47 protein-coding genes and 1 pseudogene (1 of these 48 running past the window's edge) are annotated in these 57,671 nt (G+C 60.5%); 28 read left to right on the top strand and 20 right to left on the bottom strand.

Translation table 11 applies throughout. From position 1 onward, the window contains the following. The 3 genes in view from BFW87_RS21650 to codA are tightly spaced (at most 46 nt apart) and all read left to right on the top strand, a layout consistent with a single transcriptional unit that may run on beyond the window. Positions 1-380 carry the 3' portion of a GNAT family N-acetyltransferase gene (locus BFW87_RS21650; RefSeq protein WP_078741756.1) on the top strand. 76 nt of this gene lie to the left of the window's left edge, so only the last 380 of its 456 coding nucleotides appear in the window; its start codon lies beyond the left edge, outside the window; its stop codon occupies positions 378-380. Positions 381-382: 2 nt separating this feature from the next. After that, entirely contained in the window at positions 383-1,006 is a 624-nt protein-coding gene (locus BFW87_RS21645) for an NUDIX hydrolase (RefSeq protein ID WP_078741755.1), read from the top strand. Between the two features lie 46 nt (positions 1,007-1,052). Further along, on the top strand, positions 1,053-2,288 hold the full coding sequence (gene codA, locus BFW87_RS21640) for a cytosine deaminase (RefSeq protein WP_078741754.1): 1,236 nt from the start codon (positions 1,053-1,055) through the stop codon (positions 2,286-2,288). Between the two features lie 9 nt (positions 2,289-2,297). Here codA and BFW87_RS21635 read toward each other — a convergent pair whose 3' ends face one another. The 5 genes from BFW87_RS21635 to BFW87_RS21615 form a co-directional block, all read right to left on the bottom strand. Then, positions 2,298-4,454 carry a lipase family protein gene (locus BFW87_RS21635; protein ID WP_078741753.1) on the bottom strand — a complete coding sequence of 719 codons (2,157 nt, stop codon included), beginning with the start codon at positions 4,452-4,454 and terminating at the stop codon, positions 2,298-2,300. Positions 4,455-4,468: 14 nt separating this feature from the next. Beyond that, positions 4,469-5,248 carry a hypothetical protein gene (locus tag BFW87_RS21630; RefSeq protein ID WP_078741752.1) on the bottom strand — a complete coding sequence of 260 codons (780 nt, stop codon included), beginning with the start codon at positions 5,246-5,248 and terminating at the stop codon, positions 4,469-4,471. Beyond that, the gene (locus BFW87_RS21625) at positions 5,245-6,069 is read right to left on the bottom strand and encodes a DUF4123 domain-containing protein (protein WP_078741751.1); all 825 of its coding nucleotides are present in this window, start codon (positions 6,067-6,069) and stop codon (positions 5,245-5,247) included. The genes BFW87_RS21630 and BFW87_RS21625 overlap by 4 nt, the downstream gene beginning before the upstream one ends. Further along, positions 6,069-8,087 carry a type VI secretion system tip protein TssI/VgrG gene (gene tssI / locus BFW87_RS21620; RefSeq protein ID WP_078741750.1) on the bottom strand — a complete coding sequence of 673 codons (2,019 nt, stop codon included), beginning with the start codon at positions 8,085-8,087 and terminating at the stop codon, positions 6,069-6,071. Before tssI ends, BFW87_RS21625 begins: the two co-directional genes overlap by 1 nt. 302 nt (positions 8,088-8,389) lie before the next feature. Further along, complete coding sequence (locus BFW87_RS21615) at positions 8,390-9,367, bottom strand: diaminopimelate epimerase (protein ID WP_078741749.1); 978 nt, start codon at positions 9,365-9,367, stop codon at positions 8,390-8,392. A 346-nt stretch (positions 9,368-9,713) separates the two neighbouring features. Between BFW87_RS21615 and BFW87_RS21610 the strand changes: the two genes are divergently transcribed. Next, positions 9,714-10,865, top strand: coding sequence for an MFS transporter (locus tag BFW87_RS21610; RefSeq protein ID WP_078741748.1), 1,152 nt, complete (start codon positions 9,714-9,716; stop codon positions 10,863-10,865). A 24-nt stretch (positions 10,866-10,889) separates the two neighbouring features. Here BFW87_RS21610 and BFW87_RS21605 read toward each other — a convergent pair whose 3' ends face one another. The 7 genes from BFW87_RS21605 to BFW87_RS21575 form a co-directional block, all read right to left on the bottom strand. After that, complete coding sequence (locus tag BFW87_RS21605) at positions 10,890-11,438, bottom strand: type III secretion effector protein (RefSeq protein ID WP_078741747.1); 549 nt, start codon at positions 11,436-11,438, stop codon at positions 10,890-10,892. A 1-nt stretch (position 11,439) separates the two neighbouring features. After that, on the bottom strand, positions 11,440-11,796 hold the full coding sequence (locus tag BFW87_RS21600; protein ID WP_078741746.1) for a hypothetical protein: 357 nt from the start codon (positions 11,794-11,796) through the stop codon (positions 11,440-11,442). 175 nt (positions 11,797-11,971) lie between these two features. Further along, the gene (locus BFW87_RS32345; RefSeq protein ID WP_254865923.1) at positions 11,972-12,274 is read right to left on the bottom strand and encodes a hypothetical protein; all 303 of its coding nucleotides are present in this window, start codon (positions 12,272-12,274) and stop codon (positions 11,972-11,974) included. Positions 12,275-12,425: 151 nt separating this feature from the next. Continuing rightward, positions 12,426-13,196 (bottom strand): hypothetical protein, encoded by a 771-nt coding sequence (locus BFW87_RS21590; protein ID WP_139372466.1) that lies wholly within the window; start codon positions 13,194-13,196, stop codon positions 12,426-12,428. A gap of 327 nt (positions 13,197-13,523) precedes the next feature. Beyond that, entirely contained in the window at positions 13,524-15,929 is a 2,406-nt protein-coding gene (locus BFW87_RS21585; protein ID WP_078741743.1) for a TonB-dependent siderophore receptor, read from the bottom strand. A gap of 97 nt (positions 15,930-16,026) precedes the next feature. After that, positions 16,027-16,980, bottom strand: a complete 954-nt coding sequence (locus BFW87_RS21580) for a FecR family protein (RefSeq protein ID WP_078741742.1) — start codon at positions 16,978-16,980, stop codon at positions 16,027-16,029. Between the two features lie 23 nt (positions 16,981-17,003). After that, positions 17,004-17,504, bottom strand: a complete 501-nt coding sequence (locus BFW87_RS21575) for a sigma-70 family RNA polymerase sigma factor (protein WP_078741741.1) — start codon at positions 17,502-17,504, stop codon at positions 17,004-17,006. Positions 17,505-17,670: 166 nt separating this feature from the next. On the opposite strand from BFW87_RS21575, the gene BFW87_RS21570 reads away from it, so the two are divergent. The 6 genes from BFW87_RS21570 (at position 17,671) to BFW87_RS21545 (ending at position 23,627) form a co-directional block, all read left to right on the top strand. Next, on the top strand, positions 17,671-18,180 hold the full coding sequence (locus tag BFW87_RS21570; RefSeq protein WP_078741740.1) for a MarR family winged helix-turn-helix transcriptional regulator: 510 nt from the start codon (positions 17,671-17,673) through the stop codon (positions 18,178-18,180). Then, positions 18,180-19,385: an FAD-dependent monooxygenase gene (locus BFW87_RS21565; RefSeq protein ID WP_078741739.1), complete on the top strand. Its 1,206-nt coding sequence runs from the start codon at positions 18,180-18,182 to the stop codon at positions 19,383-19,385. Before BFW87_RS21570 ends, BFW87_RS21565 begins: the two co-directional genes overlap by 1 nt. Positions 19,386-19,474: 89 nt before the next feature. Continuing rightward, positions 19,475-20,275 (top strand): glucose 1-dehydrogenase, encoded by an 801-nt coding sequence (locus tag BFW87_RS21560; RefSeq protein WP_078741738.1) that lies wholly within the window; start codon positions 19,475-19,477, stop codon positions 20,273-20,275. After that, a complete protein-coding gene (locus BFW87_RS21555) occupies positions 20,268-22,094 on the top strand; it encodes a glycoside hydrolase family 15 protein (protein ID WP_078741737.1) in 1,827 nt (608 codons plus the stop codon). The genes BFW87_RS21560 and BFW87_RS21555 overlap by 8 nt, the downstream gene beginning before the upstream one ends. Positions 22,095-22,142: 48 nt before the next feature. Next, a complete protein-coding gene (locus BFW87_RS21550) occupies positions 22,143-22,616 on the top strand; it encodes an isochorismatase family protein (RefSeq protein ID WP_078741736.1) in 474 nt (157 codons plus the stop codon). 84 nt (positions 22,617-22,700) lie between these two features. Beyond that, the gene (locus BFW87_RS21545; RefSeq protein WP_078741735.1) at positions 22,701-23,627 is read left to right on the top strand and encodes an alpha/beta fold hydrolase; all 927 of its coding nucleotides are present in this window, start codon (positions 22,701-22,703) and stop codon (positions 23,625-23,627) included. On the opposite strand, the gene BFW87_RS21540 is transcribed toward BFW87_RS21545, so the two are convergent. Then, positions 23,597-24,565: a GlxA family transcriptional regulator gene (locus tag BFW87_RS21540; protein WP_078741734.1), complete on the bottom strand. Its 969-nt coding sequence runs from the start codon at positions 24,563-24,565 to the stop codon at positions 23,597-23,599. The two genes, BFW87_RS21545 and BFW87_RS21540, sit on opposite strands and share 31 nt — an antisense overlap. An 89-nt stretch (positions 24,566-24,654) precedes the next feature. On the opposite strand from BFW87_RS21540, the gene inhA reads away from it, so the two are divergent. The 13 genes from inhA to BFW87_RS21475 all read left to right on the top strand — a co-directional run bounded on the left by inhA (position 24,655) and on the right by BFW87_RS21475 (position 41,337). After that, positions 24,655-25,335 (top strand): isonitrile hydratase, encoded by a 681-nt coding sequence (gene inhA / locus BFW87_RS21535; protein ID WP_078741733.1) that lies wholly within the window; start codon positions 24,655-24,657, stop codon positions 25,333-25,335. A gap of 641 nt (positions 25,336-25,976) precedes the next feature. Then, a complete protein-coding gene (locus tag BFW87_RS21530; RefSeq protein WP_078741732.1) occupies positions 25,977-27,416 on the top strand; it encodes an undecaprenyl-phosphate glucose phosphotransferase in 1,440 nt (479 codons plus the stop codon). After that, the gene (locus BFW87_RS21525) at positions 27,416-28,876 is read left to right on the top strand and encodes a mannose-1-phosphate guanylyltransferase/mannose-6-phosphate isomerase (RefSeq protein ID WP_078741731.1); all 1,461 of its coding nucleotides are present in this window, start codon (positions 27,416-27,418) and stop codon (positions 28,874-28,876) included. Before BFW87_RS21530 ends, BFW87_RS21525 begins: the two co-directional genes overlap by 1 nt. Position 28,877: 1 nt before the next feature. Beyond that, positions 28,878-29,789 carry a glycosyltransferase family 2 protein gene (locus BFW87_RS21520; RefSeq protein WP_078741730.1) on the top strand — a complete coding sequence of 304 codons (912 nt, stop codon included), beginning with the start codon at positions 28,878-28,880 and terminating at the stop codon, positions 29,787-29,789. A 29-nt stretch (positions 29,790-29,818) separates the two neighbouring features. Further along, complete coding sequence (locus tag BFW87_RS21515; protein ID WP_078741729.1) at positions 29,819-30,595, top strand: polysaccharide biosynthesis/export family protein; 777 nt, start codon at positions 29,819-29,821, stop codon at positions 30,593-30,595. A 14-nt stretch (positions 30,596-30,609) separates the two neighbouring features. Next, positions 30,610-32,601: a GumC family protein gene (locus BFW87_RS21510; protein WP_078741728.1), complete on the top strand. Its 1,992-nt coding sequence runs from the start codon at positions 30,610-30,612 to the stop codon at positions 32,599-32,601. Beyond that, positions 32,601-33,791 (top strand): glycosyltransferase, encoded by a 1,191-nt coding sequence (locus BFW87_RS21505; RefSeq protein ID WP_078741727.1) that lies wholly within the window; start codon positions 32,601-32,603, stop codon positions 33,789-33,791. Before BFW87_RS21510 ends, BFW87_RS21505 begins: the two co-directional genes overlap by 1 nt. Beyond that, complete coding sequence (locus BFW87_RS21500) at positions 33,781-35,109, top strand: GH39 family glycosyl hydrolase (RefSeq protein ID WP_078741726.1); 1,329 nt, start codon at positions 33,781-33,783, stop codon at positions 35,107-35,109. Before BFW87_RS21505 ends, BFW87_RS21500 begins: the two co-directional genes overlap by 11 nt. Positions 35,110-35,117: 8 nt before the next feature. Beyond that, positions 35,118-36,335 (top strand): glycosyltransferase family 4 protein, encoded by a 1,218-nt coding sequence (locus tag BFW87_RS21495; protein WP_078741725.1) that lies wholly within the window; start codon positions 35,118-35,120, stop codon positions 36,333-36,335. Further along, positions 36,326-37,429, top strand: coding sequence for a glycosyltransferase family 4 protein (locus BFW87_RS21490; protein WP_078741724.1), 1,104 nt, complete (start codon positions 36,326-36,328; stop codon positions 37,427-37,429). The genes BFW87_RS21495 and BFW87_RS21490 overlap by 10 nt, the downstream gene beginning before the upstream one ends. Then, positions 37,426-38,859, top strand: a complete 1,434-nt coding sequence (locus BFW87_RS21485) for an O-antigen ligase family protein (RefSeq protein WP_078741723.1) — start codon at positions 37,426-37,428, stop codon at positions 38,857-38,859. Before BFW87_RS21490 ends, BFW87_RS21485 begins: the two co-directional genes overlap by 4 nt. Positions 38,860-38,861: 2 nt before the next feature. Next, a complete protein-coding gene (murJ, locus tag BFW87_RS21480) occupies positions 38,862-40,271 on the top strand; it encodes a murein biosynthesis integral membrane protein MurJ (protein ID WP_078741722.1) in 1,410 nt (469 codons plus the stop codon). A gap of 43 nt (positions 40,272-40,314) precedes the next feature. Further along, a complete protein-coding gene (locus BFW87_RS21475) occupies positions 40,315-41,337 on the top strand; it encodes an acyltransferase family protein (protein WP_176159799.1) in 1,023 nt (340 codons plus the stop codon). A gap of 120 nt (positions 41,338-41,457) precedes the next feature. On the opposite strand, the gene BFW87_RS21470 is transcribed toward BFW87_RS21475, so the two are convergent. The 4 genes from BFW87_RS21470 to BFW87_RS21455 all read right to left on the bottom strand — a co-directional run bounded on the left by BFW87_RS21470 (position 41,458) and on the right by BFW87_RS21455 (position 45,863). Continuing rightward, on the bottom strand, positions 41,458-42,045 hold the full coding sequence (locus tag BFW87_RS21470; protein ID WP_078741720.1) for a DUF4174 domain-containing protein: 588 nt from the start codon (positions 42,043-42,045) through the stop codon (positions 41,458-41,460). A 164-nt stretch (positions 42,046-42,209) separates the two neighbouring features. Beyond that, positions 42,210-42,842: a glutathione S-transferase N-terminal domain-containing protein gene (locus tag BFW87_RS21465; RefSeq protein WP_078741719.1), complete on the bottom strand. Its 633-nt coding sequence runs from the start codon at positions 42,840-42,842 to the stop codon at positions 42,210-42,212. Between the two features lie 12 nt (positions 42,843-42,854). Beyond that, on the bottom strand, positions 42,855-43,433 hold the full coding sequence (locus BFW87_RS21460; protein ID WP_078741718.1) for a GNAT family N-acetyltransferase: 579 nt from the start codon (positions 43,431-43,433) through the stop codon (positions 42,855-42,857). A 72-nt stretch (positions 43,434-43,505) separates the two neighbouring features. Further along, entirely contained in the window at positions 43,506-45,863 is a 2,358-nt protein-coding gene (locus BFW87_RS21455) for a DNA polymerase II (RefSeq protein WP_078741717.1), read from the bottom strand. 218 nt (positions 45,864-46,081) lie between these two features. Between BFW87_RS21455 and BFW87_RS21450 the strand changes: the two genes are divergently transcribed. From BFW87_RS21450 to BFW87_RS21440, 3 genes and pseudogenes are all read left to right on the top strand, one after another. Next, positions 46,082-48,307 (top strand): TonB-dependent receptor, encoded by a 2,226-nt coding sequence (locus BFW87_RS21450; RefSeq protein WP_078741716.1) that lies wholly within the window; start codon positions 46,082-46,084, stop codon positions 48,305-48,307. Positions 48,308-48,975: 668 nt separating this feature from the next. Then, a pseudogene (locus BFW87_RS21445) lies at positions 48,976-51,498 on the top strand (autotransporter outer membrane beta-barrel domain-containing protein). A 91-nt stretch (positions 51,499-51,589) separates the two neighbouring features. After that, entirely contained in the window at positions 51,590-52,177 is a 588-nt protein-coding gene (locus BFW87_RS21440) for a hypothetical protein (protein ID WP_078741715.1), read from the top strand. 39 nt (positions 52,178-52,216) lie between these two features. On the opposite strand, the gene BFW87_RS21435 is transcribed toward BFW87_RS21440, so the two are convergent. Next, positions 52,217-52,684, bottom strand: coding sequence for an SRPBCC family protein (locus tag BFW87_RS21435; protein ID WP_078741714.1), 468 nt, complete (start codon positions 52,682-52,684; stop codon positions 52,217-52,219). Positions 52,685-52,782: 98 nt separating this feature from the next. On the opposite strand from BFW87_RS21435, the gene BFW87_RS21430 reads away from it, so the two are divergent. Then, positions 52,783-53,184, top strand: a complete 402-nt coding sequence (locus BFW87_RS21430; protein ID WP_078741764.1) for a GFA family protein — start codon at positions 52,783-52,785, stop codon at positions 53,182-53,184. A 1-nt stretch (position 53,185) separates the two neighbouring features. Here the strand turns inward: BFW87_RS21430 and mrdA are convergent, their stop codons facing one another. Both mrdA and BFW87_RS21420 read right to left on the bottom strand, forming a co-directional pair. Further along, on the bottom strand, positions 53,186-55,078 hold the full coding sequence (mrdA, locus tag BFW87_RS21425) for a penicillin-binding protein 2 (protein WP_078741713.1): 1,893 nt from the start codon (positions 55,076-55,078) through the stop codon (positions 53,186-53,188). A 134-nt stretch (positions 55,079-55,212) separates the two neighbouring features. Continuing rightward, positions 55,213-56,628 carry an aldehyde dehydrogenase family protein gene (locus tag BFW87_RS21420; protein ID WP_078741712.1) on the bottom strand — a complete coding sequence of 472 codons (1,416 nt, stop codon included), beginning with the start codon at positions 56,626-56,628 and terminating at the stop codon, positions 55,213-55,215. 102 nt (positions 56,629-56,730) lie between these two features. Here BFW87_RS21420 and BFW87_RS21415 point away from each other — a divergent pair, with 102 nt between their 5' ends. Further along, complete coding sequence (locus BFW87_RS21415; protein WP_078741711.1) at positions 56,731-57,621, top strand: LysR family transcriptional regulator; 891 nt, start codon at positions 56,731-56,733, stop codon at positions 57,619-57,621. Positions 57,622-57,671: the final 50 nt, after the last annotated feature.

Raw genomic sequence — 57,671 nt, 5'->3', positions numbered from 1 at the left:
CTTATATAGAACGCATCGGTCGCAAGCCTGGGCCGATGCTGGAAGACTATGGCCAGCTCGTCGAAGCAGGCGCAGTGCACGTGTTCGACAAGGACGGGCAGGTGCAAGGCTTTATTGCGTTGTTGAGCACCGTCGACATGTTTTTGCTGGATAACCTTGCCGTCGCGCCTGCCGCCCAAGGCCAGGGGGTCGGGCGGCGGTTGATGGCCTTTGGTGAACAACAAGCCATCGACGCAGGCTACCCCGCCATCCACCTGTACACCAACGAAGCCATGACGGAGAACATCACGCTGTACACCCGCCGAGGTTACGTAGAAACCCATCGCGCCGAAGAACATGGCCTGCGCCGTGTGTACATGAGCAAGCGCCTTCAGGACTGACCATGGAAAATATCTGGCTGGCCCAGGCCAAGCGCTTGCAAGCGCTGGCCTCCACCGGGCTGCATTTTTGCACTGATGATTTCGAGCGCGAGCGCCTTGAGGAAATTGCCGAGATTGCCCACAGCATGCTCGCGCAACTGGCGGATGTGCCGCTGGAGCGCATCACGGGACTGGTGACGGACTTTGCCAAGCGCTATTCGACACCGATGATCGACGTGCGCGGCGCCGTGATTGAGGGCGACCGCATTCTGTTGGTGCGCGAGTTGACCGATGGCTGCTGGGCACTGCCGGGCGGTTATGCCGATATAGGCTTGTCGGCGGCGGAAAACATCATCAAGGAGATCCGTGAGGAAGCCGGGCTGACCGTGATGGTACGCGCGCTGTATAGCGTTACTCACAAGGCCAAGGGTTTGTATCGCCCGGATGTGCGGGACTTCTACAAGCTGTACTTTCTGTGTGAGCGCGTGGACCAAATCGCACCGATGGCGGGGTTTGAGACGACCGAAGTGGGCTTTTTCAGCCTGGATGACCTGCCGCCACTGTCCCGTGGACGTACCATCGAAAGTGACCTGGAGGCTGCGTTTGCCTTTCATCGCGGCGAAACCACCCAGACGCAGTTCGATTGATCCAAAATCAACGCCTGATTGCTTTTTGCCCAAGAGGAACTTGCCCATGCATATCATCAACGCCCGCCTGCGCAACCGTGAAGGCCTGCATGATTTGCACCTGGAACACGGCCGGATTGCCAGCATTACGCTGCAAACAGGGACGCCGACATTAGCGGCGGGCGACCTGGACGCCACCAGCAACCTGGTAACCCCGCCCTTCGTCGAGCCGCACATCCACCTCGACGCTACCCTCACCGCCGGCGAACCACGCTGGAACATGAGCGGCACCTTGTTCGAAGGCATTGAGTGCTGGGGCGAACGTAAAGCCACCATCACCGCCGAAGACACCAAGGCCCGCGCCAGGAAAACCATACAAGCCCTGGCCGCCCATGGCATCCAGCACGTGCGCACCCACGTCGACGTCACCGACCCGGACCTCACGGCCCTTAAAGCCATGTTGGAGGTGCGCGAACAAACCACGCACCTGATCGACCTGCAAATCGTCGCCTTCCCCCAGGAAGGCATTGAGTCCTACCGCAATGGCCGTGAGTTGATGGAAGAAGCCATTCGCCTGGGCGCCGATGTGATCGGCGGCATCCCTCATTTCGAGTACACCCGCGACCAGGGCGTGAGTTCGGTCAAGTTCCTCATGGATCTGGCCGAGCGCACCGGTTGCCTGGTGGATGTGCACTGCGACGAAACCGACGATCCACACTCGCGCTTTCTCGAGGTCCTCGCCGAAGAAGCCCGCAGCCGTCACATGGGCGCGCGCGTCACCGCCAGCCACACCACGGCCATGGGTTCTTACGACAATGCCTACTGCGCCAAGCTCTTTCGCCTGCTCGGGCATTCTGGCATCAGCTTTGTCTCGTGCCCCACCGAAAGCATTCACCTGCAAGGTCGTTTCGACAGTTTCCCGAAACGTCGCGGCGTAACCCGCGTCAATGAGTTGCTCGAAGCAGGCATGAACGTGTGCTTCGGCCAGGATTCTATCGTGGATCCCTGGTACCCCTTGGGCAACGGCAACATCCTGCGCGTACTCGAAGCCGGCCTGCACATCTGCCACATGCTGGGCTACCGCAACTTGCAAAACGCCCTGGACCTGGTCACTGATAACAGTGCCAAAGCCATGGCCCTGGGTGACAGGTATGGCCTGGAGCCTGGCCGCCCAGCCAATCTGTTGATCTTGTCGGCAGACAGCGACTACGAAGTGGTCCGTAGCCAAGGCCTGCCGCTGTACTCGATCCGCAATGGCAAGGTGCTGATGAAACGCCAACCGGCCCAAGTGGAGTTTTTGTAAAGGGCGCGGCTAAACAATCGAGTCAATGTCCAGTGGCTGCACCCGGCCCCAGTCGCTGGGAGACGGCGGCGGAACACTTGCGACTTGCGATAACTCGCGGTTTTCACGGTGGCTGAACCAGCGTTTGAGGCTGGGTTGCAGCTGTGTGGAATGTGTGTGACTGCCGTACACATCGCGTGCCTCCAGACGGCGCCAGCGCAGGGTTCCAAGGCGCTGGCGACTGGTGCGCAATCGGTCGATTTCGGCAGTCAACGCCTGATTGTGTTCGTGTGGACTGTCGCGCTGGTTGGGTGGTCGACGGCGCTCAAGCTCACGGTTCGTGTCGCGCAGTTGTTGCGTCATGGTTTCAAGCGCGCGGTCGATCAACTCGAACTCTCGGGGCGTGACCAGCGGCCCCTGGTTGTCCACCGTTTGCTGCCAGCGTCGCAAGGTTGCCCACGCCGCCGGGATGTAGCTGGCCGTCATGAAGTGCTCGCTGGCCTGAAACAGCTGTTTCAACAGATTGTCGCGGTCGGGCATATCACCCCGCAGTTGCACAGCGCGATTGCAACCGGCTTCCAGGAGGGATTCGCAGCCGGGCTTCCACAGCACCGAGGACCGGACGCCGTCCGGGAGTTTGATTGGCATGAAGTGCTGTTGTTCGCCGTGATGCTGGTAAGGGTTGCCCCCGACACGCACCAGCCCGGAGGCAAACAACAGGCCACCGGGCCCCGGAGCACTGAAAAGCATCACGGCGCCAGGCACCCAGAGCTTGGCAGTGGTGTTCATCCAGGTGGCGGGCACGCTGGGGACGGGGTCGTTGTGATTGACGATGCGGTGGTGGACAAGGGATGAAGCGCCTTCGGTGAATTCGGCGTCGGCGGCGCGGGGGGCGCCGTAGGTGTAGAGGAGGATGTTGTAGTTACGGTCAGGCGTTCGGCGAAGTCCTTCAGCCAAAAGCAAAGCGATTGCACCGCCAAGGCTGTGCCCGCAAATGACTATTCGTTGGCCGCTATGGAATTGATTGAGGTAATTCAGCACGAATTTGTGCATTGCTCGGTAGGCCAGATAAAAACCCTCATGTGCCCGCCCTACACCTTCAGCAAAATCCACCTGATGAGCATTTGCGTCGCGCAAGATATCGGCACGACTGACCGTGCCTCGCACAGAGATCAGGATGACTTCATCATGGTGAGTGATGAATGCCTGAGTGTCAGTACCCAACTTTTCATCATCGAAGAAATGCAGGCGCGCTGGATGTTCTTGCTGTTTCTTCGGTTGCAACCGATTAGGGGGATACAATTCCGGATCGAAGGGCAAGATCTCGAAACGTCGAGAGTATGGGACCTCTTCGTACAATGGATAGAAGCGCTGCGTTTGTTCGGGATCAATTTGCCAGGCATCCTGAAACCCTGACAATTTTTCAGCAAACAGATTTCCAACCGTAGGCGCCAGTGGAAACGTCACTTGATCAGTCGGTTTTTCGGGCGGTTGCTGGCCAAAATCACAGTAACTCAGGGCTGACATCAGGGCTAACTGGTACAGGTTCAAGGCGCAAAACTGGTCGTCAGTGGACAGTATCGGGCGCAGGGCGCGTAAAGGCCGTACTTCCAATACGCTATGTTGATTGGGAAATAACACGACACCCGTCAGGCTGGGTTGAGGAGGACCGAATCCCAGGTCGGCCATCATTTTCAAGGCATGCCGTTGAGGGCCATGGGCTCTGGGAAACTGCGGCGGCAGGTGTGCCACATGACGGACCAGATCCCGTACTTCAACTTGATAAAACCGGTCTGCTTGTGACTGTGCAGGGTTGCCTTCAATACGCCGGCCATCTTCAGCACAGAACCTGGTTTTCTCGGCTCGAACTTGAAGCTCGGTAATCGGCAGCTTATATGTTTGCCGAATCCGCAAACGGCTATACGGCTCCTCCGCTCCGGAATACAGCCGGTCCACCTTAAGAACTACCGGACCGCAGTAAAACCCTTGCAGCTTGGCGAACCCATCCCCGTTCAGTCTACCGTCGTACTGACGTCCCGTACTGTCATGGACAGTGTACGGGAGGCCACCATAGGCCTTGCCACTGCCAGTTTCATCAACAAGGCAAAAACTCACCCAATGCCCTTTCAGCGCACACGCAGGCATGCTTTCACTGAAAAAAGGTTGCTTCCAAGCATCTTGCTTCATGAGTTCGCTCCTTATTATTTGCACGTTGGATAAACGTCACAAATGCGCCCATCCGGCATTTTTATCGGTTTGAAATCTGTTGTATTGCCCCTGCAGTACGCAGACAAATCTTCAAAACTATTGCCTCGACAACGTTTCCAACCGCCCGGGACAGCGAACCAACTGTCGTCAAAAGCAGGTAGCTCCTCGTCAATAACCCTCAATACCAATCTGAGTTTGTTCCCCTTCAATTGATCTCGTTGGGCACCACCACCGGCTTTATATTTTTCCGGCACCCCCTGCTCGTCCAACGAATTGCACCCCAACAGTTTGGTGATCGCATGTGAGCGTCCCACAGTGCGGAAAAACCATCGGCATTGCCCTTGAAACTCCTGAACGCCGGACTCTGGCATCACGGGGAAATCATCCGGCAAACGATCTTGAATACCGATGCTGGCTCGATCCCCCCCAATGTCCGAGTAACGCTTGCCCCACATCGCATAAAACTCAAACTCCACACTGCTCAGTACCGAAGGGCACCCCTCAATGGTTTCACTTAACGGCAGCTCGTAACTCACCCGGTTGGGCACAGGGTTGAACTCGGTAAAAAACAACTTCCTCTCGGGTCTCTTGCCTCGACGCGCCGGCAAGGTGCAGGTCTCACCCGTGGCGGGCTCGTAGTTGGCCGCCGTTTTAAGCTCGAAATGCGCCGGTAAATCCACCTCCAGCGTAAAGCGGTCAACCGGCTGTAACGAGCACCCCGAAAGCCATCCCACCCCCAGCACAATCAACACCCCAAGCATTCGCTTGCTCATGCTTGCCCCCTGTTCTGTTCCACCACGCGTTCAAAATGATCCATCGGCGTTTCGCCAGGTATCGGCTGCCACTGAATCACGCTGCTTCGTGTCGCCTCCTCCAGCCGGCGCACCACGAGAAACTCCAGCTGCTGCGCCCCACTCCATTGCCACACACGGGCCTGTTCCAGTACCTGACTCAGCCAGATCCGGGGGTCTTGAAACTCGACCAGCGCGGCGAGGCTCTCGCTGTGTTCGGTCAGCAGAAACCGCAGGATGTTGGCGTTGAGGATGGCCGCAGCGTGGGGGTTGGGGGTACTCAGCCAGGGCGCAGGAACAGGCACCGGATACTCGCCGGGAGCAGGGTTATCACCCTGGCACCAGCGGTCTTCACTCCAGTAGCACACACTGATCAGCGGCCCGAGGAACGGCGGCCAATGCTCGTTCGGCAGATGGGCCAACGCCCGCGCGAACGTGCGGTTATCGTGGAAGCGATAGACGGCTTGGCTGCCCGCTGGCCCGACCAATAGTCGCTCGCGCCAGTGTCGGGCTACGCCTGCCAGATCGTCGTCGGGCAAGCTGCCCAACCAGCCCCAGTTCGACTGCGGGTATTGCAGCAGATCGGCCAGTGCTGCCTCGCCCACCTGGTCCAGCAGCAGGATCACCGGGCCAGCGGTCGCCAGTTCGGCCAGGGCGGTTTCATTGTAAAAACTGCAGTGCTGTGACAGTGAGCGGACGGCCAACAACGCCTCGCGCGCGTCTTGGTGACCATCGATGATCAAACACAATCGGCGCCCTGCTTGCTGCTGTCGGGTCATCCAGCGGTCTGGCATGCGTTCCATCAAGCCGCCCTCCCGGTGAGGTCACACAGGCCTTCGCGACATTGCTCGCACACCGGGCAAAAATCGGCGTCCAACTGCCGGGCGGCGGCCATGAGGGCACCCTGCGCGGCAGACACCGTGGGGCGGTCCGCCAGGGAAGAGGGGTTCACCGACCGGGTAGCTGGCGCTGATCCTCCGACGAGGATGGGCCTGCTACTGAAGATGGCACCCGCCTGTATCAGCAGGTGCTCGCCACCCGCCTTGAGACTCAGTTGCGCCCCCCCGTCGATCACCAGGCTGGCGCCAGCCTTGAGGACGACGTGTTGCCCAGCCTCAATGACCAGTGACTTGCCAACAATGGTCTGGCTATCACCTTGCACAGTCAGGTGATCGCTCGCGTTGAGCACGACCTTGCGATCACCCTTCACGTAACGGTGTTCCTCGCCTGCCAGATGAATCGTGCTCAAACCATGGATGACTTCACGGCGCTCGCCGGCCACTTCCAGTCGGCTGTCGTGACCCACCTGTTGCTCCAGGTCACGCTGGGCGCGCAGGTAGATGAGCTCTTCGCCGCGGCGGTCTTCAAGGTGCAACTCATTGGCGCCTGCGCCACCCGGCGAACTGCGGCTGCGCAATACACTGCGCGTCTTGTGTTGCGGCAGCGGATAAGCAGGCATCTGCAATGCATTGGGCAGGCAGCCCGTGATCAACGGCCGGTCGGGGTCGCCCTCCAGGAAGGTCACCAGTACCTCCATGCCTACTCGCGGAATCAGCATGGCGCCAAAGCCATCGCCCGCCCAACCGGACGCGACCCGCACCCAGCAACTGCTTTTATCATCGGTGATGTCCAGGCGATCCCAATGAAAACGCACCTTCACCCGGCCATAGGCATCGCAATGCACCTCCTCACCTGCCGGCCCCGTTACGGTGGCGGTCTGCGTGCCGTTGATTGTCGGCTTGGGGTGCTTGAGAGACGGCCGATACACGGCGCGCCAAGGCGTTGCGGTAAACCGGTTGCGATATCCCTGGAACTTAACCTCTTCAACCACCGACTCCTCCAGCACCTGCGGCTGATACCCTTCATGACGCACTGAGGTAATCAACCACAGGTCATTGCAGACCGGGTCAGGATGATCCTGCAGCTCGAGGAAATGACCACCGCTCAGCGCCGGCTGGTCGCTCTTGCCCAAGGCTCGATAACGGTCGCACTGATGGCGTTCGACACTGCGGCGCGCCAGCTGCCGGCCCCGTGCCCGGTCGGTAAAACCCGCTGGATAGCGGTAATCTTCAAGGCCGTGTGCCGCTGCGCTGCCAGCCTGTTCGTGCAGGCGCAGCGAAGGGTGCTCGAAGTCGTGATCACGGCGTACCGTCTGCTGGCTGCGGGTTTCCAGGCGCACATCAAAACGCCGTATCACTCGCGCCTGAATTCCCGGATCACCCGCCGAGCAGTAACGTTGCGAAGGCAAGCGCCGGAACACCGTCTGGTCATCACCAAACACCAGCAGATGATTGTTCGTGCTGTGGCGAAAGTGATAGTGGATACCCTCCTCTTCACACAATCGCTGGATGAAGTGCAGGTCGGTTTCCGCGTACTGCACACAGAATGTGCGCGGCGGATAAACCACAGGGCCGAGCTCGAAGGCATAGGCATCGGCAAGAATGCCGTGGTGTTCCAGGACCTCGGCGATGATCTGCGGCACACTGCGGTGCTGGAAAATTCGCTGGTCGCACCGGTGAGCAAGGCACGCAAGGCGGGGTGCCAGCGTGAGGTGATATCGGGTGAGCCGGGCGCTTGGCTCATCCCGGCCAATCGCGTAAACCTGACCGTGCAGCCCTGTATTGGCGTCGCCGAAGTCCAGATAGGCAGGCTGATGAAGCAGTGCTTCCAACGCCAGGGATGGGTTTTCGCTGACTAACTGCAGTTGAATGAAATAAGGCTGATCAAGCACTTCGCTGCCTTTGAAAGCCAGCACCTTAAAGTCATCCGTTACGGTTTTAAGAACCAACTTAAAACGCGACAAAACATACCCGTCAACCATCCGTAGTTACCTGTCATCAAGTCATTGAGCGAAAGGTTTTCCCCCAGCCTGGATACAGATTGGAGCACTGGAAAAGCACCTGAATGCCGCAAAGCTTAGCGATTCCAGGCGATATTCGGCCTTCCAAATAACAAAAAGGAAGTTTCGTACGCGGGGGTCAGAAGAGGCTTTTACAAGATATGACAACCGACAAATCAAACACTATTAAACAACAAGAAAAGTCCTACGAACACTTTGCTAACTTAACTGCCCGATAAAGAAACAGCCGACACTTATTCAAGCTATCAACTGTTGTCACCCACTCAAACTTGCAGCCGCGCAGCCCCGAACAGGCTGACGCTCAGCAATGTTTCGCCCTCGCTTTGCAACAATACCGGCGCTGTGCCACCTGGCATTACCACAGCCACCTCCCCGCTCTCGACCCAGCCAGCCCGCCAAGCCGCAGACGCCACGGCACTGGCGCTGGTTCCCGAGGACGCGGTAGGTCCCTCCCCTCGCTCAAACACCCGCGCAATGACCGAATTGCCCGAGGATCGGGCAGCCCATTGCAAATTCACGCCCGCCACACAGGGCTGCCCGCGCCCCGCGGGTGGCGCGAAAGCAATCGCCTGCAACCGCTCAAACAGTGCAGCTTGATGCATCGATTGATTGTCAGGCAGCGCGTCGACGTGCTCGAGGAGCGTCACGCAATGAGGGTTTCCCACTCGAACAAACTGACTGCGTGCCCAGTGCGCATTGATCTGCGCCAGTACGGGCACGTGGCTGAACGCACGCTCAATCGTATCAATACCCTGCGCCCCTACCGCCGCCGGCCCGAACGCGGGGCGCCCCAGCGCCAGCCAGAACCCGCTCACATGATCGACCACCGCGGGCTCCACTGGCGTAGCGACCGGAGACGTCGCATCACGCTTATCGTGGTGCACACGCAACTCGCAGCCTTGAGTCATCAAGCCCGAATCAGTCATCGCCTGGGCAAAAATCGTCAGCCCGTTGCCACTGCGCTCGGCAAGCGTGCCATCCGTATTGACGATCAGCAGGTCAAACGGCGGCGCGGACTGAAACGGCCCGACCAACAAGCCATCACAGCGATGTGCCTTGGCATCGGTGGCATGCGGCAACGCACCCCAGCCACATTCGGACGCAATGGCCGACGCCGCCCACGCAGTGCGGGCGTGAGCAGCCAAGCCTGCGTGATCGGGCACGTCGATGCCCCGGCTTCTCAAATAAGCCGGGCTGACGACCCCGTAAATATTGCCCCGCGCGTCGTAGAACCGGGTCATCTGGCTACCCGCCTGCGAATTATCATTGGCTTGCCCATCCACTTACCTACACCGTGGGCAGAAGCGTATTACAGAACTGCAGGCCTGTGGGAGGAAGACTGGAAGGTGGTAATCCACCGCAGGAACCCTGGGGTTCATCGGTTCATACGAGCATTACGCACCTTCCAGACCCCCGCCCACAGGTCCGTCGGCCTCTATGTGGCGCCATTCGTTCAACGCGTTCCCTTTATTTAAAACAAACCTCCAGACCCGCCCTCCCAAGGGAACCGGGTTCGCTCCATGCGGCCTGATATGCAAGGATGTCGCGCCGGACATCGTTCGTTGAACGCAAAACCAAGGATTTTTCATGACTGCCATCCCCACCCCAGCGCCCGTGGTTCCCGGGCGGCTGGAGCAAATGTCGACTCGCATCGCATTTTTTATCGCAGGCTTCGGCATCGCTGCCTGGGCGCCGCTGGTGCCGTACGCAAAGGCGCGTGCGCAACTCAACGAAGGCACGCTTGGCCTGCTGCTGTTGTGCCTGGGGGTGGGGTCGATCATCGCCATGCCGGTAGCAGGCGCGCTGGCCTCGCGTTATGGTTGTCGGCGCGTGTTGACGGCTGGCACGATCATGATCTGCCTGGCCCTGCCGATGCTCGCCACTGTCAGCTCGATTCCATTGTTGATGGCTGGGTTGTTCCTGTTTGGCGCGGGCCTGGGCACCGTGGACTCAACGGTCAACCTGCAAGCGGTGATCGTTGAGCGCGCCAGTGGCAAAACCATGATGTCGGGCTTTCACGGGTTGTTCAGCCTGGGCGGCATCGTCGGCGCTGCGGGGGTGGCCGGGATGTTGGGGCTGGGCTTCTCGCCGTTGCAGGCAACCCTGGTAGTGATCGTAATCATGCTGCTGGCGCTGCTCAAGGCCGGGCCGCACTTGTTGCCCTACGGCAGTGAAAGCTCGGGACCGGCATTTGCCATGCCCCATGGCGTCGTGCTTTTTATCGGCTGCCTGTGTTGCATTGTGTTTCTGGCAGAAGGTGCGGTGCTGGACTGGAGCGCGGTATTCCTCAGCGCCGAGCGTGGCCTGAATGAGGCTTACGCCGGCCTTGGCTATGCAGCCTTCGCCTTGACCATGACTGCCGGGCGCTTGACCGGTGATGCCATTGTGCGGAGGCTGGGTGCCACGCGTGTGATCGTGATCGGTGGAGCACTGGCCACTGCGGGCATGTTGATAGCAACGCTGTTGCCTGCCTGGGAAACGGCGCTGCTGGGATACGCCCTGGTGGGTGCCGGGTGCTCGAATATCGTGCCGGTGTTGTACACCGCTGTCGGCAAACAGAAAGTTATGCCGGAACATATCGCGGTGCCGGCCATCACCACATTGGGTTATGCCGGTATTCTCGCGGGGCCTGCGGTGATTGGCTTTATCGCGCATGGCAGCAGCCTGAGCACTGCCTTTGTACTGATTGCGGTGTTGCTGGCCGGTGTAGCTGTCAGCGGCAAAATCCTCAAGGTGTAAACGCCTGAGTTGAAGGCCAGAGCCCTACCTGGCCTTGTGCACCTCGTACTGCTCCAGCCAGCGCTCCAGGCTTTTATTGCACAGCCAGCCTGTGTGCCTGGGGCGGTTCAACAGGCGCCTCTGATTGACTCGCTCCAACGACCTTAACAAGCCTGGGCGTTCAACGATATTTTTGGCGGTGTACACACAGTGTTCCGTGTATTTTTTGCGGGGCAGCCCGGTGGTGGGCTCCAGAATGGGCATTCCCAGCAAATCGGTGTCATCAGGATCACTCATCACGGCGTGGAGCAGCGCAATCTCCAGGTATTCATGGGTTTCAAAAAAACCGGGGCGATCCTTGTACTTGTCCCGCAACTGCTTGAAATAGCCCTGCAGCGCCTGAACGACCGCTGCATTGCCCTGACCATGAAAAGGATCCTGGCTGAACGTGCCCGGTGAGCTGTTGCGTCGCGAACTCACAGCGGCCGCGCTCAGGCTGTCACGGGTGATATACCCTTCGTGATCAATGATGGTGTCGTTCAACAGTGGACGCTTGAGAATTTCCCGCACCACCAGAATCAAACGCTCCCGCACGTTATTCTCCCGGCAGCATTTGAGCGGCAAACTGGCTCAGAGACGATTGCACCAGTCGTCCGTCCTGCGGGCTCAGCTCATCAAAATACTTTTTCAACTCATCCACCAATTGTCTATCGGTGGAGTTCAAGCCCGGAGGGGTCGCGTCCGCTCGAACAACCGGCGCGTTCTGCAATGCCTGATGGCGTAGCGAGGACAACCCTCCCCGCCACTGGACTGCACGTCGCGCCGGTACATCCTGCGCAACGCTTTGCTCCTCACGGTATGGCGGAACGCTTGGCGATGGCGAAGTCCAATTGACCTTCTGCGCACCGATGACCGTAGGCTGCCCACGTGGTATTGCACTTTCAGTTTTCATATCGCCTCTCCCACCCTTTCCAAATCTGCACCGGCCTGAAGGCCATCACCGAACGGCCTTGAATCATCGAATGGATTGCAAGACGACCGGCAAACGATATGTGGCTGGCTGCACGCGATGGTTCCGGGTAGCGAAGGAATAGCAATAACAGCATGTAAAAAGCCGCGACGCCGCTTTAACCAGGCCGTTGACCACGCCAGCGGGCCAGCAATCTGTTGATCAATGCCGCCCATGCCGGCTCGGATCGTGACGCCAGATCTGAATCAGCGGATGCCAGCATGCCACGGGCAAAATCCCCTGCGACGGGCGGTTGAAAGTGGCGTTGCCCCACGAAAGCTTTGATGCGTCGAGCTTCTTCAGCGTACCCCTTCGAGAGAGCATCCGAGAGCGTTTTCCGGGAGATTTCACCACCGTCATGTACCCCGGAAAAAGCCGCGCTGTCGGTGGTCTGGCGAGATTGAAACGAAGTCACTGTCATGTCTTGGCCCTGACTCAACGTCTGAAAGGCGACCACTACGAATACAGTCGCGCAGGTGTTTACCGTGAGTGGCGACGGTGAACGAACAGTTCCCGAAGCCATCGGAGGCACAAGGCGCTGCCATTTTTTTGCAGCGCCCGGGTGCTCGCCGTTATTTCAGCTGGGAAGACAGTACTTCGAGCGCACGTTTGCTGATGCTCTTGTCATTCTGAGTGCTCAGCAGATTGTCCATCTGTGTCATCAACTCGCCACGCGCGACGGCGACTTTAGCCAACTCGACCAGGTGACGCATGGGCGAGTTGCTCGGCACAGACCGGCTGGCCAATTCTTTCAGGTCGTCGATTTTCAGTTCAGGCTTTGCGCAGCAGCCTTTCAATTGATCGAAATGAGTGAGCAGTTCCTGAGCTACTTGCTTGTCACTCTTGTATTTCAGCGGGTTTTTGTCCTGGATGAGCTGTTCCATCTGGCCTTTGTCGATCCATCCGTTCACTGCGCCGGTCCCGGCGGCGCGATCAAAAGCAGTGAGTACATCGGGGCGCCGCAAAAGCTCTTTGGCGAGCAGAATGTTTTCATTCATGGCAGCGTTGTTGCCCAGCGGTTTTTGCGCCATGGATTCAATTGCGCTGCGGTGCATTGTTTTCGAAGCACTGGAACCGGTGAACGCCTTGAAGTTCTTCAGCAGGGCCTGCCCCAGTTGATCATCATTTTTTGTCGAGTAATCCGTGGGTGGCCGCTGCCCGCCAAACCACTGGCTCAGCAACTGCTGCAACTGCTGCCAAAACCCCAATTGCGGGCTCGGAGGCTTCATTGCAGGGGTGTGGTGGTGAGCATGATGGTGATGACCGTGACGATCAGCCGGTCGCTGCTGGTCTCCAAACACCGGTCCGGCATTATTGCCGTTCGAGTTGAAATTGACGTTCACCGCGCTTTGGCTGTTGAAGTTCAGCGACGCAGGCGCGTGACGGCTCGCCTTGGCTTCGGGCTTGGGGTTCAGCGGTGAGGTATCAGTAGTGGGTAAGGCAGATACAGGTGTGTCGAGAGCCGATACCGACATAGGTGTCTCCAATGCAAAGGGGGTTGATCTACAACCTTCTGCTCCACGCTAATATCGAGGGCAATCAGGTTTCTCCCTGAGTGGCAGGCCTATCGGAATGAGTTCCTGGCTGAACGGAAAGTTGGCGGAGGGGTGTAGGAAACAGCCAAAAAAAATCGCAGCCCAAGGGCTGCGATTTTTCGTCTGGGCAACAGGTTAGAAACCGACACTCGCCTGCACGAAGAACGTACGTGGTTCGCCCAGGTACAAGCCCGCGTTGTTGTCACTGGAGCGGGTATAGTGCTGTTGGTCGAAGACGTTTTTCACGCCCACGCCCACCTTCAAGTTCGAAAGTTTCTCACCGAAATCGTAGCCACTGCGCACGTTGACCGAAACGTAACCGGGGATGTCGCCGTATTGGCCATCGGCAGTGCCCTGGGTGATATAGGTGGTGCCGGTACCCGGCGCACGCTGGCCGGACTGGGCATAAACATCCAGATTATGGGTCCAGTGGTTGATGTCATAACGCAAGCCCGCGGTCGCCACTTCACGGGAGTAAAGCGGCAGGTCGCGGCCCTTGAACGGAACATCACCCTCGGCGGTCGCCTTGGTGTAGGTGAAACCGGCACTGGCAGTCAGGCCGTCCAGGCGTGGGTCCAGGTTTGACAGATCGTAGTGGGCCGACGTCTCGATACCCTGATGCTTGGTCGCGCCGAGGTTGGTCCAGCCCACATCGTTGCTGACGTATTGCAACTCATCCGAGAAGTCGATGTAGAACAACGTCACTTCGCCGCCCCAGACGCTGTTGTTGTAGCGGGTACCGATCTCGTAAGTCTTGGCTTTTTCCGGGTTCAGGCCGTCGGCCGTCTGGTTGACCCGGCCGCCCTGCCCGATCTGTGCGTACTGCAGGCTGCCGAACGAGTTCTCGTAGTTGGCGAACACTTTCCAGGCATCGGAAATGTGGTACATCACGCTCAACGCAGGCAACGGCTCGTTGCTGGTGATCTTGCGGTTTTTCTCCACGGTGCGCACACCGTTCAGCGCAACCACCGGGCGATCATGCCAATTGGTTTCGATGTTTTCAAAACGGATGCCGGGCGTGATGGTCCATTTGCCGATATCAATCTTGTTGTCGATATAGAACGCGTTGGCTACGGTGCCACCGGTACGGTCCTGATAAACGTGACCATCGTTCTGGCCACCCGGCGTCGGCACGTTGTTGACCAGGTTCAGGCTGCTGGCTTGCTCATGCATGCCTTCCTTCAGGTAACGGTAACCCAGGCTGACTTCCTGGGTGCTCGGCCCCAGGTCGAACACATGGGACACCCGCGGCTCGATGCCAAACGTGTAGTAGCTGCGCGGATAGGAGCCGATAGTCTTCAGGTCGCGGTTGGCAATGTTGCTGCCACGGAAACTATCGATGTAGTAGGTCAGCACTTCGGCCTGGGTACGATCATCAATCTGGCGGATGTACTTGAAGGACACATCCTTGCGACGGCCACTGAAGTTGTCCCAATCACGCACCGACTGGTACGGGTTGGCGTCGAACTGCTTTTGCGTCAGGCCACCCGGCATGTCGGCGCTGGCGTCGTAGTAATGGAAGTTCAGGCTGAAATCGTCTTGATCGGTCGGCGCCCAATGGGTCTTTAGGATCACGTCGTCGATGTCGTTGGAGGTGTTGCTCTCGCGGTAGCCGTTACCGTTCACGCCGGTGTAGAGCAAGGCGACGCCGATACCGTTGTCGGCCGTGCCACCCAAAAAGGCGTTGTCGACGTGTTTCCAGCCACCGTGTTCTGCGGTTTGCAAGGTCGTACCGACTTCGCCGGAGAATTTCTCGGGGATCGCACGGGTCACGAAGTTGATCACACCGCCCACGTTCTGCGGCCCATAACGCACGGAACCGGCGCCGCGCACCACGTCGATGCTGTCCAGGTTGCCGGCGGAAATCGGCGCCATCGACAGCTGTGGCTGGCCATACGGGGCAAACGCAGCCGGTACGCCGTCAATCAGCACGGTGGAGCGCGGCGACAGGCGTGAGGTCAGGCCACGCACGCCGACGTTCAGGGAAATATCACTGCCGCCGGTGCCGTTGGCTTCCTGCACCTGCACGCCCGGCACACGGCGCAACACGTCGCCGACGTTCATTGCGCCCTGCTCCACCATGGCTTCGCGACGGATCACCGTACGCGCGCCGGGGTGGTTTTGCACTACGGCAGCGTTGGCATCACCCAGCCAGTCGCCGACCACCTTCACGTCAGTCACACCCAACTGCAGCGGCGAACCGGCTTCACCGGTACCGCTGCTCAGCGGGCGCAGGGTCACAGAGCCGGCGTCGATCTGGTAGTCCAGGCCGCTGCCTTGCAGCAACTGGCGCAGGGCTTGTTCAGGCGACAGGTTGCCGTCCACCGCAGGCGCTTGTTTGCCTGCGACCATGTCCGGGCTGAAGAACACTTGCAGGGACGTCTGCTGGCCCAGTTGGCTCAGCGCGGCGCCCAAAGGCTGTGCGCGGATATGGATACCGTCGTCAGCATAGGCCGCAGGCAGCGCGGCGCTGACGGCAAGCGCCAGCGCCAGAGGCGCCCAGCGGGAGATTTTGTTGTTGTAGACGGCCAGTTTTTTCACGTCGAACCCAGTCCTGTGATCGCAAGAGTGTGCGGCTGTTAATGCAAACCAGTTGCAGTTGCAGGAGAAGACGAAGAACTCGAAAAAAACCTGAACGTCAGCGCGAAATAATTTCCTGGCTGCCATCCGGCAAGGTTCGCAGCGCCACCGGGAGGATGTGCGGCAAGGCTTTGAGCAAGGCGTCGGTGTCGTCTGCCTTGAACACGCTGGTCAAGCGCAGGTTGCTGACCGCTGCCGTGCTGACGCGTAACGGTTGCTCGCGGTAGCGTGACACTTCACGCGCCACTTCACCCAGGCTGGCGTTGTTGAACACCAGTTTGCCGGTGCGCCACGCGGTCAGTTCGTCGGGGTTCACGGCATAGGCCGCCACGACCTTGCCCACGTTGTCGATGTGCGTGCCGCGGCCGGCGGTGAGCGTGACGATGTCATCTGTTGCGCTCCCCTGCACCTTGACCGTGCCGGCCTCGACCACCACACGCGTCTGGTCGTCATCGCGGCGCACGTCGAAACGCGTGCCGGTGACCGTCACCTGCCCCACGCCGGTGGCCACCACAAACGGGCGGCGGGTGTCGTGTTCGACGCTGAACATCGCTTCGCCGCTCATGAGCTCCACGCCGCGCCGGTCTTTTTCAAAGTGCACCGCGACCACACTGCGGCTGTTGAGGTCCATCACCGAGCCGTCGGGCAAGGCCACCTGGCGATGCTCGCCCAGGCGCGTGCTGAATTCGGCGCTGTAGGGTTTCGGATGATCAAGCCCGCTGAACAGACCCAGGCCCAAGGCCACCGCCAGCACACTGGCGGCCATCGCATAACGCAAAATGGCGCGGCGTTTGGGACGCTCCAATGGCGCCTCGCACAACGCCTGCAAACGCGCCTCTGGCAGCAGGTCAGTGGCGCTCCACAGCCCTTGCAACACGTCGAGTTCGTATTGGTGTTCGGGCTTCTCTGCACGCCATGCGTCGAAACGCTGGCGCTCCTCAGCGCTTAACCCGGCGTCTTGCAGGCGTGCAAACCATTGCGCGGCTTCATCGCGAGCCTGGCGATCGATCATGGAAGATCCTGTGTCAAAGCGGGTCATGGGGCCATCGCATCCAGGCGGTCACGCAGATGCCGCAAGGTGCGGATCATATACTTTTCCACCATGTTTTTTGACAACCCCAGGCGCACAGCAATTTCCTGCTGGGTGAGCCCTTCGATTTTCTGCCAGATGAAAATCCTGCGGCAGTTGAGCGGCAGCTCGGCCAGGGCCTGCTCGATGGAGTCCGCCAGCTGGATCGCGTGCATGTAATGCTCCGGGTCGCCGCTGTGAGGCGAGCGCTGATCAAAGGCTTCCAGCGCCAGTGCCTCGCGGCGGTCTTCGCGGCGATAAGCGTCAACCGCAATATTGCGCGCGGTTTGATGCAGATAGGCGCGGGGTTGCTCAACCTCGGTCGAACGGGATTCAAGCACTCGCACGAAGGTGTCGTGGGCCAGGTCTTCGGCCTGCTGACGGTTTCTCAGGCGGCGCGTCCAGGTTCCGATCAACTCTTCGTAATGCTCGAAAAAGCCTGTTCTGCGGGGCGGCTGAGGAGTCATCGCGTGGGCACTGGAAAGGCGGGGCGTGAATAGTAATGCTTCCTATTAAGCGGAGCAATTGCTACTGTTCTCGCCATCAAACTAGCTAAGCAAGTTAGCTACATGCTAACGTGCTCCCCTCGTCCCCTCGTCCCCTCAGTCCTCACACCCCGAGCAATGCCTGCCCATGAAATCACCCGCCTCTACGCCTGATGATCCGCGCCGCCTGAACATCGCCAACGACAGGGTCGGACAACAATTGCAGCAGATCGCCATCTTGACGCGCAAAGCCGCCAGCACGCTCGGCACGGCGCTGGGAATCAATCAAACGGATGTGGCGGCACTCGAACACCTGATCACGGACGGCCCGCTTCCACCGACCGAATTGGCCGCACGCCTGTCGGTGACGACTGCCGGTATCACCCAGGTCATCGACAGGCTGGAGCGTGCCGGACACGCGGTGCGTGAGCGTCAGGTCAATGACAAACGCCGCGTGCTGGTGCGCCCGATGCCCGCCGCCGTTGCGCAGACCTATCGGCATATCACGCCCATGCTCAACGGCCTGAGCGCCGTGCTGAGTGCGCTCGACAGCACTGACCGCGGGGTGATCGAAGCGTTTCTGGGCCAGGTGATCGAGGTTTACCGGACCACGCTGCCGGGCAGTATTCACCCCCCTCTTGAAAACACGGACGCCTGATGAACGCGCAAAAAATTCTCGTCACCGGTGCCAGCATCGCCGGCCCGGCGCTGGCCTATTGGCTGTCTCGACAGGGCAAGGACGTCACAGTCGTCGAGAGAGCCCCTGCCTTTCGCGATGCCGGGCAGACGGTCGACCTGCGCGGCGCCGGGCGTGTTGCCGCCCAGCGCATGGGGCTGGAAGACCTTGTTCGGGCAAACGCCACTCATGAGCAGGGTATCGCCTTTGTTGACAGGGCCAACCGTACAAAGGCGTTTATCGGCGTGGACGCCTTCGACGGTGAAGGACCGGTCGCCGAGCTGGAGATTCTGCGCGGCGAGCTCGCCAAGCTATTGATCCAGCACAGCGGGGACCAGGTCGCCTACCGCTTCGGCGACAGCATTGAAGCGCTGGACGACGACGGTGATCAGGTTTACGTGCGCTTCAAGAGCGGCCTGGAACAGGTGTACGACTTGGTTATTGTCGCCGAAGGCATCGGTTCCTCCACGCGCAACAAGGTCTTTGGCAGCGACGTGCAGCGTCGCCCTTTCGACCTCTATACCGCCTATTTCACGATTCCCAGGCAACCCAGCGACAAACAGGTCATGCGTTGGTACAACATTCCAGGGGGCCGATGTGTGTGTTTGCGCCCTGATAACCTGGGGACCACGCGGGCCTTTTTGTCGTTTCAACAAGCTCCGTGTGGCTATGAAAAGCTCACACTGGACGAACAAAAGTCACTGCTCAAACGCCTGTTCGCCGATGCCGGCTGGGAAACACCCCGCGTGCTCGCAGCGCTGGAGGATGCGCCCGACCTTTACCTGGAAGCGATTGGCCAAGTCAAGATGCCACGCTGGTCCAAAGGCCGTATTGCGCTGGTCGGCGACGCCGCCTATTGCGCCTCGCCCATCAGTGGCATGGGCACCAGCCTGGGGCTGTGTGGCGCCTATGTATTGGCCGGCGAACTCGGCCGACACGCCGATCACAGCCAAGCGTTCGCCGCCTATGAAAAACTGATGCGGCCTTACGTGGCGCAAGCGCAAAGCGTGCCCAAATTCGCGCCCCGACTGGCATCCCCCCATTCGCGCCTTGGCATCGCCATCGGCCATGCGGTGTTGAAGCTGGCAACCGCGCCAAGGCTCAAAGCGCTGTTCGGTAAAATCCTCACGCCCAAAGCGGACGCCATCGACCTGCCCTTCTATGAGGACCGTCCACGATTGAAATAGACCGACATCGCCGCATTTGAGACCGAGGTGAACTTGTGCAATGCCGCGCCAGTCAGCTGAAAGGACTCTCATAAAACGGTGGGTGGGCGATGCAGATCTCGTTGCAGCAACAAGTGGCTCTGGTCACCGGCGCCAGTTCCGGCATTGGTGCCGGAGCGGCCAAGGCGCTGGCCGAAGCCGGCGCGGCGGTGGTACTCAACTACAACTCACAGGCTGCGCCCGCCGAGGCATTGGCGGCGCAGATCAAAGCAAACGGCGGCCGGGCGATTGCCATCGGTGGCGACGTTTCCAAGGAAGCTGACGTAGAACGCTTGTTCACTCAGACCCTCGACGCCTTCGGCCACCTGGACATCCTCGTCGCCAACTCGGGCCTGCAAAAAGACGCCAACCTGGTCGACATGACCCTCGACGACTGGAACACCGTGATCGGCGTTAACCTCACCGGCCAGTTTCTGTGTGCCCGCGCCGCCGTGCGAATTTTCAACCGCCAGGGCGTGCGCGATGGCGTCTCACGGGCGGCCGGTAAAATTATTCACATGAGCTCGGTGCACCAGATCATTCCGTGGGCCGGGCATGTGAATTACGCGGCCTCCAAAGGCGGCGTCGAGATGCTGATGCGCACCCTCGCCCAGGAGGTCAGCGAGCAACGTATCCGCATCAACGGCATTGCGCCCGGGGCGATTCGCACGGCAATCAATCGGGCGGCCACTGAAGGTGCAGCCGAAAAAGAGCTGCTCAAGTTGATCCCCTATGGCCGCGTGGGCGATGTGGAAGACGTCGCCAACGCGGTGGTCTGGCTGGCCAGCGACGCCTCTGACTATGTGGTGGGCAGTACCCTGTTTATTGATGGCGGCATGAGCCTTTATCCGGAGTTTCGTGGCAATGGTTGATTTCAAGAACGAACCCCAAAGCGCCATCGATGCCCACGGCATCATTGGCGACATGCGCAGCGCGGCGCTGATCAACGACAAGGGCAGCATCGACTTTTTCTGCTGGCCGGAATTCGACAGCCCGTCGATCTTTTGCTCACTGCTCGACACGCCCGATGCCGGTGTTTTTCAACTCACACCGGACTTGCCAAACGCCCGCCGCGAGCAGATCTACCTGCCCGACACCAACGTGCTGCAAACCCGCTGGCTCAGCGATGAAGCCGTGGTGGAAATCACCGACTTGTTGGTGATCAGCGAAGAAATCGATGACCTGCCGCTGCTGATCCGCCGCGTGCGTGTGGTGAGTGGCAAGGCGACGATCCACCTGCGCTGCGCCGTACGCCATGACTACGCACGCTTGCCTACCCGCGCCAGCACTGTCGACGGCAAGGTGCATTTCGATGCCGACGGCCAGCCCGGCCTGCGCCTGGCGAGCAGCCACCCGCTGCAGATCGAAGATGACGCGGCCGTCGCCACGTTCACCCTGACCCAGGAAGAAGGCGCCGAATTTGTCCTCGGCGGCACCGACGATGAACGCGTCGACAGCGGCTGCACCGACCTTGCCCTGGCGCACACGTTGAAATTCTGGCGTGGCTGGATCGCCCAATCCAACTACCGTGGGCGCTGGCGCGAAATGGTCAACCGCTCGGCCCTGGCCTTGAAGCTTTTGACCTCACGCAAACACGGCGCGATCATCGCCGCCGCCACGTTCGGCCTGCCGGAGAGCCCCGGCGGCGAACGCAACTGGGACTACCGCTACACCTGGATCCGCGACGCCTCGTTCACCGTCTACGCCTTTATGCGCCTGGGCTTTATCGAGGAAGCCAATGCCTACATGCGCTGGTTAAAAGGCCGGGTCAGCGACTGCCAGGGCGAGCCGACCAAAATCAATATCCTCTACGGCATCGACGGCCGCCAAGAGTTGCCCGAAACCGAACTGGATCACTTCAGCGGCCACGGTGGCGCCAAGCCAGTACGCATCGGCAATGAAGCGTTCGATCAGGTGCAGCTGGATATTTATGGCGAGCTGATGGACGCCGTGTACCTGGTCAACAAATACGGCGAAGCCATCTCCCACGAGGGCTGGAAACATACCGTGGAAGTGGCCGACCAAGTCTGCGAAATCTGGAACACCAAGGACGTGGGCATCTGGGAAATGCGTGGCGAAGAGCATCACTTCCTGCACTCGCGCCTGATGTGTTGGGTGGCACTGGACCGCGCGATCCGCTTGGCCTCCAAGCGCTCGCTGCCGGCACCGTTTGCGCGTTGGGACCAGACGCGCCAGGCGATATACGCTGATATCTGGAGCAACTTCTGGAACGAAGAGCGCGGGCATTTTGTGCAGCATATCGGCAGCACCGCGCTGGACGGTTCGATGTTGCTGATGCCGCTGGTGCGCTTTGTCGCGGCCACCGACCCGCGCTGGTTGTCGACCCTCGAAGCGATCCAGAAAAGCCTGGTGCGCGACGGCATGGTCTACCGCTACCGCAACGACGACAGCCAGATCGACGGACTGCAAGGCACCGAAGGCGCGTTTGCCGCCTGCTCGTTCTGGTACGTCGAATGCCTGGCCCGTGCCGGGCAAGTGGAGAAAGCCCACCTGGAATTCGAACAACTGCTGCGCTACGCCAACCCGCTGGGCCTGTACGCCGAAGAGTTCGACAGCCAGGCGCACCACCTGGGCAATACGCCTCAGGCATTGAGCCATTTGGCGCTGATCAGCGCGGCGACCTTTCTGGACCGCAAACTCAGTGGAGAGAAGACCACCTGGCAACCCTGAACCGCCCTGTGCACAATGGGCAGCCCCTCGACCGGTAACGGGAAGCCCATGCGCCAGGTACTGCTGATCATCGACGTGCAACCTTGCTTCAACCCGCCCGCGTGGCTGGTCGACGGCATCAGTGCCCTACTCGGGCGCTTGCCGTCGGTGGCCACCGTGGAGCGTCACGACGAACGCATCACCCCCTTCGTCCGCCAACTCGGCTGGCAACCCGCGCCGGATGACGACAGCCTGATCGTGGCCGATCGCATCTTCATCAAACACGGCTACGCACCGACGCCCGAGACGATTGATTACCTCAAGAGCCTCGCGCCGGACCGCGTATTGGTGTGTGGCATTCAGACCGATACTTGCGTGTTGGCCGCGGGCTTTGCCCTGTTTGATGCGGGGTTGCAGCCGACGCTGATCAGCGATTTGACGGTAGGGTCGTCACTGGATCGGACGGGCAAGCTGGGCGTGGATCTGTGGCGACATCATTTCAAACACGTCGTGACCAGCGCCGACCTCTGTCTAGACAAGTAAGGCAATTGCCTCAAACCACCCCCCTCCCCGTCATCGGATTCGGCTAGAGTCTCAGCTTCTCCGGTTACCCCGTCAGAGCCTGCCATGACCCCAACCGCCCCGCTGCTGTATGTCCAAACGCCCATGCTGAATGTGGCCTATGAAACCCACGGCCCCGCCGACGGTGAGCCGGTGATTCTGTTGCATGGTTTTCCATATGATCCTCGCGGCTATGACGAAATAGCCCCGGTGCTGGCCGAGCGCGGCTACCGGGTGCTGGTGCCGTATCTGCGCGGTTATGGCCCGACGCGCTTTATCAATGAGCAGGTCATGCGCTCCGGCCAACAGGCGGCACTGGCCAAGGATTTGCTGGATTTCATGGATGCCTTGTCCATTCCTCATGCGACGCTCGCAGGCTTTGACTGGGGTGGTCGGGCGGCGTGTATTGTCGCGGCGCTGTGGCCAGAGCGCGTGCGCGGGTTGGTGACCGGGGACGGCTATAACATTCAAAACATTGCCAAATCGCTGAAACCCCGGGCGCCGGAAACGGAGCATCGGTTGTGGTATCAGTTTTACTTTCACTCCCAGCGCGGCGTGGACGGTTTGACAGCCAACCGCCGCGAGTTCTGTGAGCTGTTATGGCGGCAATGGTCGCCCACCTGGGCCGAGGGCCCTGGCTTGTATGGCAAGACTGCGCCGTCGTTTGATAACCCGGATTTTGTCGAGGTGGTGATCCACTCGTACCGCCATCGCTTCATGTACGCCCCCGGCGACCCGGCACTGGAATCAATCGAGCAAGCGCTGGCACCGCAACCGCCGATTTCGGTGCCGAGCATTTCGCTCTGCGGTGCCGATGATGGCGTGGGCCCGGCGCCAGTGGAGGATGACGATGTGGACAATTTCACCGGCATCTATCGGCGCCAGGTGCTGGTGGGCGTGGGCCACAACGTGTTTCAGGAAGCGCCGCAAGTGACCCTGGATGCGCTGTTTGAGCTGCTGGCTTACGACACCGGTGAAAAGCGTTCGCGGTAGGCCTGGGGCGTCACCGACAGGGCGCGTAAAAAGCTGCGGCGCAGGGTTTCTTCACAGCCAAAACCGCATTGCACGGCGATGCGCTTGATCGACACGGTGCTGTCCGCCAGTTGCCGGCGGGCGGTTTCAACGCGGATAAGTTCGACGGCACGCGCCGGGGTCTGGCCGGTGTCGGCGCGGTAGTGGCGCACAAAACTGCGCTCGCTCATGCCAGCCTGGGCAGCCAGGGTCGACAGGTTGAGATCCAGCGTCAAATTGTCTGCGACCCAGGCATGCAAATCGGCAAAGCGGCTGTCGCCCTTTTGCAAAGACAAGGCCACGCTGAATTGCGACTGCCCGCCCGGACGCTTGAGAAACACCACCAGGTGCCGTGCCACTTCCAGGGCGACGGCGCGGCCCAAATCCTCCTCCACCAGCGCCAGGCACAAGTCGATGCCAGCCGTGACGCCGGCCGAGGTCCACACCGCGCCTTGTTGAATAAAGATCGGGTTCGCCTCCACCGTCAGCGCAGGAAACTTGCGCGCCAGTTCTTCGCAGCGCGTCCAGTGGGTGGCCACGCGGCAGCCGTCGAGCAAGCCGCTGGCGGCCAGCAGGAACGCGCCGGTGCACACCGAAGTCATGCGCCGGGTGTGTTTGGCTTTGTCGCGAACCCACTCCACCAGCGCCGGATCTTCAGCGGCACCGTATACGCCCCAGCCGCCGGCGATCACCAGTGTGTCGCAAGGTTTGTCGACGGCGGGCAGCGGCTCGGCTAACAGCGCCAGCCCGGCGGAAGTCGTCACCGGCGCCGACTGGGCAGCAATCACTGAGGCGGCATAAGGCAACGGCAAGCCTTGCTGGCGGAACAGATCGTTGGTGGATGCAAAGACCTGCAACGGCCCGGTCACGTCGAGCACTTGGGCGTTTTCAAACGCGAGTACGTGGATAATTCGAGGCATGGTTGGCGTGATTCGTGGGCTCAATGGCGTATTCGCCAAAGCCTAGGCCTCTAAAGTGAAGCCGTCCACCCCTTTATCGGAGCTTCATCATGACCTTGCAGATCGGCTTTCTGTTGTTTCCCGGCATCCAGCAACTGGACCTTACCGGCCCTTATGACGTGCTCGGTTCACTGCCGGACGTGAAACTGCACCTGGTGTGGAAGGACCTGGCGCCGGTCACGTCGAGTACCGGGCTGGTGTTCACTCCGAGCATGACCTATGCCGACTGCCCGAGCCTGGATGTGATTTGCGTACCCGGCGGCTCAGGCGTCGGCGCGCTGATGGAAGACCCGCCCACCCTCGACTTTCTCAAAGCTCAGGCGGCCACCGCACGTTACGTGACCTCGGTATGCACCGGCTCGCTGGTGCTCGGCGCAGCCGGATTGCTGCGCGGGCGCAAAGCGACCACGCACTGGGCCTACCACGACCTGCTCGCCCCGCTCGGCGCGATCCCGGTGCAGGCGCGGGTGGTGCGTGACGGCAACCTGTTGACCGGTGGCGGCATTACCGCCGGGATTGATTTTGCCCTGACCCTGGCAGCCGAGTTGTACAGCGAGGCGGCAGCGCAACTGGTGCAGCTGCAGATTGAATACGCCCCGGCCCCGCCGTTCGACTCAGGCAGCCCGGACACCGCGCCCAGGCATGTGCTGGAAGAAGCGCAGAAACGCACGGCGGAATCGCATCGGGTACGCGCTGAGATCGTGGCGCGGGCGGCTGCACGGTTGGGTTGAGCCCCCTTTCCCGAAGATAAACCCGGCTTCTGTGGCGAGCGGGCTTGTGTGGCGAGCGGGCTTGCCCGCGTTGGAGTGCGAAGCGCTCCCAAAACCTGACGACGCGGTATAACTGATAAACCGCGTCGTCAGGTTTTGGGGCTGCTACGCAGCCCAACGCGGGCAAGCCCGCTCGCCACACAAGCCCGCTCGCCACAAGCCATTTTCATCTTGAGTTTCAAAGCAGCTTAAACCCAACTCAAAACCCTATATAACGGGTACTTAGCGAGTTTCATTAGAGCCTGTTTGTCCCCTTTTCCTACCTCTCTTCAAAAAGGTTTTCCATTCAAACAGGAAAATTCTCACATTTGTTCCTACACTCCAAATCACACCCTTTCACCGAGTGTTTGAACAAGGAAAGTCAATAAAATGCCGCAAAAAAGACTGATTAACGTGTCTGGTATGCCACCTCCGCACCACTGTCAATTCATTGACAAAGCAAAGTAAAGGAACACTCCTTACGTCACTACTCCGCACATTTCCTTCATGTGGACCGTTTCATTTGGATGAAAAAAGTTGCGTTTTACCCAGAGTCGTCATTGTTCGCCGTGCCCGGATAAGTAGCCGAACAGAAAGCCTGGAGTGCAATGAGGGATGTTTTTATGCGAGAGAAGTCGTCAGTCGATAGCCTGTTTCTGACCCGCGCCGGTTTTGTTGAGTTCTTTGTTGTTTTCGTCAAATTGATCCACGGTCTGACGGCCATTTTGCCGCCGTTGGTGCTGGTGCTTTTTATCGACCCGATGGACCCTGAGATGCGCTCCCACTTTCTCGGGCTGCTGCTGTTTTTCGCGATCATGACCATCATCCTGTTTCACGCCATGGGCATCTATTCCGAAGAGCTGTTCAGCAACCGCCTGCGCCTGCGTACGAAAACCGTGGCCTGGTCCGCAGCCTTTTGCATCCTGCTGTTCATGTACCAGATCCTGCAGTTTTTCCCGCAGCTGACGCCGCGCAACATGGTGGTTTGGTACATCGCAAGCCTGGGGCTGTTGTGCGTCGAGCGCCTGTTCATGCTGCGCCTGTACCGCAACTTGATGCGCAAGGGCAAATACCTGCAACGCACGGTGATTCTGGGTTTCACCGACACTGCCGTGCACGTCGCCGACCACCTGCAACGCAATGGTGATATCCGCTCCGGCCTGATCGGTTTTATCGACGACCGTACCGAACGCATTCCCAAGGAATTGAGCAACCTGCCCCTGCTGGGCAACACCCGCGACCTGGAAACACTGATCCGCGCCGAGCAGGTTAACCAAGTGATGATCTGCCTGCCCTGGGCCGCCGAGCAGCGTATTCATGGGCTGGTCAATCGCCTGCGGCAAATGTCGGTGAACGTGATGCTGGTGCCCGACATGGCCGCCCTGCGCTACGGCCACAGCAAGATCACCGATGTGGGCGGCATCCTGATGTTCAACACCTCGCAGCTGCCGTTGCGCGGCTGGTCGCCGGTGATCAAGCGCTTTGAAGATTTGCTGTTGGCAAGTTTCGCACTGGTGGCGCTTTCCCCGGTGATGCTGGCGACGGCGATTGCCATCAAGCTCGATTCCAAAGGCCCGGTGCTGTTTCGCCAGAACCGTTACGGCTACAACGACAATGAAATTCGCGTGTTCAAGTTTCGCTCGATGTTCACCGACCAGAGCGACTTTACCGCCGAGCAACAGACCACCCGCAAAGACCCGCGCATCACCCGCGTGGGCCGCATCATCCGCAAGACCAGCATCGACGAGCTGCCGCAGCTGTTCAACGTGCTGCTGGGCAACATGTCGATGGTCGGCCCGCGCCCCCACGCCACGGCCACCAAGGCAGCGGGCATTGCGTTTGAAGTGGCGGTGAGCGAGTACAGCTCGCGGCATCGGGTCAAGCCGGGCATCACCGGCTGGGCGCAAATCAATGGTTATCGGGGTGAGACCGACACCCTGTTCAAGATCCAGAAACGTGTCGAGTACGACCTGGAGTACATCTCCAAGTGGTCGGTGTGGTTTGACTTGTACATCGTCTTCATGACGGTCCCGGCCGTCCTTTCCACCAAGGAAGTCTATTGATGAATACCCTCAACGGATTAATTCCCTGCATTATTTCCGGTGGTTCGGGCACGCGGCTGTGGCCAGTGTCCCGGCAAAACATGCCCAAGCCCTTCATGCGCATGCGTGACGGTCAGAGCCTGCTGCAGAAAACCTTCCAGCGCGCCGCCAAACTGCCGGGTGTGGAAAGCGTGCTCACGGTGACCAACCGCGACCTGCTGTTTCGCACCCTCGACGACTACCGAGGGGTCAACAAAGCCCACCTGCCCCTGGACCTGCTACTCGAACCGTTTGGGCGCAACACGGCGGCGGCCATCGCAGTGGCGGCCTTGCATGTACAGGAACATTTTGGCCACGAGGCCCAGTTGCTGGTGATGCCCGCCGACCATTTGATCCTCAACGAAGTCGCGTTTGCCGAGGCCGTCACCCAGGCCCGGGACCTCGCTGAAGCGGGCTACCTGGTGACCTTCGGTATCCAGCCGGACCACCCGGAAACCGGTTTTGGCTACATCGAGCAAGGTGAAAAACTGAGCCACGGCAACCGGGTCAAACGCTTTGTAGAGAAACCCGACCTGGCCACCGCCCAGGCCTACCTCGACGGCGGTAAACACCTGTGGAACGCCGGCATGTTCTGCTTCAAGGCCAGTACCCTGGTCGACGAACTCGCCGCCCACGCGCCCGACGTGCTGACCGCCGCCAAGGCCGCGCTGGAACACAGCCAGAGCCTGCAAAACAAAACCTCACGCCAGCGTGAACTGGACTCAGAGGCGTTCGGCAGCGCGCCGGACATTTCCATCGACGTGGCGCTGATGGAGAAATCCCAACAAGTCGCCGTGGTGCCCTGCGACATCGGCTGGAGCGACATCGGTTCCTGGGAAGCCCTGCGCCAGCTCACGCCGAGTGATGCCCATGGCAACCAGGTCAATGGCGAAGCGATTTTGCATGACGTGCACAACTGCTATATCGACTCGCCCAAACGCGTGCTCGGCGCCGTGGGCGTGCGTGACCTGATCATCGTCGACACCCCCGATGCCCTGCTGATCGCCGACGCCCACCGCAGCCAGGATGTGCGCTACATCGTCGCCGAGCTCAAGCGCCAGAACCATCCGGCGTTCAGCCTGCACCGCACCGTCACCCGGCCGTGGGGCACTTACACGGTGCTGGAGGAAAGCACTCGCTTCAAAATCAAGCGCATCGTGGTCAAGCCGCAAGCGTCGCTGTCGCTGCAAATGCACCATCACCGCAGCGAACACTGGGTGGTAGTCAGCGGGGCCGCGCAGATCACCAATGGCGAGCGCGAATTTTTGATCAACGCCAACGAGTCCACCTACATTCCGGCCGGGCACAAACACCGCCTGACCAACCCCGGCATCATCGACCTGGTGATGATCGAGGTGCAGAGCGGCGAGTACCTGGGCGAAGACGATATCGTGCGTTTTGACGACATCTACGGGCGTGCGCCTGCAGAAGTGAAAAAATGACATGCGCACCTCGTTGATCATCCCGACCCGCAACGCGTCCAGCCACCTGGCGCGACTGCTGCCTGCGCTGCAGATGCAGACGCTGCAACCGGACGAAACGCTGGTGGTCGACAGCGCTTCGAGCGATGACACCGTGGCGCGCTTTCGCGAATTCGGCGCCCGGGTCGAAGTGATCGACGCCCGCGACTTCAACCACGGCGGCACGCGACGCTGGGCCAGCGAACAGGTGAGCGGCGACGCCCTGATCGTGATGACCCAGGACGCGATCCCCGCCGACGCCGAAACCTTCGCCAACCTGCTTGACGAATTGCAGCAAGACCCGCTCAACGGCGTGGCCTACGGCCGCCAACTGCCGCACCCCGGCGCCGGCGTGCTGGGCGCGCAGTCACGGCACTTCAATTACCCGGACCAGAGCCGCAGCAAAAGCCTGGCCGATGCGCCGCAGTTGGGGATCAAGACCTGCTTCAGTTCCGACTCGTTTTCGGTGTACCGGCGCAGCGCGTTGCAGGCCGTGGGTGGTTTCCCAGCCGATGTCATCGGCAGTGAAGACGCCTACGTCGCCGCACGCCTGCTGATCGACGGCTATAAGGTGCGCTACGCCGCCTCGGCGCGGGTGTACCACTCCCACGATTACCGACTCATGGATGAGTTTCACCGCTACTTCGACATTGGCGTGTTCTACGGTCGCGAGCCGTGGATCCGCGAAGCCTTTGGCGATGCCGGCGGTGAAGGTAAACGCTATGTACTGGCTGAGCTCGCGGCATTGCGCGCAGCCGGTGCATTGCACCGCGTACCCGAAGTCCTGGTGCGCAGCGCGTTCAAGTTGCTCGGCTACCGGCTGGGCCATCTGGAACGCCGGCTCCCACTCGCCCTCAAGCGGCGCATCAGCATGTTCCCCGGTTATTGGAGGTGAGCAGCATGACCAACAGGAAGTCCCCCTTTATGAAAAAAACCGTGCTCATCCTGGCCATGATGGCCTTGGCCGCCTGCAATACACCGGCACGCATCGTCCGACCGGACGGCCAGGCCGTCGAGGACGGCAAGCGCGCCCTCGACCAGCTGGCGCAGTTGCCACCAGCCGTGGAGCGTATCCGCGTCGGCGACCAGCTGCGCATCGTGCGCGATGCAGGGGAGATGCCGACGCTGTCGGCGTTCAACGTCAGCACCATCTATGAGCTGACGCTGTACACGGTGCAAACCGACGGCAAGATCAACTACCCGTTCCTGGGGCCGATTCAGGTCGCGGGGCGCCCGCCCTCGGAGCTGGCGACCGAGCTGAGCAACAAGCTCGCACCGGTCTACCGCGAGCCACGGGTGACGGTGAACATCAACCAGGCACCGGGTAACTCCGTGATCGTCGGCGGCGCGGTGAATAACCCGACGGCGGTGCAGATCGGCACGGCCAATACCCTGGAGCAAGCCATTGTCGGCGCCGGCGGGGTCAACCCTTCGGGTGATGCAAGCATGGTTGCGCTGTTGCGCGAAGATGCCCAGGGCGTGTACCGCGCTTACTTCCTGGACTTCAGCCAGTACCTCAAACCCGGCCCCAACGGACGCAAAGCCGTGCGCCTGCAACGCGGCGACGTGGTGTTCGTGCCCAAATCCAATGTCGGCGAGCGCATTCAGGGAGTGGATACCTACTTGAACCAATTGATCCCGTTCACCAAATCCATTGGGGTTGGCTACAACTACACCAAAACCAGCGGCGGCAATAACTAAAGGAGCGACATCCCATGATCGAGATCCGTTCTTTTCGTGATCTTCTGCGCCTGTTCTACATCTTCCGGCACGAGTTCAAGCTGGCGGCCGTCGCGGCGCTTGTGATTATTCTGCTGGGGGCCTTTTTATTGCCGGCCAAGTACGAGTCCACCGCGCGCCTGCTGGTGAAGCCGGGGCGTGATTCGACGCTGCCGATCGAGATCAGCAACCGCCAGGCGCTGGTCATGCCCAGCACCCAGCGTGACCCGATTGTCGACGAGGAACGCCTGCTGACCGGTCGTCCGATCGTGCGCTCGGTGGCTGAGCACTACCTGGAAGTAATCGACAACGCGCCGCCGCCGGAAGGGTTCTGGAAGCGCACCAAGTACTACATCAAGGCCGGCGTCGGCAGCGTGTTCGATGGCATCCGCGTGGTGCTCGAAACCGTGGGTATCGTCGAAAAAACCACGCCGGTGGAGCGCCTCGCCGCCAGCCTGGAAAAGAACTTTGAAGTGAGCCACGCCGTGGGCTCGACGGTTATGGACATCAGCTTCAAATGGGGCGACCCGGAAATTGCCCAGGCGGTGGTCAAGGACTGGGTCGAGACTTATGTCGCCGAACGCACCCAGGCCTTGGGCCGCAAGAGCCTGTACGCGTTCTATGAAGGCCAGGTGAATACCAGCGCCAACGAGATCCAGAGCTACAAGCAACAGATCCTCACGCGCCTTAATGAGATCGGCGCGGCGAGCATCACCGACCGCCTGGAAGACTTGTCCGAGCGCATCAACGTGCTGCGCGGCGAGACCTTCAATACCACCCGCTTGATCGCCTCTTCCGACAGCGCCATCGCGAGCACCCGCACTCAGCTCAAGACCCAGCCCAAGGAAGTGACCACGGTCCGCCAGATCGCCTTGAACCCCCAGCAGCAGGATCTGCGTCGCCTGCTTAACCAGAAGCTGCTGGAAAAGGCCGACATGATGCGCACCTACACCGACAACGCGCCGCCCGTCAAAGCGCTGGATGCGTCGATCCGTGCGATGCAGGCCCATGTCGCCAGTGAAAGCAATACCGTGCAAAGCTCGGAAAACCGCGCGCCGAACACCCTGGAAATCCACTTGCAGCGCGTGCTGCTGGATGAGTCGAGCAACAACCTGGCCCTGCGCACCCAGCTGGTTCAACAGCAACAACAACTGGTTAACCTGGAAGCCCAACGCAAGCAGGCCCTGGAAGTCGAACCGGAGCTGGCCCGCCTTTCCCGCGAGCTGGGCGCCACCGAGCGCAACTACGCGCTGTACGTGGACAACCTGGAAAAATCGCGCATCGACCGTGAGCTGGATAACAGCCAGATCAGCAACATCGCCGTGATCGAAGAAGCCACCCTCAACCCGGGCCGCATCTTCCCCAAAACCCTGGTGATGCTGGTGCTGGCGATCCCGTTTGCCATCGTCGTCGGCTTGCTGGTGATCTACCTGTGCTACTTGCTCGACCAGCGCATTCACGATGGCGGGTTGGTGGAACGCAAGTTCGGCCTGCCGCTGTGGACCACCTTGCCGGAGCTGGACACCAGCACCGCGCAGGGCACCAACGCGTTCAATGCGAGCATCTACCGGCTGTACAGCCTGCTGCAGCCTAACCGCATTGCCGAGCAGGGCCTGACCCTCGGGTTGACTTCGGCGCGCCATGGCGAGGGTGTGACGTTCGTGGTGGAACAGCTGCGCCTGTTGCTGCAGGAAAACGGCGTGAATGTGCGCGTCGGCGGCCTGGCCACCGCCGAGCCCGGCGAAGTGGTGCTGCTGGATGCTTCGGCGTTGCTGGATAACCGTGATGCGTTCATCACCCTGCGCCGCGCCGACCTGATCGGCCTGGTGGTGGAAGCGCAGCACAGCACGGTGCCGGTGGTGGAACATGCGCTGTCAATCCTCAACACCGCGTTTGGCAAAGTGGACGGCATCATCATCAACCGGCGCAAATTCGAAGTGCCGGCCAAGGTGCTCAAGACCATCGCCAAATACCGGGGGGCGTTCTGATGCGCATCGCCCTGCTCGCCCCTTTGCCGCCGGAGAAAAACGGGATCGCCGACTACGCGAACCATTTCAAGTCGGCACTGGAGCAAGTGGGCGTGACGGTGGCAACACCGTTGACTGGCGTTGAAGGCAACAGCGTGGCAATCAAACAGGCCATCAGCGGCTTTGACTGGCAGAGCGTGGACCTGGTCCACGCCGAGCTGGGCGGCGGGCGACTCGGGGAGTTTTTGGCCCTGCGCGAATTGCGCAAGGCTTACCCCAACCTGCCGTTGACCGCCACCGTGCATGACCCGGAACGTATGGTGTGGCGGCGCGAACACCTGCCGTTTCCGCTGAACCTGCTCGAACGTTTGCCCAGCCCATTGCCGCAGGCAGCCGTCGTGCTGGCCGACCCGCTGACGTTGCGCGAAGAACGCCACGTCGCCAAGAGCCTGACGCGGCTGATCACCCTCACCCGCCTTGGCGCTGATTGCCTGACCCAGCGCATGCAGCTTCCAACGGGCAAAGTGGCCGTGATCAACCACGCCAACCTTGCGATTGCGTCGGCACCCTTGCCGCCGCTGGACACCCTGCACCTGCTGTATTTCGGTTTTATCTACCGTGGCAAAGGCATTGAAGACCTGTTGCAGGCCCTGGCCGCCGTCTTCAAACAAGCCCCCGAATTGCGTGACCGTGTGCGCTTGACCCTGGCCGGGGGCACTGCCCCTGAAATGGCGTTTGGCGCGGGCGGTAATTACCTGGAAGACCTCAAAGGCCAAATCGCCAACCTCGGCCTGGATGGCAACATCGACTGGCGGCTGAACCTGCCGGCCGACGACATTGCCCAGACGATCCAGGCGCACCATGTGATGGTGCTGCCGTATCGTGAATCGAAAAAACTCGGTTTGCTGGGGCGCCAGCGCGGCACCAGTGGCGCCCTGTCCTGGGCTACCGCGTGCGGTCGCGGCGCGATTACCTCCAATGCGCGGGCGTTTGCCGAAGAGGTCGCCAGCGGCAACGGCGCGATCTACCCCGAAGGCGACGTGAACGCATTGAGCGAGCAACTGTTGCGCCTGGCACGCACGCCCTCATTGGCCCGGGATTGGGCCGAACGCGCCGGTGAAATTGGCCGTGAACGCCTGTGGCCGCTGACTGCGCAAAAATTCAAGCAGCTCTTTGAGCAGGCGATTGCAGGAGCTCCTTATGGCGCGTAAACGCACCTACATTGCCACTCTCGCGGTGGTCGCCGCCCTGGGCCTGACCGCGTTTCTGTGGGGCCGCCAGGCCGACGCCGAGAACCATGTGCTCAAGGGCAACAAGGTCGTGGTGTGGAAGGATTTCCTCGGAGTGAACGCGCAGTTCATGTGGTTCAGCCCCACGCTGTATCAAAAGCAGATCGACAAACTCAAAGCGCTGGGCCTTGAGTGGGTACGCCTGGATTTGCACTGGGACCAGCTGGAGCCTGTGCAGGGCCAATACCAGATCGCAACCCTGGATCAGTTGGTCGGCAACTTGCAAACCAATCAGCTCAAATCCGTTTTCTATCTGGTGGGTTCGGCGCCGTTCGCCACCACTGCGCCGGCGGGAGCGCCGTATCAGGATCAGTACCCACCGCAAGACCCGAACCTGTTCGCAAACCGCATGGCGTTGTTGTCTCAGCGCTACCCCAGCGTGGATGCGTGGCAGGTGTGGAACGAACCCAATTTGCTCGGCTTCTGGCGCCCGGTAGCCGACCCCGCCGGTTTCGCAACCCTGTTGACCGCCACCGCCAATGCCTTGCGCGCGGTGAACCCGAGCAAGCCGGTGGTGGCGGCGGGCATGGCGTTTTTCAGTGAAATGCCCAACGGCCAGACCATGTTCGATGCGTTGGGCGCCCTCGGCGTGGCCAGCCTCAACACCACGATTTCCTACCACCCCTACACCCAATTGCCCGAAGGCAATGACCCGGCCAACCTCGACTTTATCGCCAAGACCACCGCGCTCAACCAGGCGCTGCGCAACGCCGGTGTGCAAACGCTGTGGAGCACCGAGTGGGGCTGGTCAACCTACCCCGGGCCCAAAGACGCTCAGGACATCATCACTCAGCAAAGCCAGGCCGATTACATCGTGCGCCGCGTGGCGCTGATGAGCGCGATGGATTACGACAAGATCTTCCTGTTCACCTTGAGCGACCTCGACCAGCGCGCCAGCGTGCGTGACCAGTCCTACGGCTTGCTCGATATCGACGCCAACCCCAAGCCGTCCTACACCGCGCTGAAGAATTTCCTCGACGTCAGCGGCCCGCAACTCACACCCGGCGACCCGCCCACCGCCGACCAATTGCCCGACGGCCTGTTCAGCATCGGCTGGACCCGCGCAGACGGCCACAAGCTGTGGTTTTTCTGGTCGGCCCAGGGCGGTAACGCGCATTTGCCTTCCCTTGCCAGCGCCACCCTGTACGACCCGCTGCGCGGCACGCAAACACCGGTGAGCGGCACCAACGGCTTGACTGTGCCGGTCAAGCCGAACCTGCAAATTCTGCTATGGGATTAGAGCCCGCCATGCGCATTTTATGGATCCTGCCCTATTCGCCCTGGCCTGCCACCAGCGGCGGCAAGACGCGCCAGTTCCATTTGCTGCGCAGCCTCGCCGCACGTGGGCACCGCATCACCTTGCTGCTGCATGACAAACACCCGGTGTCGCTGACCGATCGCCAGGTGCTGGAAGCTTTTCTCGAACACTTGATCATCCTGCCACGCCGCCCGCTGCGCAGCCTGAAAACCCTGGTGGCCGGGCTGTTTGCGCCCTACCCGCTGCTGGCCAGCGTGAATGGCCTGTCGGGCGGGTTGCAAGACACCTTCAACAGGTTGCTCAACGAGCAGTGGGACGTGGTGCAAATCGAGCACACTTACACGTTCCAGCCGTATGAAGATGCCCTGGCACGCAAGTCCCAGCCTTTTGTGCTGACCGAACATAACGTTGAATCGGCGCTGGGCGCCGCGACTTACGACCGTCTGCCGCGCTGGGCACTGCCGTTTATTCGCTACGATCAGTGGCGCTACAGCCGCTGGGAACACCGCGTGATGCGCCAGGCCACGCAGGTGGTCGCGGTGACCGACAGTGACGCCCAGGTGCTGGAAAAGATCGCCGGCAAACCGGTGTCGGTGGTGGTCAATGGCGTGGATTGCGATCACTTCGCCGCTGCCCACCCAGACCCCTCGACTCGCCGCGTGCTGTTTCTGGGCAACTATGAATACGCGCCCAACGTGGACGCCATCGAGTGGGCCCTGGATGAAATTCTGCCCAAGGTCTGGGAGCGCTGCCCCGATGCGCGCATGAGCGTGTGCGGGTTTGGCATGCCGGGCAGTTGGCGCGAGCGCTGGAAAGACCCGCGCATCGAATGGCAAGGCTTTGTACCGAACCTGCTGACCCTGCAATCGAGCTGCTCGGTATTCCTCGCGCCGTTGCGTCACGGCGGCGGCTCTAAACTCAAAGTGTTGGAAGCCCTGGCCGCCGGCCTGCCACTGGCGAGTACCGAGCAAGGCGTCTCTGGCCTGGACCTGGTCGAGGGCCTGGACTATCTGGGCGGCCAAAGCGCCTCCAGCCTGGCGGACGCCGTGGTGCGCCTGCTGCAATTTCCCGAAGCTGCCGCGCCCATGGGCGAAGCGGGCCGCGCCTATGTGCGGCGCGCCCATGACTGGAGCGTCGCCGCCAGCCAGCTGGAACAGGTGTACGCGACGCTGGCACCGCTCAATCAGAAGGAGCCCGCATGCGTGTAGGCCTGGATTACCGCACCGTCGGCACCTCGCCGCATTCGGGGATCAGCCGCCAGGTGTACGCCCTCGAAGATGCCCTGCGCGGCTTGCCGGGCATCGAGCTTGAGCGTTTTACCGTGGCGCCGCTGGGCGATGAAACCCGTCTGCAGGCGCACTGCCCGGCCTGGGGTTGCGCGAAAACGGCCATGCATCAACCGCAGAATCGCCTGCGCTTTGAGGCCGGTTTTTTGCCACACGCGTTGCGTGAGCAGCACATCGACCTCTACATCAGCACCTTCAATATGGGCCTGCCGCTGCCCCCCAAACCCAAAGGGTTGCGCACCGTTGTGCTGTTGCATGATTTGTTTCAGATCACCTTGAACAACTACCACGCCAACCGCCTGAAAGCGCTGGTCTACAAGACCAGCGATCGCTTGTCGATTGCCTGGGCGGTGCACAGCGCCGACCGCGTGTGGACACCTTCGCAATACAGCGCTGATGAAACCGTGCGGCTGTTTCCCAAAGCCGCGGGCAAGGTTCGCGTGCTGCCCAATCAGGTCGACGGTTTTGTCGGGCTGGCAGCAGACCTCACGGCGCGCCAGTTGCCCGAGCGTTACTGGTTGCTGGTAGGCACCCGGGAATTGCGCAAGAACATACCGTTCCTGGTGGACGCCTGGCAGCAGGCGCGGCTTCAGTCGCCTGATGTGCCGGAGTTGGTGCTGGTCGGCAGCCTTGAGCATTTGCCCGAGGCCCAGCGCAACCTGCCGGGCATTCGCGCACTGAGTGGGGTGTCGGACGCCGAGCTGCACGGGCTGTACCGTCAGGCATTACGCCTGTGGCAGCCGTCCTATGCCGAAGGGTTTGGCTTGCCGGTGATCGAAGCGTTAAGCGTCGGCACCCCGGTTGCAGTCGCCAGCGGCACCTCGCTGGACGAAATCACCCCACCACCGGCACCGCGTTTTTCACCCACCGATGGCCCGGCATTGGTTAAGTTGATGCTGGGGTTGGGTGAGCGCAGCGCTGAAGAATCCGCCGAACATTGCCGGCAGTGGGCGGAACGCTTTAACAGACACGCCTATCGCCAGCGCCTGGCAGAACTGATCGAGGAATTGACATGAGATTTTCCCTGGCCAGCCTCGTTGCCGTCCTCTTCGGCCTGTTGTTTGGTGCTCTGGCCTTGTTGCTGTCACCGGCCAAGGCCTTTTTGGCCGTGATCGGCCTTGCCGGCGCAGTAACCATCCTGCGCTTTCCATTCTGGGGTTTGTTGCTGTTCGCGCTGGTCGCCACCTTCATGCCCTACTCGACCGTCAACCTGGGCATTCGCAGTACCGTGAGCGAGGCCATTCTGGCGCTGACCTGGGGCGCAGTGCTGTGGCACCACTTCCTCGCACGCCTGCCGGATGCGCCGCGCCTGGCACGCCGACCCACCGACCAGATGCTGCTGTGGCTGATGCTGTTCAGTGTGTTCCCGTTTATCGTCGGCCAGGTGACTATTCACGCCGACACCAGCGGCGTGGCCAACTGGCTGCGTTGGCTGTTGAGCCTGTCGGCCGTGTTCCTTGGCGCTAAATTGCTGACTGACTACAAGCACCGCGAATCCCTGGTGATCGCCCTGTTGCTGGGCACCCTGGCGATGCTGGTGCTGTCGATCGCCGTGTTTGTGCGCACGCGCTCCGGGGCGGGCATTGCGCCGATTCTGGCGGTGTTCAATTACGGCAACTTCGACATGCTTAAATTCAGCCTTGAGGCGATGTCCTCGCGCATGGGTTCGCCGTGGATGCACCCGAATGCCATCGGCGGGATCATGGCGTTGCTGCTGCCGTTGGCATTTTGCTTTGGTATGACCGAGCAAGGCTGGAAACGCGCGCTGGGCCTGGGCGTGGCGTGCCTCGGCGCGGCCGCGTTGCTGTTGGCCAGTAGCCGTGGTGCGATGGTCAGCCTGGCACTGGTGCTGATGTGGATGGCCACGCGCCGCGTGCCGTATACCGGGCGTTTGCTGATGATCGGCGCGGCGCTGACCGTAGCGCTGGTGATGGCTTATCCACCGTTGCAGGACCGGCTGGCGACAATTTTCTCGTCGAGTAACGCCAGTACCGAAGTGCGTTTTGATGAGTACCGCATGTTCCCGCAGGCCGTGGCCGCCTACCCGTTCGGCATCGGTTTCAAAGTCGACCCGCCGGTGCCGGGCACGCAGCTGCTGGGGATTTCCAACCTGTGGCTGAACTTCATCTACAAAACCGGGATCGTCGGCATGCTGTTGTTTGTGGCCGTGACGGTACGCTGGTGGCGCGAGGCGCGCCCGGAGAAAGGCCCGATCCGCCTGACCAAGGACAACGCCTTGTGGCTGGGCAGCACCGCCGGGATTCTCGCGGCGCTGGTCAGTGGGTTGTTTGACCACTACTTCAGCTTTGCCGTAGTGATGGTCGCGCTGTTCTGGCTGATGGTGGGCATTAATGTGCTCGAGGCGCGGCGGCTGTTTCCGGCGCGCCTGCCTCACGTCAAGGCGGTGGTTTTTCGCAAGCCGATCTTTGACGGCGCGCGGCCTTAGTCATGCTGGGTTCCGCCGCGTGGCTGACCCTGGCGACTCTGCTCGGCCTGTGCCTGGGGTTCGCCCGCGAATGGCTGCTGGTGGCGGCGTGGGGCGCCGGGGAGCGCAGTGATGCATTCCTGATCGCGCTGTTTTTGCCTGAAGCCTTGCGCATGTCACTGGCCGGCGGCGTGTTGAGTGCCGCCGCGTTGCCGTTGTACCTGCAACGCAAGGACGGCGCGCGGCTGGACTGGCTGGCGGTGTTGTTTCCGGCCCTGATGCTGATCGCCCTGGTAACCAGCCTGTTGCTGAGCCTGCTGGCGCCGTGGCTGGTGCAACTGCTCGGCCCCGGCTTGGCTGCCAGCGCCACGGCGTTGGCCGCAAGTAATTTGCAGATCGTCGCGTGGTGCGTGCCGGGCTTGATGCTGCATGCGCTGTTCAGTATTCCGTTGCAGGCCAGTGAACGTTTTGTGCTGGCGGGGCTGGGCTCGCTGCTGTTCAACCTGCCGCCGGTGACCTACCTCGCGCTGGCGGGCACTGCCACGCAACCGCATGCCCTGGCGTTGGCGTGCCTGGCCGGCAGCCTGTTGATGCCGCTGGCGTTACTGCCATCGATTTGGGGTCAGGGCTGGCGGCCGTGGCGCTGGCAACTGCGTTTCGCGCCCCTGCGCGAACTGGGCCAACGCATCGGCCCGCTGTTGCTGAGCAATGGCGCCAGCCAAGGGTTGGCCTTGATCGAGCGGCTGGTGGCCTCGCTGCTGGGCGAAGGCGCGGTGACCTGGGTCAACCTCGCTCGTAAGCTGATGAACCTGCCGCTGATTGCATTGATGAGCCTCAACCAGGTGCTGCTGGGCATGATGAGCCGCCGCCAGGGCGATGAACGCCTGGCTCTGCTCAAACGCGGCCTGGAAACTGCCAGCGTGCTGACCCTGCCTGCCGGTGTTGGCCTTGTGGCGGCGGCGCCAAGCCTGGTGGCGTTGCTGCTGCCCAAACAATCGGCGGATTCGCCGTTGCCGTTGCTGCTGGCGTGGTTCGCCGTGCCGTTGGTGTTTGGCGCATGGAACGCCTTGCTCGCGCGTTACGCCTACGCCGCCGGCGATACGCGCCAGCCCTTGCGCTGTGAGCTGCTCGGCAGCCTGGTCAACGTGTGTCTGCTCGGCGCCCTGCCCTTCGTGTTCGGCCTGGCGGGAATCCCGCTGGCGGCACTGGCGGGCGTGATCTGCACGGCGCTGCTGTTGATGCAGCGCCAGGCATTGCTTGGCGCCCTGCCTTGGGCGCGGCACTGGGCACTCAGCGCGCTGGTGATGGGGTTGGCGGCGCTGGGGCTGTTTCGGATTGACGGTGTGTGGCTGCAACTGGGGTTGAGCACCCTGGCAGGCGCCGGGGTGTTACTGGGCATGGGGCTGTGGTTGAAGCCGTGGCGCAAGGTATGAATGGGCAAGCGAGGGTGATCAGGTGAAACATCGTTGGATTCAAATGGATATCGCCAGGGGCATCGGCATCCTCGTGATCGTGTATGCCCACAGTTGGTTCGTCGCTACGTCCCCGGACCTGATGTACCCTATCCTGGCGTCGTTCATCTTGCCGTTGTTCTTCTTTTTGTCCGGGGTGTTTTTCAAACCCGAGCAGCCGTTTGTGGAGATGGCGATACGCAAGGCCGATGGCCTGCTCAAGCCGTTTTTCTTCACCATGCTGCTGTATGTGATCGTGCGTGCCGTACTGCGCGGGCAACCGCTGCTGCCGGATATCGGCGGTGTGCTGTATGCCTCCGTAGACACGATTCCGTGGCAGGCGATGTGGTTTTTACCGCACTTCTGGGTGTCGATTCTGTTCAGTTGGGTGATGCTGCGGTTGATCCAGCGACTGAAATTGCCGCTGTGGGCGAGCGGCCTGCTGATGGCGGTACAACTGTTAATCGGCATCTGGATGCTGCCGCTGTTCTGGCAGTTGCCGGTGACGTTCGGCGGGCAGAACTGGGTGCTGCCGGGGCTGCCGTTCAGCCTGGACATCACGCTGATCAGCAGCATGTACTTCGTTGTCGGCTACCTGCTGCGCGACTGGCTGCGCACGCACGCAGGCTCCTGGCTGACCTTGTTGATTTCGGTGCTGTTATTTGCCGCCGTGTTCATCCCGACCTGGGACACCATGGACCTCGCGCAACGGCGCTACGACCACTGGTTGTGGACCAGCCTGCTGGCGGTGATTGGCGTATACGCCTGCTGGGCCCTGGCGAAGGTGCTGATGGTGTCGGCTGTGGTGACGCGGGCGATGACCTATATCGGCCAGTCCACGCTGATCCTGTTGATTTTCCATGGCGAGATTCAGCACAAGACCTTTGACCTGATGGAGCGCCTGGGGCTGCATCCCTTCCTGGCGGCGTGTGTGGGTTTGGTGGTGGCGGTGGTGGTGCCGTTGTTGATCGGGGAAGTGATCAAGCGGGTGGCGTTTTTGCGGTTCTTTTACTTTCCGTTTCCGGTGCGTAAAGCGCCGAAATCTTGAGAACACTGCTGGCCCTCTGTGGGAGCCGGGCTTGCCCGCGATGGCGGCGTGTCAGCGACAGAATACTTGGCTGATACACCGCTATCGCGGGCAAGCCCGCTCCCACAGGGTTAAGCGTTGTCAGTCATCGAGCTGTTGCGCAGGGGCTGGCTTGCTGCCGGGCTTGACCGGCTTGGCAGCTTTGCCACCTTTGGCTGGTGCGGCGGCAGCAGGCTCCGGTTCCGCAGCAGCGGCGGCTTCTTTTTCAGCCATGGGCATCTGGTCGATGGCGCTGAAAAAATCCTTCAAGTCGAGGGTGTCCGGCGGTACCGTCTTCTCGAGTTTCTTCTCGCCATCCTTGCCCACCAAAATCACCTTGGTGCCACTGCCGGCGCCGAGCTTCAGGGCGCGAATCAACGCATTGGTTTCAGGTGGCGTGAGCTTTTTGTTGTCCTTGGCGTCCTTGGCGAACTTCTCGCCTTCCGCGCCGATGCTGCCGAACTTCACGGTGTAGAACACCATGCTGCGCTCTTCAAAGGACTGCTTGTTGGCAGGCTCGTCCAGTTGTTTCTGGAGGGTTGCCAGGGTGGAGTTGCCGGAATCAAGTTCCACTACCACCAAGGGGCGGGCTTTGCCCAAATCCTGTTTGAGCGGGTTGATATCATCAGCGGCCAACAGCGGCCCCGTAAAAGCCATCAAGGTAGCCAGGGTCAGCGACCGGATGAGCATGCGCACCTCCTTTGAATTCCATGCAGGGTTCTTGAGTTTCATGTGTGCGACAGTCAAATTCAAGGATGATTCCTACACGACTTTAAGAAAGCGTAGGTCAGGACGCCCGCTACGCAAGGGCCTGGAGGGCTCAAGCGTGATTGTTTCCGTTGATTGCGGAAACATCATGAGACGTCCCAATCCGGCCAATGCCGCGCAAACACCGGGGCCACAACGGGGTCGGCGTCCACCTGCGCCAGCGTCTGGGCGAAGCCGGGGGCAAGGGCTTTGAGCACTTCGCGCGCCTCGTCCCAACGCGACACCGCCGCGGCCATGATGCCCAATGCATTCGGCACATCAGCGGGACCGAATAGCTGCTCGGCAAACTGGTCGGCAAACACTACCCAGGCTTGATGCAGGTAACGCCGAGTGCCGGTGGTCAATTGCGCTTGCACAGTCTGATCCGCCTCGCCCAGCCAGCGTTGCGGGTAGTCGATGATGCCGATGGCCGAGTAGCAATTGGCGGCGATGTACACCAGGCCTCGGATGATCTGCGCGCGATTGCCGGCCAGTAACCCGGAGGCGGGAAACTCCAGGCCTAGATGGATCAGGATTGCGGCGCTTTCGGTCAGCACCTGGCCATCGGGGGTGACCAGCGTGGGAATCTGCTTGAGCGGGTTGATCCGCGCCAGCGCCTCACTGCCCTCGCTGTCTTCCCAGGAGCTTGCGTCGATCCGCCGCCACTGCACCCCACAACGCTGCAGGGCGATTTCAATCATGCAGGAGCCAGATTCGTCGATGCCATAGAGCGTGTACATGGGGCTTTTCTCCTAGCGCTGCAGTTTGGCCTGCAAACTGGCTTTCACCTGCGGCCATTCCGAATCGATGATGCTGAAGCGCACCGAATTGCGTTTGCGCCCATCGGGCATGATGCGTTCGTGGCGCACGATGCCTTCCTGCACGGCGCCGAGGCGCAGGATCGCGGCGCGGGATTTTTCGTTGAGTTCGTCGGTAGTGAATTGCACGCGCACACAGTCGAGGACTTCAAACGCGTAAGTCAGCAGCAGCAACTTGGCCTCGGTGTTGATGCCGGTTTTTTGTGTGGATTGCGCCAGCCAGGTATGACCGATTTCCAGCTTGCGGTTGACCCGGTCGACCTTCCAGAAACGCGTGCTGCCGACCACCTGGCCGCTGTCGCGGCGCACGATAGTGAACGGAATGACAGAGCCGGCGTCGCGCCCGACCAGCGCGGTGTCGATGTACTTATCGACGGTATCCGGACCGGGCACATTGGTGACTTTGAGGTTCCACAGCTCGCCATCGGCGGCGGCGTCGAGCAAGGCGCCAGCGTGTTCGCGTTGCAGGGGGAGGAGTTCGACGTGAGTGCCGGTCAGGGTGATCTGGGTCATGGAGCGCTGCGCCGTGTGAGGGGGTCGTCAGTGACACAGAGTGCAGGCTCCCCACGCGCTTGGGCAAGCGTTTTAGAACAGGCCCATTTGCCCGCCGACCAGCGTGCCGAAATCATCATTCACGAACGGCAGGATCGCGTCGGCCACCGGCTGCAATTGCTTGGTGACGTAGTGGTCGTAGTCGATCGGCGCCTGGCGCACTTCGAGCGGCTCCGGACCATTAACGCTGATCACGTAGCTGATCCAGCCGCCGCGCTGGTACTGGCGCGGGCGGCCCAGGCGGTCGTTGTATTCATCCGCCAGCCGCGCGGCGCGCACATGGGGCGGGACGTTGCGTTCGTAGTCGTCCAACCGGCGGCGCAGGCGCTTGCGGTAGATCAGCAAGTCGTCCAACTCGCCGCTCAAGGTGCGGCGCACGTAGTCGCGGATGTACTCCTGATGGGGTTGGCGATGGAAGATGCGCTGGTAGAGTTCCTGCTGGAATTGCCGCGCCAACGGCGACCAGTCGCTGCGTACGGTTTCCAGGCCTTTGTAGACCATTTCCTCGCTGCCATCGCCTCGCACCACCAAGCCTGCGTAGCGCTTCTTGCTGCCCTCCTCCGCGCCACGAATGGTCGGCATGAGGAAGCGGCTGAAGTGGGTTTCATATTGCAGCTCCAGAGCGCTTTGCAAGCCGAACTCGTTCTGCAAATGCGCACGCCACCAGCCGTTGACGTGTTGCACCAGCGCCTGGCCGATACGGCTGGCGTCTTCCCCGGAATGGGCACTGCCGAGCCAGACGAACGTCGAGTCGGTGTCGCCGTAGATCACCTCGTAACCCTGGGCTTCAACCAGCTCGCGGGTCTGGCGCATGATCTGATGGCCGCGCATCGTGATCGAGGACGCCAGCCGCGTGTCGAAAAATCGGCAACCGCTGGAGCCGAGCACACCGTAGAAGGCGTTCATGATGATTTTCAGGGCTTGGGACAACGGTGCATTGCGTTCGCGCTTGGCCGCTTCACGGCCTTCGGAAACCCGCGTGACGATGGACGGCAGACAATGGCGGGTGCGGGAAAAACGCGCGCCGCGAAAGCCTTCCACCGACTCGCTGTCGTCGGGGTGTTTGAGGCCTTCGATCAAGCCCACCGGGTCGATCAGGAAGCTGCGGATGATCGACGGGTAGAGGCTTTTGTAATCCAGCACCAGCACCGACTCATAGAGGCCAGGGCGCGAGTCCATCACAAAGCCGCCGGGGCTGGCCTCGGGCGGCTTGTCGCCCAGGTTCGGCGCGACGAAACCCTGACGGTGCATCAGCGGCATGTACAAGTGGGTGAAGGCCGCGACGGAGCCGCCGTTACGGTCAGCCGGCAAACCCGTAACGCTGGCACGTTCCAGCAGGAATTTAAGCAGCTCGGTCTTCTCGAAAATCCGCGTGACCAGCTCGCAGTCCTTGAGGTTGTAGCGCGCCAGCGCGGGCTTGTCCTCGGCGAACATGCGGTTGATTTCATCCATGCGCTGGTAGGGCGTGGAGATGTCCTTGCCTTCGCCAAGCAGGGTCTGCGCGACGTTTTCCAGGCTGAAGGATTCGAAACTCCAGGTGGCCGATCGCAGGGCTTCGATGCCGTCGATAATCAACCGCCCCGCCGCTGCCGCGAAGTAATGGTTGCGGCTGCCGTGCTCGCGCCAGGCCATGGGCTCACTGCCGCGCCCGAGCATCAGCGGCACGTTGAGGCGCTGGGCATGTTCGTGGAGCACACGCAGGTCGAACTGCACCACGTTCCAGCCGATGATCGCATCGGGGTCATGGGTGGCGAGCCATTCATTCAGGCGTTCGAGCAGTTGGGCGCGGGTGTCGCAATAATCGAGCTTGAAGTCCACCGCGTCGGCTTTGTTCGGCGGGCCGAGCATGTACACCTGACGCTCGCCACAGCCTTCGAGGGCGATGGAATAGAGGTCGCCCTGAGCGGTGGTTTCAATGTCCAGCGACACCAGTTTCAGCGGCGGGCGGTAGTCGGGGTCGGGTTTCATCTGCGCGTTGCACAGCACGCCGTCGGCATCCGGCGTGCCGCCAAACCACACCGGGGCGGTGATGAAGCGCTCCATCATGTAACGCTCGGGCGGGCGAACATCGCCTTCGTAGACGTCGACGCCAGCCGCACGCAGGCGTTTTTCCACGTCCATCGCCTGGCGGTGCTGGCGGGTGTACAAGCCCAGGACCGGCCGGTGATGGAAGTCGCACAACTGCAACGGGCGCAGCTCGATATCACGCTCGCCCTTGAGCAGCCAGTCGAGTGGTTTGCGATGGGCCTCGGGAATAAACATCACCGAGGTCTGCACGGGTAGGCGGATAAACCTGGGGCCCGTGTCGGTGGCCAGCCAAAAACTGACCTCCGTGCCGGCCGGGGTGTCGCGCCAATGCCGGGTCAGGACAAAACCCTGCTGTAAATCCACCGTACCGCACCTCAGGAATCGCTTTCAGGGCGTGATTCTACTCGGCATCGGCTCAAACGCGGCACGCAAACACGCGCGCAGACCCCAATCCGATAATTTTGTTGCAAAAACTTAATAACAATCACTATCATTTGCATCGGAGTCGTATCCGCGCAGCGAGGACGCGCAACGTTTGTTGCCCTTTTCCTCACTGTGACGGTTCGCCGTCAGGACCGACCATGCCCGCCCGACCTTCCGTGCCGTTTCGCCCGACCCTGCTCGCCCTTTGCTGTTCCCTGAGCCTCACCGCTCACGCTGCAACCCCAGCCACCCCGCAGGATGCGAACAACGTTCAGAGCGGTAACACCGTAGAACTGGGCGCCACCAACATCAACGCCGACGGCTCCGCGCCAAACGCCCTGCCCCCGGTGTACGCCGGCGGCCAGGTGGCGCGCGGCGGCCAATTGGGCGTGCTGGGCAATCAGGACATCATGGACGTGCCGTTCAGCATGGCGTCCTACACCGAGAAATTGATTCGTGACCAGCAAGCCGAGACCGTCGGCGATGTGTTGCTCAATGACTCGTCGGTGCGCCAGGCGTCAGGGTTTGCCAACCAGGCACAGGTCTTCGTGATTCGTGGTTTGCCGCTGAATGGCGATGATATTTCCTATAACGGTTTGTACGGCATTTTACCGCGCCAGATCATGTCTACCGATGCACTGGAGCGCGTCGAGGTATTCAAAGGCCCGAATGCGTTTATCAATGGCGTCACGCCCACCGGATCGGGAATCGGCGGCGGGGTCAACTTGCAGCCCAAACGTGCCGATGACGTACCGCTGCGCCGCTTCAGCACCGATATCAGCAGCGACGGTCGCGTGGGCGAGCATTTGGACATTGGCCAGCGCTTTGGTGAAGACAACCGCTTTGGCGCGCGCGTGAACATTTCCCAGCGCGAAGGTGATACCGGGATCGACGACGAAAACCAGCGTTCCAAGCTGTTCGCCATCGGTCTGGATTACCGCGGCGATGCGCTGCGCTTGTCGGGCGATTTTGTCTACCAGAAACAGCACATCAATGGCGGGCGTAACTCGGTGTTTCTCGGCACCGCGACCCATGTGCCGGATGCGCCGTCGGCAGACACCAACTACGCGCCGAGCTGGAATTCGACGGATATCGAAGACACCTTCGGCATGCTGCGCGGCGAGTACGACCTGAGCGACAACTGGACCGCCTACATCGCAGGTGGCGCCAAACATACCAACGAAAACGGCCGTTACTCGTCGGTCACACTGACAGACAACCTGGGCAACGCCAATGTGACGGGTTCTCGCATCCACCACCAGGAAGACAACACCAGCCTGATGGCCGGTTTGAATGGCAAATTCCAGACTGGCCCGGTCAGCCACAAGCTCAATTTTGGCCTGGCGGGCATTTGGACCCAGGCGCGTAACGCCTATGATTTTGACCTGACCAAATACGCCAGCAATATCTACAACCCGGTCGATGTGCCCGAGCCGAAAGCCGGTGGTTTCACCGGCGGCGACATGGGTGATCCAGGCATTACCGCCAAGACCTTCGTGCGCAGCGCAGCCGTTTCGGACACTTTTGGTTTCATGGACGACCGCTTGCTGTTCACCGCCGGTTTGCGTCGCCAGGAAATCGTCGTGCAAGGCTTCGCTTATGGTACGGGCACACGCACGGCCAACTACGATGCGTCGATCACCACGCCGGTGTATGGCCTGGTGTTCAAGCCGTGGGACCATGTGTCGTTTTACGCCAACCGCATCGAAGGCTTGGCCCAGGGCCCGACGTCACCGGTCGCCGCTGGCGGCGTGCCCGTCACCAATGGCAGCCAGGCTTACGCTCCGGCGCGCTCGAAGCAGATCGAGGCTGGCGTCAAGGTGGACATGGGCACGTACGGCGCCACGCTGGGTGTGTACCGTATCGAACAGCCGAGCGATGGCTATTCAGTGTTGAACGCCGGCGGCTTGAGCGCGACCTACGTGCGTGAGGGCCAGCAGGTCAACAAGGGCGTAGAGCTGAATGTCTTCGGCGAACCGCTTACCGGCCTGCGTCTGCTGGGTGGGGTGACGTTGATCGACACCGAGCTCAAAGGCACCAAGGGCGGCGTCAATGATGGCAACCGCGCCATTGGTGTGCCCTCTTTCCAGCTCAACGCTGGCGTGGATTGGGATGTGCCGGGCCTGCAAGGCGTGACCCTTAACGGGCGCATGCTGCGCACCGGCGGCCAGTACGCCGATGCGGCGAACAACCTGAGCCTGCCTGCGTGGAATCGCTTCGATGTAGGCGCACGCTACAACTTCAAGGTGGATCAGCGTGATGTGACGTTGGGTGCGACCGTGGAGAACGTGGGGAATACCAAGTACTGGGAATCGGCGCTGGGCGGCTATTTGAGCCAGGGCGACCCGCGGGTGGCGAAGTTGTCGGCGACGGTGGATTTCTGATTTCACACGCTCAACGCTTGTCTTGCCAGCGCGTTTAATTATTAGAATGCGCTGGCAATATCAAATAGCTATATAGGAAAATGGCGCGATTCTAGAAAAGGATTTCGCGCATGTCGTTTGTTCCCCGCCGTCTCGCCCTGCAAATTTCGTTGATTGTTTCTGGTGTGTGGATGCCTCTGGCGTCTAAAGCAGAGATCATGATTGACACACAGAACGCCACCACTCAGGTCATTGGTAACGGCGACGGGATAGATCCAAGCCTCTGGGTCAAGAGCTCCGGCACTATCAATACCGTGCAAAATGCCGTTGAACTCAAAGCCACCCCGTTTTGGGTACCCACTGTCTACGTCAACAATTACGGCCGGATTGTGTCTACCGGCGCCGGGGCCATCGTTACTCGTGGCATTCAAAATGACTATGGCTACTACTATGTTCGTAACTATGCCGGTGCAGTCATTGAGGGTGCAAACGATGCCGTTCGTATTGGTACGAGCTTAAATCAGTTCGGCGAAATCAATCTGAGTAATCGAGGCACTGTTCACGCCTTGAGCGGCCAGGCAGTGGACTTCAGTAGCGTTACCGGAAACAGTGCACGTACGACGCTTGATAACAACACAGGGGGTGTTATCAGGTCTGAGTCCGGTGACGGCGTGCGTACGGGTTCTCATATGAACCTCAGCAATTACGGCGAAATATCTACCGGTGACGTGCGCAACGTTGCCGATGCTTTCGACGCCATCAAAATCGACTCAGCCATGGATGTTCGAATTTCAAACGGCAGCTTGATTTCGGGTGGTCGTAATGGCGTTTCAGGTGCGCAGATCAGTTCGTTGGGTAACTATCTGGGCACGATCGAGGGGCGTAATGGTGCAGGTGTCATCTCTACAGGTGATGCCACTGTGTTCAACAGGGACGGCACGATCAAAGGCGGACAAGATGGCCGACTGACAAACATTGATGGTGACGGCGTATGGATTGGCGGCATTGCGCACATCAATAATTGGGGAGCGATTCAGGGGACCGGCTCCAGCGGTGTCGACAAAAATGGTCACGCCAATACCAGCGAAGGTGTGTCTATCGGTGGCGGCTATGTCTTCAACAGCGCCACGGGAGGGAGCATCACGGGGGCCAACAACGGCCTGCTCGCAGGCAATGGCTTGGGCGGTTCGGCACTGGCTGCAACAACGCTGGAAAATTACGGCGAGATACGCGGCCAGGATGGCTATGGTGTGAGGCTGATCGGCAATTTTGATGATCAGGTGTCCAACGGAGGGCTGATCAGTGGCGCCAACGGCATAGCCCTGGATATGGGCGGAGGCAACGACACGCTGACCCTGAAATACGGCGCACGCTTTGAAGGTGTGGTCGATGGCGGCACCGGCCGTAACACCATGATCATGGATGGCTACAACCGTTACTCTTGGCCTTCCACGCCTGATGGCACTCTGGATGAAAGTCGTAATTTCCAATCACTGGAAGTGCGCAAGGGTTACTGGCAGATCAATGGAAAAACGGACTTTGATGAGGGCGTGCAAGTGTTCACCGGCGCGCTGCTGAAAAACCAGGGCTCCATCAACGGCAATGTTGTAGTTGATCAGGGGGCTGAATATCAGGGGAGCGGATCAGTTGGCAATCTAGTCATCAATGGCCAACTCACCACCAACACTCAATTAGGGGCACCTCAGGTCAATGGGGATTTCACCATGGCGCGTGGCTCTATCTTTTATTTCGCGACCAATGCCGATGGCAGCGCTGCAACTACCCACGTGACGGGCACTGCCAACCTCAATGGTGCCCGGTTGCTGCTGGAGCCCGGCGCGCCGTATGAATACCCGTGGCACAGTCAATTCCGCCTGCTTGAGGCCGGTAACATCATTGGCACTTTTGATGATTCCAACCTGAAAAACGACTACGCATTCCTCTCACCAAAACTCAGTTACGGAGCCAATGCCGTTGACCTGAGCTATACCCGCAACGACATCGAGTTCATCGATTACGCCCGTACAGCAAACGGTGCTCGCGCGGTCAACAGTATTGAGTCGATTACATGGAGCAACTTGCCAGAGGGAGAAGGCCCGTTTCCCTATCCATGGTTTTTGCCTACTCCAAACCCGCTCTATGACGCATAGCTGGCCACCTCCGAAACCACCGCCAGCGCGGCCATCGAAGCGCTGGCCGGCAGCAGCAATGCCAACCTGGCCAGCGCCACCTTGGCGGCCAGTGCTCAAGTCGGCACCTCGATGCTGTCCGCCATGCGCCAGATGAGCAGCGGCTCAAACCTGCTGGTGGGGCTTGAACCGGCGCAAACCCCGGAGCTGGCGGCGACGGGTGTACCGAGCAATGCACGTAACCTCAATGACCCGAACGCACAGGGCCGCGTCTGGCTGCAAGGTATCGGCAGCTACGGCAAGCTTGACGGTCAACACGGCACCGACGCCTCGCAACAGCGCACCCAGGGCAGCTTGCTGGGTGTGGACTGGTCGTTGTCGCCACTCTGGCGCCTGGGCATGCTGGGTGGTTACTCGAAAACCGACGTGGACAGCCACAACGTCGATAACACACTGCGCAGCTGGCACGTCGGCGCTTATGCCGTACGCCAGGATGGCCCGCTGGCTTTGCGACTGGGCGCCGCCTACAGCCATCATGCCGGCGATAACAAGCGTACTGTGGAGTTTGAGGGTTTCAGCGAGCGCCCCAAGGGTGATTACGACGCCGACAGCCAGCAAGCCTTCGCCGAAGTGGGTTACGCCCTGGGCACTGGTCGTTTCAACATCGAGCCTTTCGCCAACCTGGGTTATCAGCGTTATCACCGCGACGGCTTCGCCGAAAAAGGCGGCGTTGCATCGCTTCAGGTCGACGCCCAGACGCAGGAAAACTTCAGCAGCACCTTCGGGATGCGCCTGGCTCATCTGAGCCAGCTGGACAATGGCATCAGCCTGACGCCACGCGCGAGTCTTGGCTGGCGGCACCTCTATGGCAACGTGGATAGCGAGACACGCCAAGCGTTTCTGGTCGGAGGCGACGCGTTTAACGTTGAAGGCAGCGCCCTGGATCGCGATAGCCTGATGGTTGAAGTGGGGCTGGATGTCGGTTTGTCTGCACGCCAGAGCTTGAGCATCGGTTATAACGGCGAGCTGGGCAGCAGCAGCCGCAACCACGCGCTGGTGGGTCAATGGCAGATGCGTTTCTAAAAACTGCAAACACGCGGGTGGCAGTCAGCGCAGTTGCGCATCGCTGACTCGCCACTAGACTCATGACTTCTCTCACATGGAAGTCACCTCAATGAAGCTCTCCCCTTCCCTGCGCCAGGCCGTTGCCTTGGTCACCTTGCTGTCTGCCGGCAACCTCGCGGCCTTCGCGGCCGATATCCCGCTGTCCAAATCCCTTGAAGCCGATGAAGTGACCACCAAGGTGCTGTCGGTGGACGCCGCCAGCCATCAGGTGGTTCTGGCAGGCGCACAGGGCAATCCGGTGCATGTGCAGCTCAGCGATGATGCCAAGGACTTGGGTAATCTGAAGGTCGGCGATCAGGTGAAGGTGCTGACCACGCATTCGGTCGCCGCCGTGCTCGACACCGACGTGGACAAGAGCGCCCCCGATGCCAGCGAAAAAACCGGCGTGGTGCGTGCCACCGCCAACAACCCAAACCCTGGCGGGGCAGCGTTTCGTCAGGTGCAAGTGCAGTTGAAGATCACCCATATCGACCTGAAGAAAAACCAGGTCACTCTGGAAAACCCGACCGGTGCGAAAAAAGTACTGAATGTTGAAAAACCGGAGATCCGCGCAGGCCTCAAAGACCTCAAGGTCGGGCAGAGTGTGCTGGTGACCTTCACCGATACCCTGGAAATCACCACGGCTCACGAAGGCTGACAGAAAGGAAGACGGGCATCTACAAGATGCCCGTTCGGGTCAGGCGCGACGCGCCTGGTTCAGATAGTTTTCGATATTGCCCATTTGCTCATCCCAACCACGGGAATTCATCTTGAAAGCTTTTTGCCTGCGGGCTTCGGGAACTGCATCAAAACCGGACTCAACCACCCGCAGCAAAATGCCCGGCGCGCGATCCTCAAGGGTAAATTCCACCAGAGTGGGTGTTTCCTTGTCGTAGTCGACGCCTTTTTCGACTGCAAAGGGATGCCACCAAAACGAAAAAAGGGTTTGCGGCAAAATGCGCTCGATTTTGGCTTTCCATACCACGTGCTCGTAGCCGGGGTAGGTTATCGGCGCTTCAAGGGTTGCCCCGGCAGTGAAAGTTTTACCCTTGAGGGCGATTCCGAACCAGCAGCCGAATTGCTCGGCGTCGGTCAGCGCTTCCCAGACGTGTTTACGTGAAGCATTAAGCAGGACTTTACGTTCGATGCGATCTAATACGTGCATAAGTCACCTCCTCCATTGACAGTAGGCGACATCAACCAATGCGCAACCTTTGCGTGTGCGCGATGATGATGAGCCTATCCTTGAACCGGCAATACGTTATGACTGACCCGTTGAATGGAAGTTGCTTCTGTAAAGCCGTGCGCTATCAGGTGGACGGCCTGGACATGCCGATCAGCCACTGTCATTGCGACAGTTGCCGCAAAGTGCACGCCGCTGCATTTGTGGCCACAGCCGGAGTGATGCGCGAACACTTTCGCTGGACTCAGGGCCAGGCGCTTTTATCGTCGTATGAATCTTCGCCGGGGAAATTCAGGCATTTCTGCTCGCGTTGCGGCTCACACCTGATGGCCGAGCGCGGGCATCAACCCCATGTGATTGTGCGGGTGGCGACACTGGATGATGACCCCGGCGTGCGGCCCACCGCGCATATCTGGACCGCCCATGATGTGCCATGGCTGGCACATGAGGGCATTGAGAGATGGGACGAGTGGCAGGCCTGAGTTAAACGTGCGGGTCGCCGGGCGCCTTGGCCGGTGTTGCATATTGCGGTTTCAGGTGGCCTTCCTGGTCGAGTAACCAGGCGTCCATGATTTGCCGCACGACCGGACCCGCGACGCGACCACCGGCCTCACCGTTTTCAATCATCACCGAAATCACGATTTTCGGGTGTTCGGCGGGCGCAAAGCCGACAAACAAGGCGTTGTCGCGATGGCGTTCGAGGGTTTTGTTACGGTTGTACCGCTCACCCTGCTTGATCGCCACCACCTGCGCCGTACCACTCTTGCCAGCGATCCGGTATTGCGCGCCGACCGCCGCTGCCCGGGCGATACCGCGCGGGTCGTGCATGACGAGCTGCATGCCGTGGTTGACCTGCTCCCAATCACGCGGGTCTTTGAGGACTACGTTGGGCATCGGGTTTTCGTCGACCGGTGGTACACCGTTGATGGTCTTGGCCAGGTGCGGCCGGTTCCATACGCCTTTGTTGGCGATCAACGCCGTGGCTTGGGCGAGTTGCAGCGGCGTGACTTGCATATAACCCTGGCCAATGCCGAGGATCACGGTCTCCCCCGGGAACCAGGGCTGACGCCGTGTTGCACGCTTCCAGGCTTGAGAAGGCATCAGGCCGGCTGACTCTTCGAACATGTCGAGGGAGACTTTTTGGCCGAGGCCGAATTCGGCCAGGTAGTCGTGCAGGCGATCGATGCCGAGCTTATGGGCCAGGTCGTAAAAGTAAGTGTCGTTGGAACGCATGATGGCCGCGTCCATGTCCACCCAGCCGTCACCGCTGTGGTTCCAGTTGCGGTATTTGTGGTCAAAATCGGGCAACTGGTAGTAACCGGGGTCGAACACCCGGGTTTGGGCGGTTACGACGCCGCTGTCGAGTCCGGCGATGGCGACTTCCGGCTTGATCGTCGAGCCGGGCGCGTAAAGCCCGCGCAGCACTCGGTTGAACAGCGGCCGGTCGATGGAATCATGCAGCGCGGCGTATTCCTTGAAGCTGATACCGGTGACGAACAGGTTCGGGTCGAAACTCGGCTTGCTGACCATGGCCAGCACTTCACCGGTTTGCGGGTCGAGGGCAACCACCGAGCCACGTCGATCACCCAGGGCTTCTTCCGCCGCCTCCTGAAGCTTGACGTCGAGGCTCAGCACGATATTTTTGCCGGGGATCGGGTCGGTGTGCTTGAGCACGCGCAATACCCGACCCTGGGCGTTGGTCTCGACCTCTTCGTACCCGACATGCCCATGCAACTCGGACTCGTAGAAGCGTTCGATACCGGTTTTCCCGATGGACTGGGTACCGCGGTATTCAACGGAATCGAGGGCCTTGGATTCTTTTTCGTTGATGCGACCGACGTAGCCAATCGAGTGAGCGAAGTGCGCGCCCAGCGGGTAATGACGGACGAATTGTGGCTCGACGTCTACACCGGGCAGACGAAACTCATTCACGGCCAGCAGTGCGATTTGTTCTTCGGTCAGTTCGTAGAACAGCGTGACAGGCACGAACGGATGGCGAGCCTGCTTCAGCGCCTTGTCGAACACTGCGCGGTCTTCGGCAGGCAAGTGCAACAGGTTCACGATGGCGTCCAGCTCACCTTTAAGGTCGGTGGTGCGCTCGCGGGTAATGATCAGGTTATAGCTGGGGCGGTTGTCGGCCAGCACCACGCCATTGCGGTCGTAGATCAGCCCGCGCGTCGGCGTGATCGGCAATACGTGGACACGGTTATTTTCAGAAATCGTGGAGTGATAGTCGTACTGCACCACCTGCAGGAAATACATACGGCCTACCAGGGCACAGGTGATGCCAATCACCAACAGCGCGCAGGCGAGCAGGCGCTTGTTAACCAGGCGGTTTTCTTTTTCGTGATCCTTGATCGGTATCGGTTCAGGCATTTCTACAGCATCTCGTTAAAGAAGGTCGACGCCGCGTCCTGCGGATGAAATATCAATCCTTGTGAAAATGTGCTGCACCATACCAAAAATGCAGAAACACTTTGCATCGATTTCCCCAACGGCATGCTGTTTTGTCAGGAGAGAACGGATTTTGGCTCCAGAAAGGCCTCCAAACCGAAGGTGCCGTACTCACGGCCAATGCCTGACTGTTTAAAGCCGCCGAAAGGTGCACGGGGTTCGTGGGCCAGGGTATTGATCAGCACTCGGCCAGCGTCTACTTGTGCGGCCAGCACGTGGGCTCTTTGTGGGTTGGACGACAGAATGTAGGCCTGGAGACCGTAGGGGGTGTCATTGGCGATGGCCAGCGCCTCAGCCTCGCTGGTGTAGGTGATGATCGATAAGACAGGGCCGAAGATTTCCTCACGGGCGATAGTCATCTGGTTGGTGACGCGGCTGAAGACGGTAGGCCTGACGAACCAACCGGCGTTGACGCCTTCAGGCAAGCCGGGGCCGCCCGCCAGTAAGTGGGCGCCCTCTTCCATGCCGACCTGAATGTAGCGCTGAACCCGTTGCCATTGTTTGAGGCTGACCATCGGGCCAACGCTGGTGTTGGGGTCGTTGGGGTCACCGGCGTGTACCTTGGCAACTTCCTCGACCAACAGCGCTTCCACCTCTGCCAAGCGATGGTCGGGTACGAGGATTCGGGTTCCGGCAATACACGCTTGGCCGCTGTTCATGAAGCCCGCTTGAAGGGCCATGGGTATGGCGTGTTTCAGGTCAGCATCATCAAGTATCAACACCGGCGATTTCCCACCCAGTTCCAGGGTAATGCGCTTCAACGTTTCCGCCCCTGCCCGCAGGATTTGCTTACCGACGGAGGTAGATCCGGTGAATGAGACCTTGGCGATGTCGGGGTGCGTACTTAGCACCGCGCCTACGGTTTCTCCGCGCCCGGTGACGATGTTGAAGACACCGGGTGGCAGGCCTGCCTCGTGCAGCGCACGTGTAACAATGGAGGTCTGGATCGCGCTCATTTCGCTCGGTTTGATCACTGCGGTACAACCCGCCGCCAACGCAGCGGCCAGCTTGCCGCAGATGAAGCCCGCGTTGCTGTTCCAGGGCGTGATCAGCCCGGCAACGCCGAGGGGCTGCATAGTCACGCGGGCGATGCCGATCTGGCGTGTGAAGTCGTAGTTTTCCAGCACCGCTGCAGCATCGCCCAGAACGCTCGCGGCATGCTTGGCCATCCACGACGCCCGGGAGACCGGAGCGCCATATTCTTCGATGATGGCCGCCGTGAGCTCCGCTTCTATGGATTCGATCGCTGCGTGCATGCGTCTGAGGTGGTCAACGCGCTTAGCTTTAGTCGTGCGAGAGAATGCTGGAAATGCCGCTTTTGCTGCACTGATGGCATCGCTGGCGTCTCTTTCATCAGCCAACCGAACCTGGCCAATACGCTGGGCAGTCGCTGGGTTGAACAAGTCGAAGAGTTCTTCACCGTATGGCGTGACAAATTGGCCATTGATGTAGACCTGATTGATCTGATGCATGCGGCCTCCGAAGGCACTCAATTGGTATGCCTAAAGGTAAGCCACTATCATTGATTCGATAATCCGTACAAAAATGGACGACTTGATGAGCGATTCAGGACAATGAATACATCAGGATTGAACGAGTTGGAAGCAGTGTTGGCAGTAGCGCGGCATCGCAGTTTCCGGGCAGCGGCGACTGAGCTGAATGTCTCGACATCAGCGCTGAGCCATTCCGTCGCTGGACTTGAGGCGCGAATGGGCGTTCGGTTGTTTAACCGTACGACGCGCAGCGTATCGCTGTCGGAAGTTGGCGCAGCCTTCGTCGACACAATCACGCCTGCACTGTCGACTATCCGAGTAGCGCTTGAGCAAGCAGGCAGTAGCCAGGCGGCGCCCAGTGGCACATTGCGGCTCAACACCGCCGCAGGCGCGGCTAAACAGGTGATGCCGCTGCTGTTGGAGTACATGCGCCGTTATCCACAGATGAAGCTGGATATCGTCACGGAAGGCCAGCTGGTCGATATTGTGGCCCAAGGCTTCGATGCAGGCATTCGTCTGGGTGACAGCGTTCCCCAAGACATGATTGCAGTCGATATAAGCCCGCCCCTGCGGTTTGCCGTCCTGGGCAGCCCGGCCTACTTTGCCAATCACCCGATTCCGCAAAGCCCTCTGGATTTGAACGCACATGCGTGCATCCGCAGCCGAATGCCGAGCGGTACGATTTATCGCTGGGAGTTTGAACGCCACGGAGAAAGCATCGCCGTGGATGTGCAGGGAGCGCTGACACTGGATAACCCGACATTAATGCTTCAAGCCGCCAGGGCGGGGCTGGGGTTGACGTATTTGACGGAGTGGAACGCGTCAGCAGACTTGGCAAACGGGACGTTGGTGCGCGTGCTTGAAGAGTGGACGCCGACGTTTGATTCGCTGCGCCTCTACTACCCTGGAAGACGCCACGTGCCGGCAGGCTTGAGGGCTCTGATTGAGCTGATCAGGGAGCAAGAGTATTGAGGCGGCCCCAACGTTTTCTGCTTTTCTATCGCCCAAAACAAAACCCCTGT

The organism is Pseudomonas fluorescens, assembly GCF_002022275.1.
Classification (GTDB): domain Bacteria; phylum Pseudomonadota; class Gammaproteobacteria; order Pseudomonadales; family Pseudomonadaceae; genus Aquipseudomonas; species Aquipseudomonas fluorescens_AJ.
This window is presented reverse-complemented; position numbering and strand designations above follow the sequence as displayed.

What these genes read in the sequence shown, in the direction of transcription:
- BFW87_RS21490 (WP_078741724.1), top strand. Translation starts at nt 36,326, where the DNA reads ATGCGTGTAGGCCTGGATTACCGCACCGTCGGCACCTCGCCGCATTCG.
- BFW87_RS21475 (WP_176159799.1), top strand. Translation starts at nt 40,315, where the DNA reads ATGGATATCGCCAGGGGCATCGGCATCCTCGTGATCGTGTATGCCCAC.
- BFW87_RS21610 (WP_078741748.1), top strand. Translation starts at nt 9,714, where the DNA reads ATGACTGCCATCCCCACCCCAGCGCCCGTGGTTCCCGGGCGGCTGGAG.
- BFW87_RS21630 (WP_078741752.1), bottom strand. Translation starts at nt 5,248, where the DNA reads ATGAGCAAGCGAATGCTTGGGGTGTTGATTGTGCTGGGGGTGGGATGG.
- BFW87_RS21550 (WP_078741736.1), top strand. Translation starts at nt 22,143, where the DNA reads ATGCGCCAGGTACTGCTGATCATCGACGTGCAACCTTGCTTCAACCCG.
- BFW87_RS21645 (WP_078741755.1), top strand. Translation starts at nt 383, where the DNA reads ATGGAAAATATCTGGCTGGCCCAGGCCAAGCGCTTGCAAGCGCTGGCC.
- BFW87_RS21615 (WP_078741749.1), bottom strand. Translation starts at nt 9,367, where the DNA reads ATGACCCGGTTCTACGACGCGCGGGGCAATATTTACGGGGTCGTCAGC.
- BFW87_RS21495 (WP_078741725.1), top strand. Translation starts at nt 35,118, where the DNA reads ATGCGCATTTTATGGATCCTGCCCTATTCGCCCTGGCCTGCCACCAGC.
- inhA (WP_078741733.1), top strand. Translation starts at nt 24,655, where the DNA reads ATGACCTTGCAGATCGGCTTTCTGTTGTTTCCCGGCATCCAGCAACTG.
- BFW87_RS21505 (WP_078741727.1), top strand. Translation starts at nt 32,601, where the DNA reads ATGCGCATCGCCCTGCTCGCCCCTTTGCCGCCGGAGAAAAACGGGATC.
- BFW87_RS21520 (WP_078741730.1), top strand. Translation starts at nt 28,878, where the DNA reads ATGCGCACCTCGTTGATCATCCCGACCCGCAACGCGTCCAGCCACCTG.
- murJ (WP_078741722.1), top strand. Translation starts at nt 38,862, where the DNA reads ATGCTGGGTTCCGCCGCGTGGCTGACCCTGGCGACTCTGCTCGGCCTG.
- BFW87_RS21460 (WP_078741718.1), bottom strand. Translation starts at nt 43,433, where the DNA reads ATGACCCAGATCACCCTGACCGGCACTCACGTCGAACTCCTCCCCCTG.
- BFW87_RS21515 (WP_078741729.1), top strand. Translation starts at nt 29,819, where the DNA reads ATGAAAAAAACCGTGCTCATCCTGGCCATGATGGCCTTGGCCGCCTGC.
- BFW87_RS21525 (WP_078741731.1), top strand. Translation starts at nt 27,416, where the DNA reads ATGAATACCCTCAACGGATTAATTCCCTGCATTATTTCCGGTGGTTCG.
- BFW87_RS21510 (WP_078741728.1), top strand. Translation starts at nt 30,610, where the DNA reads ATGATCGAGATCCGTTCTTTTCGTGATCTTCTGCGCCTGTTCTACATC.
- BFW87_RS32345 (WP_254865923.1), bottom strand. Translation starts at nt 12,274, where the DNA reads ATGACAGTGACTTCGTTTCAATCTCGCCAGACCACCGACAGCGCGGCT.
- BFW87_RS21435 (WP_078741714.1), bottom strand. Translation starts at nt 52,684, where the DNA reads ATGCACGTATTAGATCGCATCGAACGTAAAGTCCTGCTTAATGCTTCA.
- BFW87_RS21500 (WP_078741726.1), top strand. Translation starts at nt 33,781, where the DNA reads ATGGCGCGTAAACGCACCTACATTGCCACTCTCGCGGTGGTCGCCGCC.
- BFW87_RS21540 (WP_078741734.1), bottom strand. Translation starts at nt 24,565, where the DNA reads ATGCCTCGAATTATCCACGTACTCGCGTTTGAAAACGCCCAAGTGCTC.
- BFW87_RS21560 (WP_078741738.1), top strand. Translation starts at nt 19,475, where the DNA reads ATGCAGATCTCGTTGCAGCAACAAGTGGCTCTGGTCACCGGCGCCAGT.
- BFW87_RS21600 (WP_078741746.1), bottom strand. Translation starts at nt 11,796, where the DNA reads ATGAAAACTGAAAGTGCAATACCACGTGGGCAGCCTACGGTCATCGGT.
- BFW87_RS21530 (WP_078741732.1), top strand. Translation starts at nt 25,977, where the DNA reads ATGCGAGAGAAGTCGTCAGTCGATAGCCTGTTTCTGACCCGCGCCGGT.
- BFW87_RS21570 (WP_078741740.1), top strand. Translation starts at nt 17,671, where the DNA reads ATGAAATCACCCGCCTCTACGCCTGATGATCCGCGCCGCCTGAACATC.
- BFW87_RS21450 (WP_078741716.1), top strand. Translation starts at nt 46,082, where the DNA reads ATGCCCGCCCGACCTTCCGTGCCGTTTCGCCCGACCCTGCTCGCCCTT.
- tssI (WP_078741750.1), bottom strand. Translation starts at nt 8,087, where the DNA reads ATGGTTGACGGGTATGTTTTGTCGCGTTTTAAGTTGGTTCTTAAAACC.
- BFW87_RS21465 (WP_078741719.1), bottom strand. Translation starts at nt 42,842, where the DNA reads ATGTACACGCTCTATGGCATCGACGAATCTGGCTCCTGCATGATTGAA.
- BFW87_RS21580 (WP_078741742.1), bottom strand. Translation starts at nt 16,980, where the DNA reads ATGATCGATCGCCAGGCTCGCGATGAAGCCGCGCAATGGTTTGCACGC.
- BFW87_RS21635 (WP_078741753.1), bottom strand. Translation starts at nt 4,454, where the DNA reads ATGAAGCAAGATGCTTGGAAGCAACCTTTTTTCAGTGAAAGCATGCCT.
- BFW87_RS21555 (WP_078741737.1), top strand. Translation starts at nt 20,268, where the DNA reads ATGGTTGATTTCAAGAACGAACCCCAAAGCGCCATCGATGCCCACGGC.
- mrdA (WP_078741713.1), bottom strand. Translation starts at nt 55,078, where the DNA reads ATGCCTGAACCGATACCGATCAAGGATCACGAAAAAGAAAACCGCCTG.
- BFW87_RS21625 (WP_078741751.1), bottom strand. Translation starts at nt 6,069, where the DNA reads ATGGAACGCATGCCAGACCGCTGGATGACCCGACAGCAGCAAGCAGGG.
- BFW87_RS21485 (WP_078741723.1), top strand. Translation starts at nt 37,426, where the DNA reads ATGAGATTTTCCCTGGCCAGCCTCGTTGCCGTCCTCTTCGGCCTGTTG.
- BFW87_RS21575 (WP_078741741.1), bottom strand. Translation starts at nt 17,504, where the DNA reads ATGACTCCTCAGCCGCCCCGCAGAACAGGCTTTTTCGAGCATTACGAA.
- BFW87_RS21545 (WP_078741735.1), top strand. Translation starts at nt 22,701, where the DNA reads ATGACCCCAACCGCCCCGCTGCTGTATGTCCAAACGCCCATGCTGAAT.
- BFW87_RS21440 (WP_078741715.1), top strand. Translation starts at nt 51,590, where the DNA reads ATGAAGCTCTCCCCTTCCCTGCGCCAGGCCGTTGCCTTGGTCACCTTG.
- BFW87_RS21420 (WP_078741712.1), bottom strand. Translation starts at nt 56,628, where the DNA reads ATGCATCAGATCAATCAGGTCTACATCAATGGCCAATTTGTCACGCCA.
- BFW87_RS21415 (WP_078741711.1), top strand. Translation starts at nt 56,731, where the DNA reads ATGAATACATCAGGATTGAACGAGTTGGAAGCAGTGTTGGCAGTAGCG.
- BFW87_RS21470 (WP_078741720.1), bottom strand. Translation starts at nt 42,045, where the DNA reads ATGCTCATCCGGTCGCTGACCCTGGCTACCTTGATGGCTTTTACGGGG.
- BFW87_RS21430 (WP_078741764.1), top strand. Translation starts at nt 52,783, where the DNA reads ATGACTGACCCGTTGAATGGAAGTTGCTTCTGTAAAGCCGTGCGCTAT.
- codA (WP_078741754.1), top strand. Translation starts at nt 1,053, where the DNA reads ATGCATATCATCAACGCCCGCCTGCGCAACCGTGAAGGCCTGCATGAT.
- BFW87_RS21565 (WP_078741739.1), top strand. Translation starts at nt 18,180, where the DNA reads ATGAACGCGCAAAAAATTCTCGTCACCGGTGCCAGCATCGCCGGCCCG.